The organism is Neoroseomonas terrae, from assembly GCF_018129025.1.
Classification (GTDB): Bacteria; Pseudomonadota; Alphaproteobacteria; order Acetobacterales; family Acetobacteraceae; genus Neoroseomonas; species Neoroseomonas terrae.
Genome location: NZ_JAAEDI010000006.1, coordinates 108,497 through 163,152, shown reverse-complemented (window position 1 = coordinate 163,152; position 54,656 = coordinate 108,497). Strand labels below are relative to the sequence as shown.

Below are 54,656 nucleotides of genomic sequence, written 5' to 3'. Positions count from 1 at the left end.
GAAGGCGAGCGACGACTTGCCCGACCCGGACAGGCCGGTGACGACCGTCAGCTTGTCGCGCGGAATGTCGAGGTCGACATCCTTGAGATTGTGCTGCCGCGCGCCGCGAATACGGATCTGGCCGGTCATGCAGGGGCTCCGAACCTGGCGCGGCGGAGCCGGCCGGTGATGTTCCGGTGATGTTCTCTTTACTATATGATCCGGGAGGTGCCGGAAGGGAAGGGGATGTTGCAATGCGGCAGCCTCCGGGCAGGCCCCCGCGCACGGCGGGGCGCGCCTGGCGTGGCGGGGTCCCGGGGCTGGCCGTGCACGGCCGAAGCGAGTATTGACTGCGGTTTACGCAATTGGCCGGAAATCCGATATTTCCGGGACCTCAGACCGCGGCGGAAATCAGCATGGCAGGCGTCAACAAGGCGATCATCCTCGGGCGGCTGGGCCGCGACCCGGAAGTCCGCAACTTCCAGAACGGCGGTAAGGTCGTGAACCTGCGTATCGCAACCTCCGAGCGATACAAGGACCGCGAAGGCAACCAACAGGAACGCACGGAGTGGCACGCCGTCGCCATCTTCAACGAACGCCTGGGCGAAGTGGCCGAGAAGTACCTGCGCAAGGGCAGCGAGGTCTACATCGAGGGCCAGATCGAAACCCGCAAGTGGCAGGACCAGGGCGGGCAGGAGCGCTACACGACCGAGATCGTGCTACGCCAGTTCCGCGGCGAGCTGCAGCTCATCGGCGGCCGCGGTTCGGGCGGCGGGGCGTCGGAGGAGGGCGGCTATGCCGAGCGCTCCTCGGGCGGCGGCGGGGCGCGCAGCGGCGGCTATGAAGGCGGTGGCGGCGGGCGTTCCTCCCCCGGCGGCGGTTCCCGCAGCGGGGGCGGCGGCTGGGACTCCAAGAAGACCGACCTGGACGACGAAATTCCCTTCTGAAGGCCGGCCCGGTGCGGCGGTTGACTGCCGCCGCCGCACGGTGCCTATGACGCCCGAAACCCGCGCGCGGCCGCGCCGCGCGCCTTTGTGACCGGATCGAGCCCAGCCGCGTGAGCGACCCCAGCACCCCAGGCGACACCCCCATCGACACGACGCCGGTCGCGCTCGAGGAGGAGATGCGCCGCTCCTACCTCGACTACGCGATGAGCGTCATCGTCGCGCGTGCCCTGCCGGATGTGCGGGACGGGCTGAAGCCGGTGCATCGCCGCATCCTGTTTGCGATGCAGGAGGCCGGGTACACATCCGACAAGCCGTACCGCAAATCCGCCCGCGTCGTCGGCGACGTGATGGGTAAGTACCACCCGCACGGCGACAGCTCGATCTACGACGCCATGGTGCGCATGGCGCAGCCCTTCTCGATGCGGGTACCGCTGATCGACGGGCAGGGGAACTTCGGCTCGGTGGACGGCGATCCGCCGGCGGCGATGCGTTACACCGAGGCGCGGCTCGCGCCCTCCGCCATGGCGCTGCTGGAGGGCATCGACGAGGACACCGTCGATTTCCAGGCCAATTACGACGAGAGCGCCGAGGAGCCGCGCGTCCTGCCGGCCGCCTTCCCGAACCTGCTGGTGAACGGCGCCGGCGGCATCGCCGTCGGCATGGCGACGAATATCCCGACGCACAACCCGACCGAGGTGATCGACGCCACGCTGGCGCTGATCGGCGACAACACGCTGACCCTCGAAGACCTGATGAAGATCATCCCGGGGCCGGATTTCCCGACCGGCGGGCTGATCCTCGGACGCTCGGGCATCCGCCAGGCCTTCGAGACGGGCCGCGGCTCCGTTCCGCTGCGCGCGCGCGCCGAGATCGAGGAGATGCGGGGCGGCCGCGAGGCGATCGCCATCTCCGAGATCCCGTACCAGGTGAACAAGGCGACGCTGCTCGAGAAGATCGCGGAACTGGTCCGTGCGAAGGCGATCGAGGGCATCTCGGACCTGCGTGACGAGTCCGACCGGTCGGGCATGCGCATCGTCATCGAGCTGAAGCGCGACGCCACGGCGGAGGTGGTGTTGAACCAGCTCTACCGGATGACGTCGTTGCAGACGTCCTTCGCCGTGAACTTCCTGGCCCTGCACAATGGCCGGCCGCAGCAGATGGGGCTGCGCGACGCGCTGATGGCCTTCATCGGCTTCCGCGAGGACGTCATCCTGCGGCGGTCCCGCTTCCGGCTGAACAAGGCGCGGGAACGCGGGCACCTTCTGATCGGCCTCGCCATCGCCGTCGCCAACATCGACGAGGTGATTCGCGTCATCCGTGCCAGCGCCGATGCCGCGACCGCCCGTGTCGCGCTGATGGAACGCGACTGGCCAGCCGGCGATGTCGGCGTGCTGCTGGAACTGGTGGACGACTACCGCAACGTCATCACGCCGGAAGGCACGGTGCGGCTGACCGAGGAACAGGCGCGCGGCATCCTCGACCTGCGCCTGCAGCGCCTGACGGGCCTCGAACGCGACAAGATCACGGCGGAGCTCGGCGAGGTCGGCGAGAAGATCCGCGACCTGCTCGATATCCTCGGCTCGCGCATCCGCCGCATGGAGGTGATGACGGCCGAACTGCTCGCCGTGCGCGCCAAGATCGCCTCGCCGCGGATGACGCAGATCGTCGATGGCCTCGCCGATGTCGATGACGAGAGCCTGATCGAGCCCGGCACCATGGTGGTGACGCTGACGCGCGACGGCTATGTGAAGCGCACGCCGCTTGACACCTTCCGCGCGCAGGGTCGCGGCGGGAAGGGGCGGACGGGCGCCGGCACGCGGTCGGATGACGTCGTCATCCGGTCCTTCGTCGCCCACACGCATCAATTCGTGCTGTTCTTCACCAGCCGCGGCATCGCCTTCCGCGAGAAGGTCTGGCAGTTGCCGGAAGGCGGCGCGACCGGGCGCGGGCGATCCCTGCGACAGGTGCTGGCCTTGCAGGAAGGCGAGAGCGTCACGGCCGTGCTGCCGCTGCCGCTCGACGAGACGCTGTGGGACGGGCTGCACCTGGTGTTCGCGACGGTGCAGGGCAATGTCCGGCGCAACCGGCTGTCGGATTTCAAGAACGTCCGCTCGTCCGGCCTGATCGCCATGAAGCTGGACGAGGGCGACAGCCTCGTCGGCGTCGCGACCTGCCGCGAGGGCGACGACGTGCTGCTCGCGACGCGGCTGGGCAAGGCCATCCGCTTCCAGGCGGAACCGGACACGCTGCGCGTCTTCGCGGGCCGCGATTCGACCGGCGTGCGCGGCATCCGTCTGCTCAAGGACGACAGCGTCATCGCGCTGTCGGTGCTGCGCCATGGCGATGCCTCTCCGGAGGAGCGCCTGGCCTATCTCAAGGCCGCCGCCGCCCGCCGCCGCGCCGCCGGCGAGGAAGCCGAGGCCGCGCCGATCGAGGAGAGTGACGAGCCCGTCGCCGAGGTCGCCCTCAGCGCCGAGCGGTTCGACGCGCTGGCCGATGCGGAGGAGATCATCCTCGCTGTCACCGATGGCGGCTTCGGCAAGCGTACGTCGTCCCACGAATATCGCGTGACCGGCCGGGGCGGGCAGGGGATCAACGGCATCACCCTGACGAAGCGCACGGGCAGGGAGGTTGTCGCGACCTTCCCGGTGCGCGCCGGCGACCATCTGATGCTGGTCACGGATGGCGGGCAGCTGATCCGCATCCAGGCCGATGCGGTGCGCGTCACCGGCCGGCAGGGCATGGGCGTCACGCTGATGCGCCTGGCCGAGGGCGAGCGGGTCATCTCCTGCTTCCCCGTGGCGGACGACGATGAAGGCGGCGAGGAAACGCCGCCCGAGGAAACGGCGGAGACCAATGACTGAACGCGTCGCCCTCTATCCGGGCACCTTCGACCCCGTCACCAACGGGCATCTCGATGTGATCGGCCGCGCCGCGCGGCTGGTCGACCGGCTGGTGGTCGGCGTTGCCATCAACATCGGCAAGGGGCCGCTGTTCGACCTCGAGGAGCGCGTGGACCTCGTCCGCGTGGAGGTCGCGCCGATCGCGGCGCGCACGGGCGTGGTCATCGAGGTGCGGCCCTTCGAAGGGCTGCTGGTGCAGTACGCGAAGGATCTCGGCGCGCGAATGATCGTGCGCGGCCTGCGCGCGGTTGCGGATTTCGACTATGAGTTCCAGATGGTCGGCATGAACCGCCGCCTGGACCCGGAGATCGAGACCGTCTTCCTGATGGCCTCCGAGACCAACCAGTTCATCGCCTCCCGCCTCGTGAAGGAAATCGCGAAGCTGGGCGGCGACATTTCCGGCTTCGTGCCGAAGACGACGCTTGACCGCACCTTGGCCAAGCTGCGCGCAACACAGGGCTGAAGGGAAACCGACACATGGACCGCAGGACGCTTCTTGGCGGCAGCATCGCCGCGTTTGGCCTCGCCGCCTGCGCGCAGCAGGCCCCGGCGCAGACCACGCCCGCCCCCGCACCGGCCGCGCCCGATCCGGAAAACACGCTGATCCTCGAGATCCCCTCCGGCACCGTGACCATCCAGCTGCTGCCCGACCTGGCGCCGAACCATGTGGCGCGCATCAAGCAGCTGACCCGCCAGGGCTTCTACAACAACACGCCGTTCCATCGCGTGATCGAGGGCTTCATGGCCCAGGGCGGCGACCCGACCGGGACCGGCACGGGTGGCTCGCCGCTTCCGAACCTCCGCGCCGAATTCAGCCCGCCGTCGCGCGCGCGCTTCCTGCGCGGTACTGTCGGCATGGCGCGCACGGCCGACCCGAACAGCGCGAACAGCCAGTTCTTCATCATGTTCGCACCGAACCAGTCGCTCGACGGCCAGTACACCATCTGGGGCCGGGTGATCTCCGGCATGGATGCCGTGGACCGCATCAAGCGCGGCGCGCCGGGCTCGGGCACGGTGACCAACCCCGACCGCATCCGCACCGCGCGTATCGCCACCGACGCCCGCTGATCAGGAGGCACTGATCATGTCCGAGACCACCCCGGCCGCCGACCTTGAGAACACGCTGATCCTCGACCTCGAGCACGGCACGGTCACCATCGCGCTGCGCCCCGACCTCGCACCCAAGCATGTCGAGCAAATCAAGGCGCTGGCCCGCCGCGGCTTCTATGACGGCGTGCCCTTTCATCGTGTCATCGAAGGCTTCATGGCCCAGGGCGGCGACCCGACCGGTACCGGCACCGGCGGTTCCGACCTGCCGGACATCGAGGCCGAGTTCAGCCAGCCCGGCACCGCGCGGTTCGTCCGCGGCACCTGCGGCATGGCGCGCACGCAGAACCCGCACAGCGCGAACAGCCAGTTCTTCATCATGTTCGCGCCGGCCACCAGCCTCGATGGCCAGTACACCATCTGGGGGCAGGTGACGTCCGGCATGGAAGCGATCGACAAGATCAAGCGCGGTGCCGGCGGCTCCGGCATGGTCCAGGGCCCGGATCGCATCCGCAGCATGAAGGTGGCGGCCGACGCCGCGTGAGGCTATGACGCGGCGCGCGTCCGCGCCCCCAATATCGGGCGTGAAGCGCCGCGCGGCTGTGAGCCGGTAGCTCAGTCGGTAGAGCAACGGACTTTTAATCTGTAGGTCGAGGGTTCGAGTCCCTCCCGGCTCATTCTTCCGCTTTCATGCAATCGCGCCCCGCACTTCCGCGCGGGGCGCGACGCCTTCAGCCGTCAGAGCCGAGGCGGGACCTCGTTCTGCGGGCGCGCGCCGCTGATATTCGTGCCGGCGACATCGTCCACGGCGCGGCTCGCCATCGTCCCCCGGGGATTGCCCGGTGCGCCATCAGGCGGGGACCCTGCCACCCCGCCTTCGCGCTCGACATAGCCGCTCCAGCCGGAAGCGCGATAATCGGCCTCACGGGACGACACGTTGACAGGGCCGTGCGCCGTCAGGATGTCGGCTGCGCGATCCATCCGGACGCTGTCCGTCCGTACGGTGACGATGGTGCCGCCGCGACTGACGCCCTCGGCGTAGACATGTGCTTCGCGCTCATCGACACCCGACCGGGTGAGCGACCCGATGATCCCGCCAGCGGCCGCACCCGCACCGGCGCCGGCCAGCGTCACGGCAAGCCAGCCCGCCGCGACGAGCGGCCCGATCCCGGGTATCGCCATGATGCCCAGCCCGGTCAGCAGGCCGGCACCACCCCCTACCACACCGCCGATCGAGGCGCCGACGCCGGCATTGCTTTCAGTCGGTTCTTCGCTGACTGCCGTGGTGGTGCCCTGGCCAAGGAGGCTCACCTCGTCCTGGGTAAAGCCGGCCGCCTCGAGGTCGCGGACGGCAGCGAGCGCTGCGGCGTGAGTATCAAAGAGCCAAGTTCTGGTTCGCATCGTCATCTGATGTTCCTTTCATGCCGGTGGGCAGCTTCTCGGCGAAGCACCCCCGGTTGGTTCTCGGGGCTCAGCGGGACGGCGTTGCCGGCGCCGGTGTCGCCGGAGCAGGTGTAGCCGGAGCAGGTGCAGCGGCCGGCGGCGTCGCTGCGGGGGCCGGCATGGACGCGCCCGGCATCGGGCCCGCGCCGGTCGCGATCCGGCCGCGGAAGTCCATCGCGAGCTCCACAGCCGCGCCGCTGCGCATGCCGCGGCCGCGCCAGATGCCGTTGTCGTCCTTCCGCAACGCTTCGACGCCCGTGAAGCCAGCGGCCTCGAAGCGGCTGCGCGCCTGGCCCTCGGTGAAGCTGTTCGCGCCATTCTCCAGCGCCGTCATCGCCACGATCTGCGGGCCGTCGTCAGGGCGTGCTTCCGACCGGTCGCCCGTTGGCGCAGCCGGCGTCGCAGGGGCGGCAGCCGGGGGGTTCCCGGGTCGCGCCGGCTGAGTCTGCGCCAGGGCGCCCTGAGCGAGAAGCACGCTGCCGAGCAGTGCAGCCGTGGTGAGCATGGGTCGCATGTCATTCTCCCGAAGCAATGGTGCGTTCGTTGCCGGCCCTGCCTTTCGGGCGGTGCCGGAATGGGGCGATCCGCTGGCGACACGAGACGCCGCGTGGTGCCAGCGCCTCCTGCCCCTCCGGTACCGCGCCGACGAAGTCCCGGGACTTCGTCTCAGGGCACCAGATGCCGTTCGTCCGCAGAACGCGCCGACGCTTGCCTCGGTTTCGTCGCGGCAACGTGCGCGGCGGACGTTGCGCTGGTGCGCCCGCCGCCGCCCAAATGCCTTGCCCGATCGCTCATCGCCTTCGACAGTTGCTCAGATGCCGGAGGCCGAACCATGATCATGACCCGACGCGCTGCCCTGACCGGCGGCGCAATCCTCGCCGCGCCGTCCCTGGCGAAGGCGCAGGGTTTCCCGACGCGCCCGGTGCGGCTGATCGTGCCGATCGCCCCCGGCGGCGCGAACGACATCATCGCGCGGCTGATCGCCGAGCGTCTGGCGCCGATCCTCGGCCAGCCGGTCATCGTGGAGAACCGGCCCGGCGCCGGTGGCAACCTCGGCGCGCAGGCCGTGGCGCAGGCCGAGAAGGATGGTCACACCCTGCTCTTCACCTCGGCCAATGTGCTGACAGCGAACAAGTACCTCTACGGCAACCAGATGCCGATCGAGCCGATGCGGGACCTCGCGCCGGTCACGCGGGTCGCGATCGGCACCATCCTGCTCGTCGTCAACAGCCAGCGGCCCTACCGGACCTTCGAGGAACTGGTCGCCTTCGCCCGCGCGAACCCCGGCCGGGTGACGATGGGATCGTCGGGCACCGGCACGATCAGCCATCTGTTCCTGGAGAAGCTGAACCGCGCCGCCGGGATCGAGATCACGCACGTGCCGTATCGCGGCGGTGCGCTGGCCATCCAGGATCTCGCGTCAGGCACCATCGACATGATGTTCGACGCAATACCCGCATTGCTGCCGAACATCCGTGAAGGCCGCTTCCGCCCGCTCGTGGCCGGCAGCGCGCAGCGCATCACCTATGTGCCGGAACTCGCCAATGTGCCGGGCATGGACGAGGCCCTGCCGGGCAAGGGCTTCGATGCGCTCAACTGGTGGTCGGTCGTGGCCCCGGCCGGCACGCCGCCCGCGGCGGTCAACGTCCTGCACGCCGGGCTCGTCCGGGTGATGTCCGACGGTGCGCTCGGCACGCGCCTGCGGGAGATGTCCTTCCTCCCCACCACCGACCCGACGCCGGAAGCCTTCGGCGCATTCTGGCGGTCACAGGATGCGGTGTGGCGCGACCTTGTGGTCCAGTCCGGCGCTACCGCCCAGTAAGTCCCCGGGGCGCTGCGGCCGGGGGACAAGCGCGGGTTGTGAAGACTGACCCTGCGGACTGGAACCGCATGCACGCCGACGGAAGTGATGCAGGTGGCGGTCTGGCTGTGGTGCCGCCGAAGCGGTGAAAGCCGCAGGCTGCACCCGGGCCGGCTACCGGTCGTCGATCGTCGCCGTCAGGCCGTGCCGCCCATCCGGCAGGGCCACGGTGTCGAGCCGGTCGGCGTGATGGCGCATCAGCATCATGGCGAGGCCCGAGACGAAACCCGCCGCCTCGGTATCGGCATCCAGGTCGACCGTAGCCGTCGAAGCCATGGCCTCGCCGGGCCAGAGGAGGTCGATATCCAGCCGCAATTCGTCGAAGCGCGTGCGCAGCGTCACCATTCCGCCGGGTGCCACCACCAGCGGCGCGGCGTCGGCAAATTCCTCGAGCAGATGCGCGGCCTTGCCGACCACTTCCGCCCGCGCCCCGCAGGCCCGGCCTGTCTCGGTGATCGCGTCGACCAGTGCCTTCGCGCCGTCCTCGGGCCTCCAGTGCCATTCGGCGATGCGCGTTGCGCCGATGCGGAACAGCGCGTTGAGCGCCAGCGCCGCGGCCATGCCGAGCACGAGGCCTGATCCGATTGTCATCCGCACGTAGTCCGGCAGCGCGGCGTAGAGGCCGGGGATCTCGCTGTAGGACAGGGCGATCAGCAGCGCGACGCCGATCGTCAGCGTGCGCTTCGAATCGAGCAGCCGCTGCGTGATGATCGTCATGCCCGACATCAGGATGTAGGACGCTGCGTAGAGGAGCACGGCGCCCAGCACGCCCCGCGGCACTGCCATGGCGAGGGACGCTGCGCCGGGCGTGAGGCCGAGCAGGATCCATCCGATCCCCGCCGCGGCCGCGACGCGCCGCGCGGTGATGCCCGTCGCCGCCGCCAGGCCGACGCTGGCGGAATAGCTGTTCATGCCGATGACGCCAATCGCACCGGCGACGATGTTGCCGAGCCCGTCGGCGAGCATGCCGCGTTCGACGCTGCGGAAATCCGTGCGCTTCCAGTCCGGATTGCAGGCCCTTTGGCTTGCCACCACGTCGCCCATGACGCGCACGGCGGCGGCTAGCGCGCCGACGACGAAGCCCGGCAGGTAGACGAGCTCGAGGCTCGGCACGGTGAGCGGCCAGGACGGCAGGGCGAAATGCAGTACGGGTGCCGGCCGCTCCGGCAGGAAGCCGCCGGCGAGCAGCGCTACATGCATCAGGCAGCCTGCGCCGAGACCGATCAGCACCGCGATGATGCGGAGCCTCGGTTTCCCCCACACCGCAACGCCGCAGGTGACGCAGAGCGCGACGAGCGCGGCGGGTAGATCCCGTCCGTTGCCGGCCCCTGTCTCGTCCACGCCCAGCACGAGCCGCAGCGACAGCAGCCCAAGGATGATGCCGAGCACGGTCACGACGAGCCCGACCACCTCGGCGGGCAGGAAGCTGCGCAGCCGGTGCAGCACGCGCGACAGCAGCACGCCGGTCACGCCCGCCACCATGGTCAGCCCGGCGACGGCGCCGAGCCCGCCCTCCCGCGCCGCGGCCAGTGCCGGCGGCAGGAAGATCGCGGTGTAGACCGACGGCAGCAGGAAGCCGGAGCCGATCCCCCAGCGCCCCAGGCTTTGCAGGAGGGTGCCGATGCCGAGCGCGACCATGGCGAGGGCGAGGTAGCTTTCGGTGGTCCGCGCATCCGCCCCGGCGGCCTCCGCGACCAGCAGTGGAAAGACCAGTGTCACCGCGCCGACCGGCACGGAGTACATAGCACCGGTCGCGGTGCAGATCCGTGCGATGGATTCATACCGCCCCTTTCGTCGCGCCGCCGCGCTGTTCAATCCACGCGAACGAAACTCCGTCGTCACGATCGAGGAGATGGCCTCGCTGCTTGCGCCGCACGGCGCCACGCTCGACACCCTGCCGGTGCCGCTGCTGGATGGTAAGCCGCAGCCGGGCGCCATTCCCGACCTGGTCGCCGCGGCGCGGTCGGCCGGTGCGGAGTGGCTCTACATTCCGCCGGACACCTTTTTGAACGAGCACCGAAGCGCGCTGACCGCCGCCGCGCTACGTGAGGGGCTGCCGAGCTTCGCCGCCTCCGAACGCTTCGTCGCCTATGCCGACGGGCTGGCGGGGCTGGTCAGCCGTTACTACAGCGTCGGCGCCTTCACCGGCTTCAAGGCGGAGCAGATCCTGTTCGGCGGGGTCGCGCCGGAGGCGGTCCCGGTCGAGACGCTGTCGCGCTTCTCCTATCTGGTGCGCATGGACACGGCGCGGCGGCTGCGTGTCTATCCGCCGGTCGAACTGTTGCGCATCGCGGAGGCCGTGTAGCAGCCATGCTGCTGCGCAGCCGCATCGTCCTGCTCGCTGCCGTGATGGCGCCGGTGGTGGCCGGTGCCGTTGCCGCGCCGGGCTGGCTGCTGCTGAGGGAACGCGAGGCGCGCATCGGCGAGCTTACCGTCGCGCGGCAGGCCGCAATCGTCGAGGCGGAGACGCAGCGCGCCGCCCGGCCACTGGTGGACGCCGCCCGCCGCATTGCCGACGACGCGGCGCTGGCGGCGGCGCTGGCGCGTCAGGACGCGACTGCCGCCCGCGCACGCCTCGCGGTACTGGATGGTGGCGGCTCGCGGATCGAGGTGATCGGCCGCGGCGGTCGCGTGTTGCTGGCGCGGCCGGACGACCGCGGCATGGAGGGGATGATCGACATCGCGGCCGTGCTGCGCGAATACGCGCCCGGTACGGGTGGCAGTGGCATCGAGCCCGTGGCGGGGAACGGCGGGCTGCGGCTGGTGGCCTTCGCGCGCGGCGCCGGCACTGACGTCGTCGCGGTCGCCATGGATGCCGCGCCATTGCTGGAGGCGATAGGCGCGACGCTCGGTGGCCGCGCGCTGGCCGCGGACTTCGCCGGGCGCCATCTCCTGCCGGCTGATCCCGCCGCCTGGGATGGCATCGCCCCCGCCATTGTGTCAGGCGCGACGATGCCGGTCGATTTCCGTGACGGGGGACGCCGGCGGGAGATCGTCCCGACGCTTCTCATCGGCAGCAACGGTGTGCCGGTGGCGCGGCTGCTCGTGGTGCAGGATGCCTCGGCGGCGGCGCGGCGGCACGACCTGGTGGTGCTGGTTGCGGTGCTGGTGCTGGCCGGCTGCATCCTCCTGGCCGGCATCGTGCTGTTCCGCATGCTGCGGGCGGCGCTGGAACCACTGGGCGACCTTGCCGGCGTGCTGCACGCCATCGCCGGCGGGGATCGGCTGGCCAATGCGACGGTTGATGGACGTGCGGAGGAGATCGGCCGCATCGCCCGCGCGCTCGAGGTGCTGCGCAGTAGCGGCATCGCCCTTGACCGGCTGGAGACGCGCGAGCGGCTAGCGCGGCGGCGCCACTTGGCGCTGATCGGCGGCGCGCTGGCGCGCCTCGTCGGCGTACTCGAGACGTCGGAGCGCGACGCGGCGACGGCGGTGCTGCGCCGGCTGGAGGAGGGGTCGGGCGGCCTCGCCGATGCCTTCCAGACCATGGTCGAGGGCGTGCTGAACCGGCACGCCCGCCTGTCGGAGCTTCTCGCCGAACGCACGCGCGACCTCGAGCTCGTGCGCCAGGCACTGGACCAGCGCCTGCTGCTGGATCGCGTCGTGCAGGAACTGGAAGTCGCGCGGCGCCTGCAACTCGACAGCCTGCCCTCGGCGTTCCCCGTCTCGCCCTGCTTCGCAATCCATGCGGCGATGTGGCCGGCGAAGGAGGTCGGCGGCGACTTTTACGACGTGCTCGTCCTCGCCGATGGCCGCGTCGCGCTCATGGTGGGTGATGCCTCCGGGAAGGGGGTGGCGGCGGCCATCTTCGTCGCGATGACGCGCAGCCTGCTGCGCGCCGCGGTGTCGCGAGGCGCGAGCCCGGCCGAAGCGCTGGCGCAGGCCAACGACATGCTGGCCGCCGACAATCCGACCCTGATGTTTGCGACGGCCTTCATCGCGTTGCTCGACCCGGCGAGTGGCCTGCTGCGCTACGCCAATGGTGGCCACAACCCGCCATGGCTGGCGGGCGCCGCGGCGCAGCGCGCGCTGGGCGGTGGGGACGGCATCGCGCTCGGTGTCGTCGAGGGATTTGCTTTCGACGATCGCGAGGCGCTTCTGTCGCCCGGCGACCGGCTGCTGCTGTTCACCGACGGTGTGACGGAGGCCGACCGCGAGGATGGCAGCCTGTTCGGCGACGAGCGGCTGTCGGCGACGCTGGCCAGCGCGGCGGATGCACCGCCCGAGGCGCTCGTCGCACATGTGGCCGGTGCCGTCGCCGACTTCGCCGAGGGGCGCCCGCAGGCCGATGACATCACGCTGCTCTGCCTCGCCTATGCCGGCGCGGGGGTGGCGCAGGCTGCCGAATGAGAGGAGACGCAGGATGGACATCTATACGCAGGCGAGCGATGGCGTCGTGCTGCACAGGCTGAAGGGCCGGCTCGACAATGAATCGACCGGCAAGGCGGAGGGCACGATCCTCGGCAGCTTCGCGGACCCGGCGGCGCGCGTCATCCTCGATATGCGCGACGTGGCCTACGTTTCCTCGGCGGGGTTGCGTGTTGTGCTGATGGCGGCGAAGCGCGCGCGGTCATCGGCGGGACGCTTCGCCCTGTTCGGCCTGCCTTCGGCGGTGCAGGAGGTGTTCGACATCTCCGGCTTCTCGAAGGTGCTAGCGATCGGTGCCGAGGAGGCCGATGCGCGTCGCCTCGTCGGCGGATGACCGCCACGGCCCTGCCGCGCCGGATCGAGCGCGCCTGCTGCCGCGACGCGGCGGATATCGCGGCGGCGCTCGACTGGCTGGAGGCCGCGCTGGCGGAGGCCGGATGCCCGCCGAGCCGTGCAGCCGCCTGCCTTGTCGTCGCCGAGGAAATGCTGACGAATGTCGCGCGCCATGCGTGGCCGAAGGGCGTCGTACCTGGCGTCTTTGCCCTGTCGGCCGGCATTTGGCGGGGCAGGGAAGGGCTCGGGGTGCTCATCTCGACCGAGGATGACGGCATCCCCTTCGATCCGACCCTGTGCGAGCCTCCCGACACCGGCGCCTCGGTGGAAGGGCGGCCGGTGGGCGGCCTCGGCATCCACCTCGTGATGCGGATGACGAGTTGGCAGCGGTACCGCCGACGCGGCGGACGCAACCACTTCTCCGTTTTCTGGCGCTCTGCGTCGCCGCCGGACTGACCCGGCGACGTCAGCGCGCGCGCGACAGCGTCCGATCGCGCGGATCGAGCAGGAATACCGAGGCCATCAGCCCAGGGATCTGCGGCGAGACGGATGTGAGCACCGGTGGGCGGTCCGCCGCGTTCGGCGGCGCGCCGTCACGGCCGCGGGCGATCCAGTGGCGATAGATCTGGGCCGCGAGATTCCGCGGATCGACCTCCAGCGCGCGGCGGAAGGCGGCATCGGCGGCATCCACCTTGCCATCCGCCCAGTCGATCAGCCCGCGCTGGACTTCGAGGTAAGCAGGGAAGGATGGAATGATCTGGCGCATCGGCACCTGCGCGGCGCGGGCGAGTTCGCGTTCCGCGAGCCGCTGATCACCCTGTTGCACGGCAATGAAGGCGGCATTCAGCGCGTAGAATGGTCTCGCGGTGGCGAGTGCATCCTGGAATGCATCGGCGCGGGCTATCTCCGCCCGTGCGCCGGCGACATCGCCGTGGAGCAGGGCGAGCACGGAGACCAGGCTGTGCAGCGCGGATCTCTCGATATCCGTGTCGGGCCCCCATTCGCGGCGGAGCATGCGCTCCGCCTGGGCGCGGATCGGGGCGACGTCGATCGCCGGATCCTGCAGCAGGTCGCGCAGCCGGGCGAGGGTGACGCGGAAGGGCGCGATCTCGGCGAAGGTGCTGATGGCGGCGTGACGGATCAGCGCGACCGCGTCGCTGTCCGGCCGCTCGAAGGACAGGCGCTGCAGCGGCCTTCCCTGCTGCGCGAGGATGGTCTCCATCACGAGCCCATCGCCGCGCTGGATGACAGTCGCGGAGACGCGGATCGGCTCGAGGCCAAAGAGGTCCTGCAAGGCGATGGTGACGTCGGTGAGCTTCAGCGGTTCCGCGAGCGCGCCGATCACGGTGCGGCGGGAGGAGACGCGGGGCACCGGCACCGGCACGCCGGACGGGATGGCGGCGATGCGCGAGAGCTCGGTGACGAAGATCTCCTCCGCGGATTGGCGGGTGAGGCCGGATTGCTGAACGGCAGGCGGCAGGCCGATGCCCACCGCCATGGTATTGGCGCTGATCACCGCATCGCCGGCGATCAGGCCGAAGACGATGGCGGAGAGAAGGCCGATGGTGGCGAGTTCCATGCTGTCGGGGTTCCCGGGCGATCCGGCCGGCAGCTTCCTGCATCCGTCTTAAGCCGTGGTTGATGACGCGCGTCGTCGTCACCTCCCGCCGTAAGGCTTTCTCCATCTTGTTGGTCTTTGTTGCCGCCAACGCAGCGGAGACCGACCTTGTCCACCACCGATGACGCCCCGCCAGCCGCCGCCGGCTGGCACCGCCTGGCGTTCGCGACGACCGCGATCGCCTGCCTCGGCTTTGGCGCTGGCTATGGCGTGGGGGCGCTACGCGCGCCCGCGGCAGCCTCTCCCACGGCCATCGCCGGTGTGGCGATGACGGAGGCGAATCTCGCCGGCGCGACGGCGGATCTCGCCCTGCGCGTTGACAGGCTCGCGGGCGCCGAACGCAGCTTCGTCGCCTGGCGCGGGCAGATCGTCGGCACCGAGGCGCTGATGCGCGCTGGCCTGACGCTGCGTGAGGCGATGCTGGCCGACGGGTCCTATGCGGCGCCGCTTGACGCCGTGCTCGCCTTGCCGGGCGGGGCCGATGCGCTCGCAGCATTGGAGCCGGCGCTGCAGGCCGGCGCGGCCGGCGCGCCGAGCCGGGAGGTCCTGGCGGTGCAACTCGACGCGCTGGCAGGGAGCGTGCTGGCACTGGAGCAGGCGGAGGAGCAGGCAGGCTGGACCCGTCGGATGATGCGTCGGATGAGTGGATACCTGTCAGGTCGCACCGCATTGCAGGGGCGCCGCAGCGATGCCTTCGCAGCGGCGCGCGACGCCGCGGCGCTCGGTGACCTGCCGGCTTCGATCGTCGCGCTCGAATCCCTCGATGCCGAGGCTGCGTCCGTCCTGTCCGGGTGGGTGGATGCCGCCCGCCGCCGCATGGCGCTCGATTCCATGGCCGACCGCGTTGCGGCGTCGATGGTGACCTATGCGTATCGCTGAGCCGGACGATGCGTCGTGCTGCGGCGCAGTACCGCCTTCATCCGCCATAAACCACTTCGGGGCGATAAGCGCGGCACCGGAATCAACCCATCCGGGCACGCTCCAGGTCGGCACCGCATGACGCCCAGACACCGCCCGACGACATTACCGCGCGCGCGCAACGGCGCAGCCGCCGCGCTGGCGGCCTCGCTCGTTCTCGTGGTGCCGTCCGAAGGGTTGGGGCAAGCGCCTGCCGCGGGCGCTGCGGCCCGCCCCGCCGCGGCGGTCGATGCGCGGCTGCGTCGGATCGAGGATGGGCTCGGCGCGCTGGACGAGCGGCTGCGTCGCGCCGAGGAACCCCGCTCGGGCCCGACAGCCGGGGTGCGCGAACGCCTGGTCAGCGCGCTGCTGCATCTGGAAACGGTCATCGGCAATGGCAGACCCTGGCCGCGCGAATGGCAACTCATCCTTTCCCTGGATGGCGCCGAACTGCTGCCGCCGCTGTATCTCGAAGTGCTGGGCAGCCATGCCGCACGCGGCCTGCCATCCCTGCGCGACCTGCAGGACCGCTTCGAGGCCGTTGCGCCGGCCATTGCCGCGCGAGCCACGTCGGACGAGGAATTCCTGGAACGCACCGTGAACGTGGTCCGTTCCGCCTTCGCCGGCATCGGCCTCGTCGCGCCAGCCGAGCCCAGCGCGGTGGATACGGTGCTGGCGAGCATCCGTGACCATCTGCGCCGCGGTGAACTGCCGGGCGCGCTGACCGAGGTCGCGACCCTGGCCGAGGATCAGCAGGCGCTCCTCGCCGGCTGGATTGCTCAAATGCGGGCGCGTGTCGCAGTCGAGCAGTCGCTGCAGGAGGCGATCCTTGGTCTGCTGTCCACGCGGGCGCGGCAGGGGTGACGGCGATGGTCGGCGCAAAAGCCATCCGGCGGCTCGCGGGGGCGTTCGGGAGCGCGACGCTGGTCACGCTCCTGGCGTCGTCGGCATTCGGGCAGGGCGCGCCGGCTGTCCTGCGGGACAGGCTTACCATCGTCGCGGCGACGAATGCCGAGCGCGTCGCGGGTCTGCTGGTCCAGGGTTTCCGCGAGCGGCATCCGGAAGCGGTGGCGCCGGAGACGCAGAGCCTGCCGACTTCTCGTGCCGTCGAGCTGTTCTGCTCGGGGGCCGGCGTCGCGATGGCGGATATGCTGGTGACGTCGCGGCGCCTGTCATCCGCTGCGCGCGACTTCTGCGCGGCGAATGGCGTCGAGGAGGCAATGGAACTGCGCCTCGGGCTCGGCGCGGTGGTACTCGCGGTGCGCCGTGGGGACCCGCAGCCGGCCCTCACCGCACGGCAGGTCTATGAGGCGCTGGCCGCGGAGACGCCCGCCGAGCGCGGCTTCGAGCGCAATCGCTCGCTATCCTGGTCGCAACTCGCGGTCGGATTGCCCGCGGAGCCGATCCGGGTGCTGCTGCCGGTGCCGGGCAGCGGGTTGCGCGAATTGTTCGAGGAGACGGTGCTCGAAGCGGGCTGCCGGCCCCTGCGGCAGATCCGCATGATCTTCGAGGCTGATCTTCGCAGGGCCCGCTGCCTTACGCTGCGTGCGGATGGCCGGGTGCTGGAGTTGCCTGCCGACGAGGTCCCCCTGCGGCTGGTCGCCGCCCCGCGCGGTAGCCTTGCCGTCACCTCCTTCGAGGAGGTGATGCGCAGCGGCGGTAATCTGGTGGCGCTGGCGCTGGACGGCGTGGTGCCGACGCGCCAGTCCGTCGCCGCCGGCGAATATGAGGCGACGCGCGCCTACTATCTCTACGCCAAGCGGCAGCATGCGCAGAGCCGCGGCGGCGTGGGCGTGGTGCGCGGCATTCCCGAGTTCCTGGCCGAGGCGAGCAGCGAAGTGGCGGTCGGTCCCGCCGGCTACCTCGGTGAGGCCGGTCTGGTGCCGTTGCCGACCGCCGAGCGCCTCGCGCAGCGCATCGCCGCCGAACGCATGGCCGCGATCCGAACCCGATGAACCCCCCGCAGCCGGAGCGATGACGATGAGTCTCCGCAAGGCAGCCTGGCTGCTGATCCTGACCGCCCTATGCACGGCCGCCCCGGCTGTTGCGCGATCCGGCGAGCAGTACCCGACGCGCGCGGTGGTGACCCTGCCGTTGCAGGACCTGCCGCCGGCCGAAACCTTGTTCGACCGCGTTGGGCGCGCCGTCACCGGCTTCATCGGACTGTTCCGCGCCGGCGGCGGCGCAGCGGAGGCGGCGCGCGAGGCCGCCGGGTTCGTCCCGGGACAGATCCGCGACCGCGACGACTTCGTGTCTCTGATGGAAGTGGCCGGCTACGGGTTACGGGAGATCGAGACGACGATCGGCCTCATTCCCGGTTCGCGCCTAACCTTCGGTCGCGCGCGCGAGCTCAGCGATGCCGACCGGGATCATGTGGAGCGTCACCTGGACCGCCACGCGCAGCGTCAGGGCGGCCCGCTGTCGCGTCTCCAGCGGAGCATCGTGGGGGCCGTGCTGTCTGCTTCCGAGATCGGCGAGATGTCGGTGGAGCGGGTCGAGATCGATCTCTATCCGCTGCCGCAGATCAAGCTTGTGCTGGTGCCGCGCGACGCTCCGGTTTCGGCCGAGGCTGGCCGGCTGATGCGTCAGATCGACCGGCTGAGCGACCGGATGAATGGTCCGCCCCCGCTGCATGGGGAAACGGAATTGCAGATGCGGCGCCGCGAACCGCCGGTGGTGCAGGTGGCGCATTGAACTGAGCCGCGCACCGTGCGCGGCGACGCTGGGATGCCTCCAGAACAGAGGATCGACGATGTCCATGATGGATGGGACCGATGCGGGACGTTTCGGGGAACTGGTTCGCCTACACACGCAGGGCCGTCGCTTCCTGAACCAGGAGGAAGAGCGGCGCCTGCTAGAGGAAGGAGTGACACGGTATCGGCTGCGGCTGGAGGAGGCGCGTGGCATAGTACGTGCGGCGGCGGCCGAGGCGGACATGTCGCTCGAGCATGAGGTGAACGCTTCCGCCGCGCAGTTGCTGAAGACCCTTGCCGACCGTCGGCAGCGCATCGCGCGGAAGGATTTCGACAAAGCGGTGGCCTTCTACCGCGCCCGATCGGGTCGGAACCTGACGCCGGCCGACGCGCAGCGCCGGGTCAAGCGGCTGATGGAGGAAGCCGAGCTGAAGCCCGCGCGCAGCGGCCGCATTCTGCGGACGCGACGCTGGTATCGCCAGATCGCCGACTGAGGGCGCCGCCATGGATTTCGTGATGGCGCAGGAGATCGCCGCGCTGCCCACGGCGATCGCGGCGCTGGTCGCCATCGGCGCGCCGGTGCTGATCGCGATGACGGTCGGCACCGTGATGTTCGCCGTCTTCACGCCGCAGGAACTCGCGGCGAACAGCGTGGTGGGTTCGGTCAAGTTCGGCTTCGTGGTCGAGGTGTATGCCGTCGTCGCGGCGCTCACGCTCGTCGGCGCGTGGGACATCTACACGACGTCGCGCGACACGTTGCAGAAGGAGAGCGGGGCTCTCTACATGCTGGCCCACGCGGTCGACACCTATGGCGGCGCGGAGCAGGGCGAGGCGCGGCAGGCGATGCGTGGCGCGATCCGCGACTATGCCGAGGCCGTCGTCACCCATGACTGGCCGCGGCTGACCAATGGCCTGGCGCTTGGTACCTCGGATGGCGCCTTCACGCGGCTGTCCCGCGTGTTCTTCGATACCGAGCCGGTGACCCCGGCGCAGCAGGCCTTGGCGCAGAGCACCGTGGCCTGGGTCGCGCAGGTGGCCGAGGCGCGGATGGATCGGCTGTCGGTCGGGACGCGCACCATTTCCTTGCTGATCTGGGCGCTGATCATGACGGTCTCGGTCTCGGTGCTGGTGTTCCAGTGGTTCATCGGCAGCGGAAGCCAAGCGGTGCACTACAGCATGGGGGCGGTGATCGCGATCATCGTGGGCGGGGTGCTGCTTGTGTCGCTGAAGCTCGCGTTTCCCTTTGCCGGCGACGATCCGTTGCTGTCGCCGCGACCCTTCATCCTGCTGATGGATATCCGCTAATGCGCGACCCGGCTGCGATGACGCCAGCGCTGCAACGCGATCAGCAGCAACAGGAAGATCCAGAAGCTGAGCTGCGCTGCGACCCAGGCCGAAAGATGCGCGACATAGCCGATCAGCAGCGCGATCCAGGCTGTCAGGCTGAGGAAGGCGAGCAGCGCCCGCAGCCGGTTCCAGCCGCGCCAGAAGCGCAGCGCGGCGAGACAGCCGAAAACGACGGCGCCGACCGAGGCCCAGGCAAGGGCGATCACGAGCCAGTCGCCGCGGCCACGAAGTGCGTCGGCCAGCGTTCCGAACGCCGTATCCTGCGGCAGCGCGTATCGGGCGAGAAACTCCCGCAGATCGACGGACCACGCCGAGTTCTCGGCGAAGATCTCACGCGGCGCGAAGGCATCGAGATGCGGCGCGACGATCAGCAGCGCGATGCCGCACAGCAGCCCGGCGAGCACCGCCGACATGTGGAAAACCGGTACGGCTTCCGCATCTCCCGGAGCCAGCAGGTTGAACTGCGCCGCACCGAGCCGCGTGGCGCCGAGCGCCATAGCGAGCGCCAGCAGCATCCCGGCGCTTTCGAGGGCAAACGCGATCGTCGTCTCGGACACCCTGGCCGCTCTCGTTTCTGCTCGTTGCCGCTCGTAGCATGGATCGCGCTGCTTGGCGTGCTGCCGCTTGCGCAGGCGCGGGCGCAGCGAAGTGAGACCGTCGCGCTGGTGATGCCCGACGGGCGCTGCGTGGTGCGTATCGTCTCGGCAGAAACCATAGCCGCCGCCACCGCGGCGATGGGCCGTGCCGCGGAAGACAGCGGCGCGCTGATGCAGCGGCTCGCCGCCGATGCCGCCGCCGCGCGCTTCGCCGCGGCGCGCGAGCGCGTGCCCGCCTTTGGCGCCTGGGCCTTCGACTGGGTGCAGTCCTACATCAACTCCTTCCGCATGCTCGGCGCCATGCTGCGCAGCGTGGCGGACAGCGCGGCGGAAGGGGACGTCGTCAGGGCCGAGGCGCTGGTGCAGCGCATGGCTGCGCCGATGCGGTTCGCCTTCCATCAGCGCGTGCTGGCGCCGGCCGGCATGGCCGATGGCCTGGCCACGGATGCGGCCCACGCCGCTGCCATGCTGGAGATCTTCTGGGCGCGCGGGTTGACGGAGGCGGTACGGCCGATCCTCGATGCCCGGGCAGGATCGGGCCCGGCGACGGCGCCACGGCTCGACCTTGCCACCGCCGTGCGCGGGGTCGCGGACGACCTGGCCGCCGCTGTCGTCCCTGTCGCGTCCGACAGCGGCGTCGAGCCTGGCTCGGACCCGACCTCCGTCCTCACGCAGTCGATGCGCCCGATGGCGGCGCGGCTCAGTGCCGTCGCGCTCCGAGCCAGCGAGGCAGGCTCGTTGCTGGCGGCGGGTGGTGCGCTCGGTTTCGCCATGGGCGGCGCATCCGGCTTCCTCATCGGCACGGCGGGCGGCATCGGTGCCTACTGGGCGATCGACTGGGGGCTCAACCGCGTTGATTCGGCGCTGAACCGCGCCGATTTCGAAGCCCGTGCGCTGGACGCGATCGCCCGCGCCGAAGCGGCCTTCGTCGCCGGGCTGGATGGCACGGCGCGCGCGGCCATCGCGGTGCGCCTGCCGAGCGTCACGACGCAGCCCGCCGGCTGCCCGCTGCCGGTGGCGGGACGCTGACGATGCATTTCGACTGGCGCGGCGGCCTCGCACGGGTGTTGTTCAGCCTGTTCATCGTCTTCGCCGTCTACAACCCGAGCGGCCGGTCCTACTGGCATTGGCTGCGGGATGGCACCGGTCACTTCTGGCCGAAGCTGACCGTCGGCCTCCTGCTGCTGCTGGTGCACGCCGCGGTCGTCGCGACGCTGTTCGGCACGCTGGGGCGCAAGGGCGTTGCGTTGGTCTCGGTGGCCGTCGTCTCCGGCTGGGTCACGGTCGCCGAGCTGACGGATGTCGGGAGTCTCAGCCGCGACGGGCTCGCCATCATGCCGCTCGGCGTGATCAGCCTGGTCTATGCGGCCGGGCTCTCATGGTCGCTGATCCATCACCGGCTGGCCGGCATATCCCATGTCGAGGTGCTGAAATGACCGTTCACCAGAATGCACGGCGCACGGCGGCCGACACCTTCGTCGTCTCCTGCATCGATCCGCGTTTCGTCGAGGGACCGTCTGCGCTGCTGCACGCGCTGGGCCGCGAGGGACGGTACAGCGAGATGCGCATCGCCGGCGCGGCGCTCGCGGCGGTGAACGCGGCGCAGCCGGCCTGGGGCGCGGCGCTCTGGGAGAACCTGGCCGCCTCCCGGCAACTTCATGGTGTCAGGCGGGTCACTTTTCTCAATCATCGCGACTGCGGTGCGGTGAATGCCTGGGCCGGACGACGGCTGGCGGATGACCCCGCCGAGGAACTGCGCGTGCACGCCGAGCTGATGAACCGCGCCGCGGCGGAGGTGCGCCGTCGCCACCCGGATATGGAGGTCGAGATCGGGCTCATGGCGCTTGACGGTTCTGTGCAGGTGCTGCCGTGCGCGCATTGCGCGCCGCAGGCGGCACTGCGCGCGGAGGTCGCTGGACCGGTGCCCGCGCGCCGCGATCCGGAAGGCTTCGCCGAGCTGGTCCGGCTGCGCACGGCGGATGGGGCGCTTCCCGACGAGGCGCAGGAACGGGCCTTGCTCGCCGCCGGCGTTCGGGAGCACGGGCTGACGGCCGGCGAAGCCCGGCAGATACGCACGCGCCATGGTGGTGGCCGCCGGGTGGAGCGGGACGTCGCCGCCTATCTCGCCAGCCGCGCCGATGCCCGCGGGCGCATCGGCAGCGACGACGTTGCCGCCGGGGCGCGTCTGTTCCGGCGGCTGTCGGGTGGCGCGCTGCGCGAGCAGGATGCCCGCGCGCGGGCCGCCCGCATCGCATCGGTCGAAGGGCTGGAACCACGGGCGGAGGGTTTCTGGCCCTTCCGCTCCGAGCGCTGGTTCCACCGCCTGGCGGTGCCGGCCTAGCCGCCGCGCGCCGCCTCGCACAGCCGCGTGCGGTGGTCGAGATAGGCATCGCGCACCGCCTCGTACTCCGTCCCTGTCGGCTGGACGGGGTCGAAGTTGCGCGCCATGGCAAGCGCCGCGACCTCGCTTATCGCTTCGATGACGATGAACATCGTCACCGAGGGGACCGCGCCGACGAATGGCACGGCCATTGCGTAGATCGCGATGTTCGCGGCGCCGAGGTCGGCCAGCCCGTCCCGCGTCGTGCGCGGCCCGATCACCGGCAACACGAAGAACGGCCCGGCCTCCACACCCCGCACGCAGAGCGCCGTGCCGAGATCGATCATCGGCACGAGCACGCCGTAATCCGTGGCGCGGTCGACATAGCCGCCATAGCCGGCGACCAGGTTGATTCCCACGCGGCGCATCTGCCGCCCCGCGAGGTCATAGCGGCCGGTGATGGCGTGGCCGAGCGCGCTGATCGGCTCATTCACCGTGGTGTTCAGCATGTTGAGCAGTCCGGCCTGCACCGGTTCCGGCAGGTGCAGCACCTCCGGCACGGCATCGATCGCCACCTGTGCCGCAGCCTCGATGTCGTGGTTCAGCGCGAACATCGTCCGGTTGAAGCGTTCCCGCCAGGAGGACGCTTCATCGGCCAGGGCGGGGAGGGGGGTGGTGAGGAGGAGCAGGAGGAGCGCGCGACGGAGCGCCCTCATGCCGCGCGCCCCAGCGCGGCGCCACGTCGCAAGGCGGCCTCGGACACGCAGTGCAGCACCTTCACGAGGCGCCGGTTGTCGAACAGGGAAAGCATGTACGCATTCTCGGCAAAGGCATCGCGGAGGTAGTGGCCGCTCGGCTCCGGACATCCCGCGTAGCTGAAGCGCAGGAACTGCACGAAGAGCAGGGAACGCACGAAATGCACCGCGGTGAGGTTCCGCAGAACGATCTCGCTTTCCATTTCGCGTTCCAGGTGGAAGGCGAGGTTCACCAGCGTGAAGAAGATGCCGCGCCGCTGCAGGACCACCCGGTCCTCATAGACGCTGATCCGTCCACCGATGCCGCTGAGGCGCATCAAGGGCGCCTCAACACCGCCGCCAGCCATGAACAGCCACTCCCGCGATGGGGTGATGGGCGCCACCGTCGCGCGCCCCCTGGCCATTCTGGCAGGAAAACATTTACCAGAGGTTGACGGCGGATGGCCAGCATTGGCCACCCCCTCTGGACAGCGCCGCCCTCCCGCCGGACCATGGCCGCAAACGGTTAGGGGACGTGTCCATGGGCAAACGCAGCAAGGTCGTGGCCAGTTTCGACGAGGCCGTCGCCGGCATCGCGGATGGGTCGACCATCGCATTCGGCGGCTTCGCCCTGCCGGGCTCACCCTTCAACCTGACGGCCGCGCTGCTGCGGCAGGGGGCGAAGCGGCTGGTCTGCGTCGGCAACACCACGGGCGGCCCGCGCAAGCCACGCAACCCCGATATCGGCATGCTGGTGGAGAACGGGCAGGTCGCGAAGGTGATCTGTTCCTTCACCGCCGCGCCGCGCGCATCCGACGTGCTGCCCTTCACGCCGTATTACGAGCGCGGGGAAGTGGATGCCGAGACGGTGCCGCAGGGCACGCTCGCCGAACGCCTGCGCGCCGCGGGTGCCGGCGTGCCGGCCTTCTACACGCCAGCCGGCGTCGGCACGCAGCTCGCCGAGGGACGGGAGACGCGGGTCATCAACGGTCGCGAGTACCTGCTGGAATACGCGCTGCCCTGCGATGTCGCGCTGCTGCGCTGCTACCAGGCGGATGAGGCGGGCAACCTTCGCTTCCGCCGGGCCCAGCGCAATTTCGGGCCGATCATGGCCATGGCCTCGAAGCTGGTGATCGTCGAGGTCGAGGAACCGATCCTGCCCGCCGGCGCGATCGATCCGGACGAGGTGCACACGCCCGGCATCCTGGTCCAACGCCTTGTCCACATTCCGCCCGCGCCCGACGCGATCTGGCCGACGCTGAAGGAGACCCGCTGATGCCCTGGTCCCGCCCCCAGATGGCCGAGCGCCTGGCGCGTGAGTTCCAGGACGGCTGGATCGTGAACCTTGGCGTCGGCATGCCGACGCTGATCACCGATGTCGACATGGGCGAGAAGGAGATCACCTTCCACGCCGAGAACGGCGTCATCGGCTTCGGCCCCGTGGCCGCCGAAGGCCATGAGGATATCCACCTCGTCGACGCCAGCCGTCGCTTCGTGACGCTGCCCCCGGGCGCGGCCATCGTGGACCACGCCGACAGCTTCGCGCTGATCCGCAGCGGGCGCATCGACGTGACGGTTCTCGGTACCTATGAGGCCGCGGCCAATCGCGACTTCGCCAATTGGAAGGTGAAGGGCGCGAAGGGCGGGGTGATCGGCGGGGCGATGGACCTCGCGGCCTGCGCGAAGAACGTGTTCCTGATGATGGAGCATCGCACGCGGGACGGGACGTCGCGGATGCTGGCGGAATGCTCGCTGCCGGTGACGGCGCGCGGGCGCGTCAACCGCGTCATCACGGAACTCGGACTGTTCGAACCGACGGGCGCCGCCTTCAAGGTGCTGGACGTCGCGCCGGGCGTCACGATCGACGATATCCGCGCCGCGACCGCAGCCCCGGTGGAAGCCTGACCATGGCCCATATCGACTACTACGCTTCGCTGAACTCGCCCTGGACGCATCTGGGCGGCGCGCGGATCGAGGCGCTGGCCGCGCAGCATGGCGCGACCCTGCGCATCTACCCCGTCGATTTCGGCACGATCTTCGCCGGCTCGGGCGGCTTTCCGCTGCCGAAGCGGTCCCCGCAGCGGCAGGCGTACCGGTTGCAGGAACTGGCGCGCTGGCGGGAGGCGCTGGGCATTCCCATCACCATCAGGCCGAAGCACTTCCCGCACAACGAACTGCCCGGCGCCGCCGCCGTCATCGCGGTGCGGGAGACGATCGGCGACGCACCGGCCATCGCGCTCGCGCATCGCGTGCTGAAGGCGCTGTGGGAGGAGGAGAAGGACCCGGCCGAGCCCGCGACCTTCGCGGCGCTTTGCGGCGATGTCGGGCTCGATGCCGCGCAGGTCGCGGCGCTTGCCGCCGACCCGCGCTGGCAGGAACGACGCATGGCCGATACGCAGGCCGCCCTCGACCGCGGTGTCTTCGGCGCCCCGTGCTACGTCATCGGGGAGGACATCTTCTGGGGCCAGGATCGGCTCGACTTCGTGGCGCGGCGGCTGGCGCGGGGCTGAATCGCGTCGCATCATGCGGGCCGCCACGAACAGGGGGCCTCGCATGACTGACCTCGCCGCGCTGCGCCGGACGGCGCTCGATTGGATCGCCGCCAATGAAGGGCGGATGTCCGCCTTCAACGAGCGCATCTGGGGTTTCGCCGAACCCGCCTGGCGCGAATACAAATCCGCCGCGGCCTATGTCGAGCTGCTGCGCGCCGAAGGGTTCGAGGTCGAGGCCGGGTCCGGCGACATGCCGACCGCCTTCTGCGCCCGCTGGGGGAAGGGCGGGCCGCTGCTGGCCTCCTTCTCGGAATACGATGCCGTGCCCGGCAATTGCCAGGCGGTGGTCCCGCGACGGGAACCGCGCGCGGGCATGCACCCCTACGCGGCGGGGCACACCGATCCGCATTCCTCGCTCGGCACGGCGGCGTTGACCTCGATCCTGGCCGCCAAGGCCGCGCTGGAGAAGACCGGCACGCCCGGCCGGCTGGTGCTGTTCGGGGAGCCGGCGGAGAAGGTCTGCGGGTCGAAGCCCGTCCATGCGGCGAAGGGATACTACGACGATCTGGATGCCGCCGTCGTCTATCACCCGCATCTGCAGAACACGGTGACGGCCGAGACGCAGTTCGGCGCCTACTGGTCCTGCATCGTAACCTTCACCTGCGACAGCCCGGAGACCTGGATCGACAAGTCGCTGCTGCCGATCCGCGATGTCGGCCACGCGGCGGCCCGCGCGCCGGGTGCGACCGACGCGATGTGCCTGATGTACACGACGACGAAATACACCAAGGAGGCGATGTTCCCCCACGCCGGCGCCTGGACGCTGAACGAGTTCATTATGCATGGGGGCGACGCGACCTCGGACAACCTCGCGCCGCGCTTCACGCAGATCCAGTATTCCTGGCGCACGCCGTCGCTGCCGATGGCGCAGCAGATCGCCAATGTGCTGATGGCCAATGCGCGCTCCGCCGCGGCGGCCACCGCCTGCACGGCGCATTGGCGGTGGGTGACGAAGACGCGCGTGGGTCTCGCGAATACCGTGCTGACCGATGCCACCTGGGCGAATCTCCAGGAAGTCGGGCCGCCGAGCTACCCGGCCGCAGCCCAGGTCTTCGCGCGCGAGATCCAGGAAAATCTCGGCCTGGAACCGATGGACGACCCCTTCGCCGGGGCGAATACCAAGCTGACGACGCCGGCCGAGTTCGAGGCCGGGATGCGCCACTTCCTGCCGAACTGGCAGATGCACCTGTCGGCGGACGACTATGTTGAGTTCTGCTGGCATTGCCCGACGGTGCGGTTGCTGACCGCACGGCCACGGCTGCGCGTGCCGGATGCCAATTACGACTATCCGATGTGGACCTACAACGCGCTGGGAGGGCTGCCGGCGGCGATCGACCCGGGCATGTTCGTCGCCGCGAAGACGATGGCGCTGACCTTACTCGACCTCGCCGCGAAGCCGGGGCTGCTGGATGCCGCGCAGGCGGAATGGCGCGAGCGGACCGGTGGCGGCGTGGGCGGCGGCAAGTGGGTGCCGCCGCTGCTGGAGAAGGACTTCGTCCCGCCCGTCGACCTGCAATGGCCGGAATACGTGACGACGGCGCGCGGCGACGAATGGTGCGTGCCGACGCCGATCGACGGGTTGGGCGCGGGCGAACGCCTATAGGTGCCGCGTCTCGGCCGGCGGATTCATCCAGTTGTCGTGCAGCCCGTCCATGTAGTGGACGGGCGCCGCGACCAGATCCGGCACCGGCAGGTCGTCCAGCGCGGCGAGATGCACGGACATGAAGGGCTCGCCGCCCATCTGCACGATGCGGCCATGGCCATGCGTGGCGATGCCGCAGCGTTTGCAGAAGCGGTGATGGGTTTCGCCCCAGTCGCCGGACTTGCCGTAGTCGGCGAGCATGTCCTCGCCGGACAGCAGGCGGAAATCGGAGGGCTTGAGCCGTCCCGCGTTCCACATGCGCTGCTTCCAGCAGAAGGTGCAGTTGCACTTGGCCGTGCCCTGGTCGAGGTCGATATCGGCCTGGAAGGTCACGGCCTTGCAGTGGCAGCTTCCGTGATAGGTCCGCTTCATGGGTCGCTCCTGCGTCTGGCGCGCCGGCAGGGTAGGGTGCCTGCCGTCCGATCGCCGCATCAAGCGCGCGCGAGAGACGCCGCCGCTTGGCCCGCCGCGCGACCGGTGGCGAAGCAGGCTTGCAGGAGATAGCCGCCGGTCGGCGCTTCCCAGTCCAGCATCTCGCCGCAGGCGAAGAGGCCGGGGCGGCGGCGGAGCATAAGCGAGTCGTCCAACTCGCTCCACGCCAGCCCGCCGGCCGAGGAGATCGCGCGGGCGATCGGCGCGACGCCGGTGAGCGTGACGGGCAGCGCCTTCACCAGGGCCGCGAGGTCATCGCGCGCCGCGCCGCCATGCAGCGCTTCCTGCACCAGCGCGATGGCGATGGGCGGAAGTCCGCCGGCGCGGCGGAGGTGATTGGAGAGGCTGACGGCACCGGCCTTGCCGGACAGCCGCCGCGTAAGATCGTCATGCGCGATGTCGGGGCGCAGGTCGATACGCAGCGTGGCGCCGCCATCCGCTGCGATGGCGTCCCGCAATGGCGCCGAAAACGCGTAGATCGCGCCGCCCTCGATGCCCTGCGCCGTGATCATGGCCTCGCCGCGGATGGTCGTGCCGCCGAAGGACAGTGCGACGCGCTTGAGTGGTTCGCCGGCGAAGCGGCTGCGCAGATGGTCGGACCACGCGACGGTAAAGCCCATATTCGAGGGACGCAGCGGTGCGATCGCACAGCCCGGCAGCAGCGACGGCCAGGCACCATCCGATCCGAGTTTCGGCCAGGACGCCCCGCCGAGCGCGAGGATTGTCGCACTTGGCCGCGACAGCACCTCGCCGTGCGGCGTCGAGAACCGCAGCGCCCCATCCGGCGCGAAACCCATCCAGCGGTGGCGAGGGTGCAGCGTCACCCTGAGCGCCGCCAGCCGCGCGAGCCATGCGCGCAGCAGTGGTGACGCCTTCATGGCCTTCGGGAAGACGCGACCGGAGGATCCGACGAAGGTCGGCTGCCCCAGCCCTTCGCACCACGCGACCAATGCCTCCGGCGGGAAGGCGCGAATGAACGGTTCCAGTACGGCGCGCGCTGCGCCGTAGCGATCGAGGAACCGGTCCAGCGGCTCCGAATGCGTCAGGTTGAGCCCCCCGCGCCCCGCAATCAGCAGCTTGCGGGCAGGGGAGGGCATGTGGTCGTAGACGGTGACGGCGGCGCCGGCCTGCGCCGCCGCCTCCGCCGCCATTAGCCCCGCCGGGCCGGCGCCGATGACCGCGACGGCGCGGGTGCCGTCCCGCGCGCTCAGGCCGGGGTCCGTTCGAGCAGCTCGATCGAGATGTTCTCCGGCCCGCGCAGGAAGGCGATGCGCACGCCGGGGCGGATCGTGTTCGGCTCCATGGTGAAGGTCACGCCCTTCGCCTTCATGTCCGCGACAATGGCATCGATGCCGGTGACGGCGATGCCGATGTGCTCCAGCCCGCGATACGGCGCGGAGGGTGCCTCGCCGGTCGCGGCGTCGTTGATCGACGAGACGAAGATCGGCTGGCCGCCGAGGTTGAAGTCGATGCGGTCCGCGCCACGCTTCAGCGTCACGCCGAACACGCGCTCATAGAAGCCGGCGGTGGCTTCGATGTCCGGGCTGCGGAGGTGGATATGGTCGAAGGTGAAGGCCATGACGGGCTCCCGATGGTCAGATGGCGTTGCTGGCGCGGAGCGCGTCGCGCGCCGCGTCGTCGTAGCCGAGTTCGGCAAGGATCGCATCCGTGTCCGCGCCGAGTTCGCGCGGCGGGGCATCGACGCTCGGCCCGCCATGGGCGAAGTGGAACGCCGTGACGGGCACGGCGAAGGGGCCGGGGACGCCATCGGCACCTTCCTCGAAGCGATGCGTCAGGCCGCGCGCGACGATCTGCGGATCGGCCAGCGCCTCATCCATGCGGCGCACGCGGCTCGCGGGGACGTGCTTCGATTGCAGATACGCCTCCCACTCATCGGCGGTGCGGGTCAGCATGATCTCACGCAGCGCCGCGGCCTCCTCGGCGCGGTTCGCCACGCGATCCTCGGGGCGTGCCTTCGCCATCTCCGGCATGCCGAGCGCCGCCCAGAGTCGCTTCTGCTGGCGCATGTTGGATGCGCCGATCATCAGCAGGCCGTCCCTGGTCGGATAGGCGGAACTCGTCGCGTACTCATGGTCGTTGCCTCGCGGCCGCGGCGGCTTGCCGCTGCGCGAATGCGCGGTGACGTGGGACGCCATCATCATCATCGCCACATCCATCATGGACAGGTCGATGCGCTGCCCCTTGCCGGTGCGCTCGCGCTGGAACAGCGCGGCCGACAGCGCGAAGGCGCCCATCGTGCCGGTCGCGTAGTCCATCGCCGGCGCGCCAAGCTTCATCGGGTTCACCTCGGCCGTGCCCGTAGCCGCCATGATGCCCGAACTCGCCTGGATCACGTGGTCATAGGCGGTCATGCCGCCGCGCGGCCCCTTCTGCCCGAAGGCCGAGATCGAACAGTAGATCAGCCGCGGGTTCAGCTTCGACAGTGCCTCATAGCCGAGGCCGATCGCCTCGAAGGCGCCGGGGCGGTAGTTCTCGACCAGCACATCTGTCTGCGGGATCAGCTTGAGGAAGACCTCGCGCGCCGCTTCCTGCTTCAGGTCGAGCGTCAGCGACCGCTTGTTCGATCCCTGGGTGAGGAAATACGTGCCCATGCCGCTGCGGTTCAGGGCCGCGTCGCCACCCTGGCTGCGGCTGTGGTCGGGCTCGGCGGGATGCTCGACCTTGATGACCTCGGCGCCCAGCAGCGCGAGCTGATAGGCCGCGAAGGGCCCGGCGAGGACATGCGTGGCATCGATGATGCGGATGCCTTCGAAGGGACGGGTCATCAGCCGAGACTCACATTGTTGCGCCGGATCAGCGTGCCCCAGCGGTCGCGTTCCCGCGCGATGTAGTCGCCGAACTGCGCGGGCGTCATCGGATCGGCCACCGCACCTTCCGATTCCAGCCGTGCGCGGAAGGGCGCTTCGCCGAGGGTGCGGTTGCAGGCCTCGTTCAGCCTAGCCACTATCGCGGGCGGCGTGCCGGGCGGCGCGACGATGCCGTACCATTGCAGCGCCTCGAAGCCCTGCACGCCCTGGGACGCGACGGTCGGGATGTCGTTCGCCGAGGGCAGGCGCTCCAGCGAGGAGATCCCGAGCGCCCGAAGCTGCCCGGCGCGCACCGGCGGCAGCGCCGGCGGCCCGCCAGTCATGGTCAGCTGGATCGTGCCGCCAATCAGGTCCGTCAGCATCGGGCCCGTGCCGCGATAGGGCACATGCGTCATCTCGGTGCCCGTCGCCTCGTTGAAGGCGACCATGGCGATATGCGCCGCACTGCCATTGCCGCCGCTGCCATAGGTCAGCTCGCCGGGCTTGGATTTGGCCAGCGCGATCAGCGCCTGGACGTCGCGTGCCGCGAGGCCGTTGGTCACGACGAGGAAGTTCGCGACATTCGCCACCAGCGCGACGGGCACGAAGCGGGCCGTGTCGAAGGTCAGGTTCGGGTAGAGCGCCGGGTTGCAGGCGAGCGTCCCGATATGCCCCATCATCAGCGTCAGCCCATCGGGCGCGGCGCGGTACACCTGCTCCGACCCCACCGTGCCGCCGGCGCCCGGGCGGTTGTCGACGATGAAGGGCTGGTTGAAGATCTCGCCAAGCCTTTGGCCCATGGCGCGCGCGAGAATGTCGGTCGATCCACCCGGCGTGAAGGGCACGACCAGGCGCACCGGCTTGTCGGGCCAATTGCCCTGCGCGCGCGCAACGGCGAAGGGGGCGAGGGTGGCGCCGGCGATCGCGGCGCGACGGGTCAGGCGGATCATGTGGGCATTTCCTCGATCAGCACGCCGTCTTTGCGCAGCGTTTCGATGTCTTCCTGGGTAAGCCCGGCTTCGGCAAGCACCGCCGCGCCATCTGCGCCGAGGCGCGGCGCCGGCGGACGTGGCGGCGCGACGCCGCCGGAAAAGCTGTTCGGCCGGCCGATCGCCCAGGTCGGGCCCTCGGTCGGGTGCTCCTCCTCCGTCACCATGCCGACCGCGCGCAGATGCGGGTCGTCGATCAGCGAGCCGATGGTGTTGTAGGGGGAGACCGGCACATCCGCGCGGTCGAAGATCTCCAGCCACTCCGCCGAGGTCTTCCCGCCCAGCGAGGTCGCGCGGATGTGGAAGTATTCCTTCGTGTGCTGCACGCGCTGCGCGACCTTGGCGAAGCGCGGATCGGTCTTCAGCTCCGGCCGGTCGATCGCGTCGAAGAAGGCGTGCGCCTGCGCATCCGTGTTGGCGCTGATGCAGATGAAGCCGTCCTTGGTCGGCAGCGGCTTGCCGTCGGGGCTCAGCACGCGGTGATCGCCGGGCGGGCCGAGCGCCGGGCGGAAGGACGCCGCGCCGAGATGCTCCTGCATGATGTAGGCGGCCATGTTCTCGAACATCGGCACTTCGATCGCTTCACCCTGGCCGGTCTTCTCGCGGCGATACAGCGCGAAGCCGATCATCTGCGCGGCGATCAGCCCGACCGTGTGGTCCGCGACGAGGAAGGGGACGTAGCGCGGTTCGCCGGTCGAGGCCTCGAAGGCACCCGCGACGCCCGACACGCCCTGGATGACGGTGTCGTAGGCCGGTCGTCCGGCATAAGGACCGCCCGTGCCGAAGCCGGTGATGGAGCAATGGATCAGCCGCGGCGCCACGGCACGCAGGCTCGCCTCATCCACGCCGAGCCGCGCCTGCGCATCCGGACGAATGTTGGTCACGAAGACATCGACGCTGCGCGCGAGCTTCTGCAGGGCCGCGATGCCCGCCGGCTTCTTGAGGTCGATGGCCAGCGACTTCTTGCCGCGATTGAAGTTCAGGAACTTGCCGTTCATCCCCGTGCTGCGGCCTTTGCCCGCCAGCGAGCGCAGCAGGTCGCCGGTCGGCGGCGCCTCGATCTTGATGACCTCGGCGCCGTGCTCGCACAGCACATGCGTGCAGATCGGGCCGACGACAACGGCCGAAAGGTCGAGAACGCGAATACCGTCCAGTGGTCCGCTCACGTCAGCCTCGTCTTGATACGGATGGCCATGGCGCCATCATCCTTCTCGACCCAGAGATTGCGTGCGCCGTCGGCGCCCGGCGCATCGGCGCAGAGGAAGGCCGGCCGGTCACAGAACACCGGCTGCATGGTGCGCGCCTCATAGGACGCGATCTGCCTGCCGGGGTTGCGGCGCAGCAGCGCCTCGAACAGGAACAGCGTGCTGACGCTGCCATTGACGACCAGCGCGGGGTATCCCTCGCCGTCGCGCGCATAGTCCGCGTCGTAGTGGATGCGGTGCCCGTTGAAGGCCAGCGCCGAGAAGCGGAACAGCACGACCGGATCGGGCCTCCAGGCATCGCGCCATTCGGCGGTTGGCGTCTCGGCAGGCTTCTCGGGCGGTGCCGGCGCGTTGCGCTTCGCTTCCAGATAGGCGACGTCCTGCTCCTCCACCGCCAGCAGCCCGTTCGGCCCGGTGATGGTGTGGCGCAGCATGACGAAGATCATCGCACCTGACCGCCCGACCTTGGGCGTGATGGCGGCGATCGCCGTCTCCCGCTCCAGCGCATCACCCACATGCACCGGCGCGTGATAGGTCAGGCGCCGGCCGCCCAGCATCCGCCGGGGGAGGGGAACCGGCGGCAGGAAATCGCCTTTCGACGGGTGCCCGTCCGGCCCCAACTGCGATTGCGGCTGCGCATCGTCGAACAGCATGGTCAGCCAATGGTTCGGCACCACCGCGCCGCGGTCGAGAGCGACATCGCTCCGATCCGTCAGCGCGGCCATGCGACGCACCAGCGGCGTCGCCATCTCATCCGCCACGCGGCGCGTGCGGCCGATCCAGGATTGCAGATCGTCGGTCATGCGAAGCCGTAGAGTCTTGCGGGGTTGTCCACCAGCACGCGCCGCAGCGCGTCGTCGTCGCCGAATTCCGGCAGCAGGTCGACCAGGTCGGCCTCGTCCGGGTCCCAGCGCACATTGGGGTGCGGCCAGTCGGTGCCCCACAGGGTGCGGTCGGGCGCGGCCTCGATCAGCTTCCGCGCGAAGGGCACCGCGTCGCGGAAGGGTGGGCCTTCGGCGGAGATGCGCTCGGCCCCCGAGACCTTCACCCAGTAGTTTTCGCGCTTCAGCAGGTCGAGCAGGATGCGGAACGGTGCCTGCTCCGTTCCCTCCGCCACAGGCACGCGGCCCATGTGATCGATCACCACGGGCAGGGAGAAGCCGCGCAGCAGCGCCTCGAATTCCGGGATGTTGGCGGCATCGAGATGCAGCACCAGGTGCCAGCCCATCGGCGCGATCCGATCCGCCGTGCGCTGCACCAGCGCAAGATCGGGCACGCCGCCCAGATGCTTCACGAAGCCGAAGCGCACGCCGCGCACGCCGCCATCGTGCAGCGCCTGAAACTCGGCATCGCCGAAGCTCGCATCGATCAGCGCCACGCCACGATAGGCGCCGCCGCTTGCGGCAATCGCATCCAGCATCGCGCGGTTGTCCGATTTGTAGACCGTGGTCTGCACGATGACCGCACGCTCCACGCCGAGCCGTGCGTGCAGCGCTCGCAGATCGGCCGCGTTGCGCTCCGGCGGCGTATAGGGCGCGCCCTTCGCCACCGGATAACGGTCGAACGGCCCCCAGATATGCACATGCGTGTCGCAGGTGCCGGGCGGCAGGCTGAAGGCGGGTCGGCGCATGGCGTCAGCCTCCCGGGAAGTCATAGAGGCGCGCCGGCGTATCGGTCAGGATCTTCTTCCGCAGTGCCGGATCAGGCGTCCAATCCAGGAACACCTCCAGCAGCCGCCGCGCATCCGGCCGGCCGCCATCGGGGCGCGGGTGCGGCCAATCCGTGCCCCAGAGCAGCGCATCCGGGTTCGCGGCGATCAGCGCGTCATGGAACGGCTTCGCCGCGACATAATCCGGCTGCACCGCGCCGAGCCGGTAGGTGCCCGACAGCTTCGCCATGTACCGACCCTCGGCCACCCCGGCAACCAGCGCCTGGAAGCCGGGGTCGCCGATGCCGTGGCTGTGGTGCATCCGCCCCATATGGTCGACCACGATCGGCACCGGCACCTTCGCGAGCCGCGGTTCCAGCTCCGGCAGGTGTCGCGCGTCGATCCACAGTTGCAGGTGCCAACCGAGTTCCTCCATCACCGGGAAGAAGGGTTCGATCTCCTCCAGCCGCACGCCGCCGTGGTACGCGGCCTGGCCGTCACGGCGATACTCATTCGCGCGCAAGCCCCGGATCCCGTCGCGATGCATCGCGCGCAGCGTGTCCGCCGTCGCTTCCTGCCCCACCACGGCCACGCCGCGCAGCCTGTCCGGCGCGCGGCGCAGCGCATCCAGCGTGCACGCATTGTCGCGGTCATAAGCCGAGGGCTGCACGATCACGCCGCGATCGAGCTCCAGCCGATCCAGCAGCGCGAGATAATCCTCGAGCGTCTCGTCCTCCGGCGTGTAGGACCGTGGCTCGGCATAGGGAAACCGCGCGGCCGGGCCGAAGATGTGGCAATGGCAGTCGGTGGCGCCGACCGGGGTGCGGCGCTCGGTCATTCGGGCTTGATGTCCGCGATGCGCGCGGCGTTGCGCGACTTCGCCAAATCCTGCGCGATGTAGTTGGCGAAGCCCTCCGGCGTGACGAGGGCGCCGCTCGCCGCCTCGCCGCCGAGCTGCTGCATCCGCGCGCGGAAATCCGGCTCGGCGACGATCTCGGCCATGGCCTGCGACAGCCGGCGCATCGCCTCGGGCGGCGTGCCGGTGGGCGCCAGCAACCCGACATAGGAACCGGCGGTGAAATCGGGGACGCCCTGTTCGATCATCGTCGGCACGTCGGGCAGTTCCGCCACGCGGCGCGGGGAGGCGATGGCGATCACCCGCCCCTTGCCGTCGCGCTGCATCGCGATGCCAGTCGACAGTTCGGTGAACAGCATCGGCAGGTTGCCGGCGAGGAAATCCGGCACCGCCGCGCCGCCGCCGCGATAGGGCACGTGCAGCAGCCTCGCCCCGGTCGCGGCCTTGAAGGATTCGAGCGAGAGATGCGTGGCACTCGCCACCCCGGCCGTTCCGATGCCAAGAGCCTCGCCACCCGCGGCGCGCGATGCCGCGACGACATCGGCGACCGTGCGATACGGCGCGTCGGCGCGCACGACGAGGCAATGCGGCACCTCCATCGCCATGGCCACGGGCGCGAAATCGCGCGTCGCGTCATAGGGGAGCCGCGCCTGCACCACTGGATTGACGGAAAGGGGCCCGTTCGACCCGATCAGCAGCGTGTAGCCATCCGGCCGAGCACGGGCGACCGCCTCCGCGCCCACCGAGCCGCCGGCGCCGGGGCGGTTCTCGACCACCACCGGCTGACCCAGCTTCTCCTGCAACCGCGGCTGCAGCACCCGCCCGATGATGTCGGCATTGCCGCCCGCGGCGAAGGGCACGATCACGCGGATCGGGCGGTCGGGATAGGCGGCCTGTGCGACCGCGCTGCGGGCGGCGATCAGCGCGACCCCTGCGGCCAGCGCCTGGCGGCGGCTGAGCATCGGATATTTCCTCCGGACTTGGACGGCGCGGAGCATGCCACGCCCCGCGCGGCGCATCAAAACAGCCGCATCGGCACCGCCACGCTGCCCTGCATCAGCCGCCGCGCGGAGCGGAACACCACCGCGCTGTCGGCGAACCAGCCATTTCCGTCCCGTCGCACCTCCGCACCCACCGACAGCACGCCGGAGGGGTTGGCGAGCCGCACCTCATCCGTGTCCGGCGTCGCGGCGATCATCTGCGGCAGCGACCCGTCGATGCGGCAGGCGACGCCGAGCGCCATGCCGCCCGTCAGGGGCACGGCGCGATGCGCGCGCTCCATGGAGATCATGCGCACCGCGATCTCATGCGTGCCGGCAGCGATCGTCGAACCGTCCAGCGCGCGATACTCGGCCGGCGCCGAAACGACGGCGACCTTCGGGATGCCGAGCGGCGCGGCCTCCGGCGTGTCGGACAGGCCCATGCGCACCGCGGCGAGGCGCCGCAACGCATCCAGCAGCGCCATCGCGCCGGGCTTCGCCTCGATGGCGTCGGGGCTCTCCGTCCCGGTCAGGCCGAGTTCCGCGGCGTCCAGGAACACGCAGGCATTCGCCGCATCGACCATCGTCGCGCGGTAGCTGCGGCCTTCATGCTCCAGCGTGTCCAGCACTTGGCCCGTGGGCAGCAGGGAGCCTGTCTGCCCGCCGCCGGGAACAAGGAAATCGAGCCGGATGCGCGCGCCGGTGCCCGAGACGCCAGCCATGGCGAAGTCGCCCTCGGTCGCCGCGCGGCGGCCGCGCACCAGGAAGCGCGCATGGATGATGCGCTTCGTGTTCACCTGGTGGATGCGTACCAGCGTCTCGCCATCCGAGGCACGGATCAGCCCTTCATCCACCGCGAAAGGACCGACAGCGGAGGAGAGGTTGCCGCAATTGCTTTGCCAGTCGACCAGCGGCCGGTCCACCGCCACCTGCGCGAAGGTGTAGTCCACATCCGCGTCGGGATGCGTCGGCGGCCCGATGATCACGGCCTTCGACAGCGACGAGATGCCGCCGCCCATCCCATCCAGCTGCCGCCCATAGGGATCGGGGCTGCCGAGGACGGACAGGAAGATCGCATCCTGCTTTGCGCGGTCGTGCGGCAGGTCCTTCGCGTGGAAGAACACGCCCTTGGAGGAACCGCCGCGGTGGAAGACGGCGGGGATGAAGGCCTGGTCCATGTGACGGTTCCTCGACACGGGGCTATGATGGTGCAGCAACGCAGAGGGAATGCCCATGCTCGACCGTTCCGCCAAGGGCGTCTTCGTCATCGCCCCGACCCCGTTCCTGCCGGGCGGCGCGCTCGACCTCGACAGTACGGATCGCATGACGGATGCGTTCATCGCCGCCGGCGCGTCGGGAATGACCATCCTCGGCGTGATGGGGGAGGCGCCGAAGCTGACCGAGGCGGAAAGCCTCACCTTCGTCGATCGCGTGCTGAAGCGCGTCAAGGGGCGCATCCCCGTGGTGGTCGGCGCCTCGGCGCCGGGCTTCGCGCAGATGAAGGCGATTTCGCGCGGGTCGATGGATCTTGGCGCCGCGGGCATCATGGTCTCCCCCGCGCCGGGGCTGAAGGGGGATGAGGCCGTCGTGTCCTACATCGCCCAGGCGATGGACGTGGTGGATGGCCCCTTCGTCCTGCAGGATTATCCGCAGCTGACCGGCATCACCATGACCGCCGCGATGATCGCCCGCATGGCGCAGGACCAGCGCATGGTCATGCTGAAGGCAGAGGACTGGCCCGGCCTCGACAAGCTGACCGCCGTGCGGAAGCTGGAGGCAGAGGGCAAGATGCCGCGGGTCGCGATCCTGGGCGGCGTCGGCGGGCAGTTCCTGCCGGAGGAACTCGCGCGCGGCGCGGATGGCATCATGACCGGCTACGCCTATCCCGAGATGCTGGTGAAGGTCTGCCAGCTGATGGGTGCCGGCCGGCGCGACGCGGCGCAGGACCTGTTCGACCTGCACCTGCCGCTGATCCGCACGGAGGTGCAGCCGGGCCTCGGCCTCGCCATCCGCAAATACGTGCTGAAGAAGCGCGGCATCATCGCCCATGACGTGCTGCGCGCGCCAGGGCCGAAGATGTCGGCGGAGACGGCGGGCGAGGTGGACTACCTGATGGGGCGGCTTGAACGCGCGGAGGCGCGGCTCGCGGCCTAGGGCATTTCGGTGAACTCCCGTTCACCTCAAATGCTCTAGCGTCGTCACCTGCCCGGATGAACCCACCCGGGCAGGGGCCTTCTTTAGGCAGCGCGCTGCCGCCGCATCACCAGCCAGGACTGCACGCCCAGCAGCGCCACCCCGGCCGGCACGACCAGCGCATCCAGCCAGCCCGGGCCGGCGGGGATGCGCGGGCCAAGGGTGTTGATCAGCCAGGCCGCATAGAGCCCCGCGCAGAACACTTCCAGGCTGTGCCGGCCGATCCTCGCCAGCCATCGGCCGGCAAGACTATCGGACCAGGCCCCCGCCCGCGGCATCCACAGCGCGACCAGATAGGCGAGGGCGAGCGCGTGCAGCAGCCGCGCGGGCGCCAGCACCTCCTTGTGCTGCAAGGCCTCGGCCGCCACGCCCGGGCCGGCGACGAAGCCATGCTCGACAATCCGCGCCGCGAAGCCGAGCACCACCACGGCCAGCGCGCCGAAGCGCAGCGCCGCGTGGCGCGGGATCGGAATGCCGAGCAGCGCGTTGCGCCCCAGCAGCCCGCCGATCAGATACAGCAGTTGCCACGCCAACGGATCGAAGGCGACGTCCTGCCCGATGCCCGGCGTGCGCAGCCAGCCGATCTGCACCGCGGCCCAGACAGCCAGGCTCGGCAGCAGCGCCCAGGCGCCGATGCGGTCCACCAGGCGCAGGAACGGTCCCAGCAGCAGCATCCCGACCACGAAGCCCGGCAGGATGCCCATGTATTCCGGCTGGTAGAGCAGCAGCAGCGCGCCCGGCAGCGCCTCCCACGGCGCATCAACCAGCAGGCACCAGCCGCCATGCTGCAGGATGTCGGTGTTGCGCAGCAGCAGCGCGACGGCCAGCACCATCGCCGCGAAGCCGAAGAACAGCCGCAACTGCGTCCGGTACAGCTCCCACGCCCGGCGCAGCAGGTCGCGCTGCGCGGTCGCGACACCATCGCGCGCCGCCTTCAGCGTGAAGACCGACCCCAGCGCGAAGCCCGACAGAAGGATGAACTGCTCCGAACTGTCGGACAGGCCCCAGGCCGCATGGATGCCCCAGGCGAGCGAGGTGCCCATCACATGCGACACAAAGATCGACACCTGCATCCAGCCACGCACGATGTCGAGCCGCGTATCCCGCGGCGGCCGGGCGGGGACGCCGCTCACGCCGCCCGCCTGGGCAGGGGCAGGACGGAGGATGCGAGCGCGAGCAGCCGGTCGCGCCGCACCCAGACGACAAAGGCCGCCATCACCCAGGTGAAGCAGGCTTCCTTGAACAGCGTCGCGCCATCCTCATACGGATCGACGCCGAGCGGCGTGAACAGGTGGAAGACGATGGCGCCGGTCATGATGCCCATCGCGAACAACGCGCCGAGCGGCTGCGTGCGCGGAATCAGCACCAGAACGGCCGCAACCATTTCCATCCCCGCGACGAACAGTCGGAAGGGCTTCTCCGGAACGCCGGACCAATCGGACAGCCGGTCGAACACCAGCGTCGGGCCGGTCAGCTTGTACTGCTCGTACCAGAGAAATTCGTAGGCGATCCACAGGGCGGCCGCCCAGGCGGCGAGGGACAGGATGCGATGGCGCGTCATGGCGGGTTACTCCTCCAGCCGTATTGCTCAGAGGGGAGTGCGGCGGCATCGCCCCGCGTTACACCGCCGCTTGCGATGCGGGTCCCGCCGGCCGACCATCCGGCGCCGGCAGCAGGGAGGTAGCGTGGAGGACGAGGCATTGCTGCTGGCCCGGCTGAGGGCCGGGGAGGAGGCGGCCTTCCGTACCCTGGTGCGCGCGCGCCATGGCCGGCTGCTGCGCCTCGCCGGCGTGTTCCTGCGCAGCCGGGCGAGCGCCGAGGAGGTGGTGCAGGATACATGGATCGCCGTCATCACCGGGCTCGACGGCTATGCCGGGCAGGCACCGCTCGCGGCGTGGATCAACGGCATCGTCGTGAACAAGGCGCGTTCACGGGCGGTGCGCGATGGCAGGCAGGTCAGCTTCTCCGACCTCGCGCGGCCCGAGATGGCGGGGGAGGCGCTCGACCCCGAACGTTTCCTGCCCGATGGCCACTGGGCCGAACGGGTGGACCCCTGGAACGCCCTGACACCGGAGCGCGAAGCGGGCGATCGCGAAGTGCTGGACGGGGTCGCGCAGGCGCTGGACGCCTTGCCCCCGGCCCAGCGCGCCGTTGTGGTCATGCGCGACGTGGAAGGGCTGGAACCCGCCGCCATCTGCGCGGCGCTCGAGATTTCCGAGGCCAATCTGCGCGTGCTGCTGCACCGCGCCCGCGTTCGGCTGCGCGATGCCGCGGCACGGCTGGTGGGCGCAACAAATTGAGCCATCATGCTGTAACGTTTGGCGCCGGCCGGCGACCGACACCCATGGAACCGGGAACATGATGACCTGCCAGGCGGTCGCCGCGACGGCGTCCGCGTATCTTGATCGCGAACTGCCCCTGAGCCGGCGAGCGGCGGTGGCTTGGCATCTGCGGCTCTGCCCGAACTGCCGCGCCTATCTGGCGACGCTGAAGCGGACCATTGGTCTGGCACGGAAGGCGCCGGTTGCGGCGCCGGCACCCGAGGTCGAGGACAACCTCGCCGCGCTGTTCCGTGCCCGACAGAACAGCGCGGATTGATACCAACGGTCGAGTTCTTCGACCGTTGGTATTTCCTCTCCAGGCCCTTGGACGCATCGCGCCGGAGGCACCCCTGCGGCGTGATGCTCAAACCTCCGGTTTGCTTGACTTCCGCCGGACCATCGGCGGGCCCCATTCGCGGCCTCGGCACGGCTTGTGCCGTTGGCATGAACCCGGCGCTATCCCGCGCGCCCCAGCACCCGCCTGATCGCGAAGGAGGATTGGATGCGCGCGACGCCCGGCAGCCGCGAGAGCTGTTCCTTGTGGATGCGTTCGTAATCCGCGGCATCCCGCGCCTCGACCCGCAGCAGGTAATCGGACATCCCGGTCATCAGGTAGCATTCGCGCACTTCCGGCAGGCGCCGCACCGCCGTCTCGAAGCGGGAGAGATGCTCCTCGGTCTGCCGGTCGAGCGTGATCTGCACGATGACCGTCACCGTGTCGCGCGCCGCGGGTTCGTCGATGATCGCGGTGTAGCCGCGGATGACGCCGCTGCGTTCCAGCAGGCGCAGCCGCCGCAGGCAGGCGGAGGGCGACAGCCCCACGGCCTCGGCCAGCGCGGCGTTGGTCATTCGGCCGTCTTCGCGGAGCGCTCGCAGGATGCGGTGGTCGGCGTCATCGATGCTTGGCATGATCTGCGACTATTTCGCAGATTCTGCGGCTTCTGACCATGCCGGCGACCGATCCTGCGCCACTTCAGCAGCACATGCGACACCGAACCGTAACACCATTGCCGCATCGAAGCGTCCATCCGTCAGGGGTGCCTCCATGCGCGTCATCGTTCTCGGCAGCGGCGTCGTCGGCGTGACCAGCGCCTGGTACCTGGCCCGTGCGGGCCATGAGGTCACGGTCCTCGAGCGCCAGTCGGCGGCGGGGATGGAGACCTCCTTCGCGAATGCCGGCCAGCTCTCCTACGGCTATTCCGCCCCCTGGGCCGGCCCGGGCATCCCGGTGAAGGCGCTGAAGTGGATGATGATGCGTCACCGTCCGCTGGTGATGTGGCCGCGCGCGGATCGCCGCCTCTACACTTGGCTTGCGCAGATGCTGGCGAACTGCACCGAGGCCGCCTATCGCCTCAACAAGACGCGCATGGTCCGTCTGGCTGAATATTCCCGCGACTGCCTGGGCGACCTGCGGCGGGAGACGGGCATCGCCTATGACGGGCGCAGCATGGGCACGCTCCAGCTTTTCCGCACGCAGAAGCAGCTTGACCATGTCGGCGACGACACTGCCGTGCTCGACACCTTCAAGGTGCCCTACGAGGTTCTCGACCCCGCCGGCTGCATCGCCGCGGAACCGGCGCTACGCAACGTGCAGGGCAAGTTCGTCGGCGGGCTTCGCCTTGCGGGTGACGAGACCGGCGACGCCCATATCTTCACCCAGCGACTGGCCGCCATGGCCGAGGCGATCGGCGTCAAGTTCCGCTATGGCGTGACGATCCGCGGCCTGCAGTCGGAGGGCGACCGAATCACGGGCGTCGTCACCGACGCCGGCACCGAGACGGCCGACAGCTACGTCGTCGCGCTAGGCAGCTTCACGCCGGAACTGCTCGCGCCGCTGAACGTCCGCGTGCCGGTCTATCCGGTGAAGGGCTACTCCCTGACCATCCCGATCAGCGACGAGGCCGGTGCCCCGGTGTCCACCGTGATGGATGAGACTTACAAGGTCGCGATCACGCGGCTCGGCGACCGCATCCGCGTCGGCGGGACGGCGGAACTCGCCGGCTTCTCCCTGCAACTGCGCAAGCCACGGCGGGAGACTCTGGAACACTCCGTCACTGACCTGTTCCCGAAGGGTGGCAATGTCGCCGAAGCGCGGTTCTGGACCGGACTGCGCCCCATGACGCCGGACGGCACGCCGGTGGTCGGTCCCACGCGCTTCCGCAACATGCATCTCAATACCGGCCACGGCACGCTGGGTTGGACGATGGCGTGCGGATCAGGGCGCGTGCTGGCGGACCTCGTTACCGGCAGGAAGCCGGAGATCGAGACGGCGGATCTCGCCCTGGCGCGCTACGCCGCCGCCTGACCCGGGCAGCGCATGGGGTTGGAGGCGCGGGCGAACCGCGCCACCCTGTGGCATCCGCCACGGAGGACAACGCCATGCCCAAGATCGCCATTCACGTCGAGTTCCGCCCCCATCCCGGCAGCCACGCCGCCTTCGACGCGCTGATCCGCGAGCACGCCCGGCTGACCCAGGCCGAGGAACCCGGCTGCGAGCGTTTCGAGGTGCTTCAGCCGCTCAATGCCGACGGCAGCAAGGATGAAAGCCGCATCATGCTGGTGGAGGTCTACGCTGACCGTGCCGCCGTGAAGGCGCACACCCAGAACCCGCGCATGCCGAAGGTACGCGAGGCTTACACGCCACTGATCGCCGAACGCATCCTCACGATGTGCGAGATGTGAGGGGCGACGGGGAGAAGCTTTGCTCCTCCCCGAACCACAAATGAGTGCCGGGTGCGCCGCCGCGGTGTCATGACCGCTGGGCCCGGCGCCAGAAGCCTGCGGTCCAGGATGCCCAGCATCCTGGTGGGGTGATGTCTGGAGAGGGGCAAAGCCCCTCTCCAGGTCGTGCTCACCGTGCCCGAAGCAGCAGCCGTCGCGCGCGTTCCACGACCGGCAGGTCGATCATCTGGCCTTCGAAGGCGACGGCGCCCTTGCCCTCGGCCAGCGCCGCATCGAAGGCCGCGATCAGCCGGCGGGCCCGTTCCACCTCGGCCGGGGAGGGGCCGTACTCCTCGTTCACGATCGGCACCTGTGAGGGGTGGATGCAGGCCTGGCAGGCGAAGCCCAACGCCCGCGACCGCTTCAGTGAAGCCCGGTAGCCGGCGAGATCGGAGAAATCCGCGAAGGGCCCGACCGAACCGAGCGGCTGGATCCGCGCCGCGCGCGCCGCGGCCACCACCATCATGCCGAAATGGTACAGCAGGTCGCCGCCGGGCATTGCTTCCAGCTCGGTGGACAGGTCCTCGGCGCCGACGCCGAGCGCCGCGACGCGCGGATCGGCCGAGGCGATCGCGCCCAGCAGCGGCAGCGCATCCGGCGTCTCCACTACCGCGATGAAGCGGGTATGGCCGATCGCCATGCCCTGCGCAGCCTCGCGCGCGGCGACGACCTCGGACAGCAGCCGGATATGCTCCGGCCCCATCACCTTCGGCAGCATCAGCGCGCCGACCGCGGGCATCACTGCCGCGGCGATGTCCGGCACGGCGAGGTCGAGCGGGCGGTTGATCCGCACTGCGACTTCAGCCCCGCCCTGGCCGACGGTCGCTGCGGCGGCGGGCAGCGCGTTGCGCGCCGCCTGCTTCTCGGCCGGCGGAATTGAATCCTCGAGGTCGAGGAGGATCACATCCGCGCCGCGCGTATGGGCCTTGGCGACGAACTTCTCGCCGGTCGCGGGGACGAACATCAGCGACCGCCAGGTCGCGGGTGAGGGCCGGGTCATCCGAGGGTCAGTTCCATCGTGGCGCAGAGATTGCCGTCCTTGTCGGCGGCCCAGCAGGCCATCTTGCCATCGGCCGGCGCGGCACCGCAGAGCGTGACGGTGTCGCCGACCCATAGCGGCCGCGCGAGCCGGGCGGTGAAGCCCGCGAGCCGGCCCGGCGCACGCTTCAGCGCCGCATCCAGCAGCAACTGGATCGTCAGCCCGCCATTCTGAACGGTGGCCGGATAGCCTTCCTCGCTGCGCGCGTAATCGGCGTCGTAGTGGATGCGATGCGCGTTCCACGTCACCGAGGAGTACCGGAACACCAGCGGCGAGGAGAGCAGCACCTGATCCGCATAGACGCCATTGGTCGGTGCCGGGTTCGGCGGCGTCTGCGGGCTGGGCTGGCCGGGCGGCGGCGCCTCCCGGTACATCGCGTCGAACTCGTCCACCGCGACGGTGCGGCCTTCGCATTCGATGACGTGGCGCATGGTCAGGATCGCCATGCGCCCGGTGCGGCCGATCTTCGGCAGCACCTGCGCGACGATCGCGCGCTTGATCGCCGGCGTGCCGATGCGCAGCGGCTCGTTGATCGTCACGCGCCGCCCCGCGCCCATGCGGCGCGGCAGCGGGATCGGTGGCAGGAACACGCCCTTGTTGGGGTGTCCGTCCGGCCCGATGTCGGACTGCTTCGCGATGTCCGGGAAGAACATGGTGAACCAGTGCGGCGGCAGCGTGTCGCCCTGCTTGAGGCTCGCCGGATCGACGTCGAGCATCCCAGCGATGCGGCGCGCGGAGGACAGCCCGATCTCGTCCTCCACGATGCGCTCGCGGCCAACCCAGTCCTGCAAGCCGGCGATCGCGGCCTCGAATTCGGCATCCGTGGTCATGGTCAGGCCATCATGTCCCAGCAGGTGCGGGTCAGACGGCCGGCAGTGGCGAACATCGCGGAGGCACCCGGCATGCCGTCCGGCATCACGAGCGGCACTTGGTCCATGTAGACCGTGATGATGAAGCGCGGCTTGTCGTTCTTGTATACGACGCCGGCATCCATCCGCCCGCGCTGTCCCTTGCCGGTCTTGTTCGCAACCTTGGCGCCGTCAGGCAGCAGGCACGGGATCAGGTTGCGCAGGCGCTGCCAGGACAGGATGTCGAGGCCGAGCTGGCACAGTTCCGGTGTCGCGCCGAGGAAGGCCGCCGCCTTCGCGTCCTTCGATCCCGCCACCATCAGGTCGAGCAGCAGCCCCTGGTCGCGCGCCGTGGTCGAGGCCAGCGCCGTCACCGACACATCCCAGGGCAGGTTCGGGGCGGGGAAGTTCACGCGATGCGTGGTGGATTTCATGCCGATGCGCTGGCACCAGGCGTTCAGCTCGTCGCGATCCAGGCGTTCCAGCGCGATCTGCGTGCAGACATTATCGCTGGTGATGATCATGTTCACCAGCACGTCGCGGAACGGGATGACGCAACCCGGCGTCATGAACTGGTAGGTGCCGCTGAACACGCCTTCCTGCAGCCGCGCCTCGATGGTGCAGGGGTCGTCGAGCTTCAGCTTGCCCTCATGCACCTTCGACAGCGCGTGCATCATGATGGAGATCTTGCGCGTGCTGGCCGAGGGCAGCACGTCGTCGCCGCCGCGATCGGCCTCCCACTCGGTCTGCAGGTCCTTCACGTACCAGGACGTGACGAAGGGCTGCGCGTCGCAGATGGCATTCAGCCTGCCGGCGAGATCTTGCATGGGCGTTCTCCGATGATGCGGGCGGACGCTAGACCCGACCGGCGCGCGTGGCCAGACGGGCACCCCCGCGATAGGATCGCCCGGCAACGAAACGGAGGAAGCGCCGATGCGCGGAACAGCGGGCACGGTAGGACGGGTCGCGGTGGTCGGCGCGGGAACGATCGGGGCCTCCTGGGCCGCCTACTTCCTCAGCCGTGGCCTTCGCGTCGCCGCGAGCGATCCGTCCCCCGGCGCCCCCGACCTGCTGAAGCGGATGATCGAGAATGCGTGGCCGATCCTGATGCGGCTGGGTGGCAAGGCGGATGCCGACCCCACGGCCTGGACCTTCCACGCCGATCCCGCTGCCGCGGCCGAGGGTGCCGATTTCGTGCAGGAGAACGCGCCGGAGCGGCTCGAGGTGAAGCAGCCGCTGCTCGCCCGCATCGATGCGGCGCTGCCGCCGGATGTGGTGATCGCCTCATCGACCTCCGGCCTGCTTGCGTCGCGCCTGTCGGAATCCTGCGCGCATCCGGAACGCGTCGTGATCGGCCACCCCTTCAACCCGCCGCATCTGATTCCGCTGGTGGAGGTCGTCGGCGGCGCCAAGGGCAGCCCGGAGGCGGTTGCCGCGGCGATGGCCTTCTACCGAGGCATCGGCAAGCATCCGATCGAGATCCGCAAGGAAGTGCCTGGCCATCTCGCCAACCGCCTGCAGGCGGCGCTGTGGCGGGAGGCGGTGCATCTGGTTGCCGAGGGCGTCGCCTCGGTCGCCGATGTCGATGCGGCGATAAGCGAGGGGCCGGGCCTGCGCTGGGCGCTGATGGGCCCGCACACCACCTTCCACCTCGCGGGCGGGGAAGGGGGGATGGAGCATTTCCTGCACCATCTGCTGCCGGCGGTGACGTCATGGTGGTCGGACCTCGGCAATCCGGCGGTGGATGCCGAGGTCCAGCGTGCCCTGGTCGCCGGCGTCGCCGAGAAGACCGGCGGCGCCGACACCAGGGAACTCGCGCGGCGCCGGGACGCCGCGCTGGTCAGGCTGCTCGAGGCCCGCGGGCCGTCGGCGTTATAGCAGGAACCAGTCGGCCGACGGGCCGCTGGCGCTGGTCACGTCGATCGCGAAATCGGCGGTGCTGTTGCCGTCGATATCGCCGCGCACCTGGTACTTGTCCTCACCGAGGGACGCCACCGTCAACTGCCCGGCCTCGCCTGTGAAGTCGAGGACGAAGTCGAAGGCGTCGTTGCCCCGGCTTGTCGAGTTCGCGTCGATCGCTCGCAGATCGATGCGGTCCTGGCCGGCGACGAAGTCGGCGATCACGTCCGGTGCGTCGACCGGGCTATGGGAGACGCTGGTGAACCGGAACAGGTCGTCGCCCGCCCCGCCGGTCAGGACATCGGTCCCAGCACCGCCGGACAGCACGTCGTTGCCGTCGCCGCCATCGAGCACGTCGTTGCCGTGGCCGCCGTACAGCTTGTCGTTGCCGTCGCCGCCGTTGAGAACGTCGTCGCCGCGCCCGCCATGCAGCCTGTCGTTTCCGTCGCCGCCGTCGAGCGTGTCGTTGCCCGAGCGGCCCGACAGCCAGTCGTTGCCGCCATTGCCTTCGGCGAAGTCGTCACGCGAAGTCAGCCATGGCGCATCGGCGTTGTCGCCGCCGACGAAATGACGACCGGTGACAACACCGGCACCGGCATTGCCGCCGTCGACGGGATCACCACCGCCGGTGTCGCCGCCGCCAATGGTATCGTCACCACCGCCGGTGTCGCCGCCGCCAACAACGGTATCGTCGCCACCACCGGTGTCGCCGCCGCCAACGGTATCGTCGCCACCACCGGTGTCGCCGCCACCAACAACGGTATCGTCGCCACCACCGGTGTCGCCGCCGCCAACAACGGTGTCGTCACCACCGCCGGTGTCGCCGCCGCCAACGGTATCGTCGCCACCGCCGGTGTCGCCGCCGCCAATGGTATCGTCACCACCGCCGGTGTCGCCGCCGCCAATGGTATCGTCGCCACCGCCGGTGTCGCCGCCATCAACGGGATCACGGCCGCCGGTATCACCGCCGCCGGACCAGGGCGAAGACGTGTCGAGCGCGGGCTTGCTGCCGAGATTGGTGGTCCCCGAAACGGAGGCCGGCCCGACCGCGATCTGGCCGTCCGCCAGGCCGTGCACGGCGTTGCCGGAAACGGTGCCGGTGACGTCCGTCTGGTTGAGCAGCATCTTGGCGCTGCTGCTGCCCATCTCGTTGATCACGGTGTTGCCGGAGATCTGCAGCGAGGAACCGGCATGGGGGCCGCCTTCGCCGCCGAAATGCACGATCGCCGGATTGCCCGAATTGGCACTCTGCTGGATCACGTTGTCGGTGATCACCGCCTTGCCGCCATTCGGAAGGTCGATGCTGTAGCTGCCGGTCCCGCCGCCATCGGCACCGTCAAAGATGCGGGTGTCGGTAATGGTCGTGCTCTGCGCCCGGCTCTTGATCTGGTGGCCGACCGAGGCATCGTGGAAGTAGCTGCCCGAGATGTTCAGCGAAGCGATCTCATTGACGTACAGGTTGTGGGTGAACCCGTCCCCGCTGCCGTTCTTGCTGAACTCGGAGTTCTCGATGGTGATGCTGCCGTCGCTCGAATTGGCCAGCAGACCATTCTGGTTGTCGTGAAAGTAGGAGTTCACGATCGTCAGATTGCCATCCTGGTGGCGGATGCCGGCGCCGTTCCCGTCCGGCACGCTGGCGCCCGAGAACGACATGTTCTCGATACGGACGTCGCTATTGGTGACGAAGATGCCCTTGCCGTTGCCGGGCTGCTGCGTCGCCACGACGTTGGCGATGCCGCCCACGCCGGTGATCGTTACGTCCGTCTTGATGTCGGCAAAATCGTTGTAGTAGGTGCCGGCCTGCACGGCGATGGTGTCACCATCGCGCGAAGCCGCGACCGCCGAAGCAATAGTCGAGTATTGCTGGCCGGAACCAACATTGAGAGTTGCCAAGAGATTGCCCCCTTTTTGCAATAAGCGGCAGCAGATCTTGTTTCCTGTAAGGAATACATGATATTCCCTACCAATCCTGTGCCGATCAGCCAGGTTGTGCTGACGGGTGGCGAGACAACAGCCGATTGTGGCCGCAAGGGGGCAACCGCCGGAACGGCATGGTTTTCTCCCGGCCTCGTGAGGAAAATTCGCCTTTCAGAACGAAACTTGCTGCCTCTGATCTACCTTTGGGTGTGAATCAGAGCAGGAAGGCTCGCAGGGCGCGTGTCGTGTCCTTGGCGATTCCGTTGGGGCTCTCGGCAGCGCCGCACGCCATCAGCTTGTGATGGGGCCAACGACCCGGCCGCCGGACCGCGCCGGCAGGACCGGCACTCACGGAGCCCCGATCACCGCTGGTGCCCTGCGCCCGCGGCGCACGGACAGCTTCGGGACGGCACGCCGTGCTGCGTGCCTTCGCGTGCAATGATTGCCGACGAACCGTGCTACTCGACCGGAGTCAGCGTGGCGGCGGGCGCCGCGAAATCGATTCCGCCGTGGCGCGCCGGCGCCTAGCGGCGGCCGCGCAGCAGCCGGCCGGGCAGCGCGCCCGTCGCCTCCCCATCACGGTAGGTTACCTGGCCGGCCACCACCGTCGCGGCGTAACCCCGTGCCTTCTGCAGCAGGCGCCGGCCACCGGCCGGCAGGTCGGCGATCATCCGTGGCGCTTCCAGTGTCAGCGCCTCCAGGTCGAAGACGTTCAGATCCGCTTTCATTCCCGGCTTCAGCACGCCGCGATCCGATAGGCCGGCGGCGCGCGCCGTGTCGGATGTCAGGCGACGGACGATCTCCGGCAGGGCGAAGACCTGCTCCTTCGCGTCACGCGCCCAGTAGGTCAGCAGGAACGTCGGGAACGACCCGTCGGAGATGAAGCCGACATGCGCCCCGCCATCCGACAACCCGGCGATGGCGTTGGGGTGACGCAGGCATTCGGCGCTGGCGGACAGGGTGTAGTCATGGAAGTTCGTCAGCGGCGCGAAGATGAAGCCGCCGCCGTCAGCCGCCGTCAGCAGGTCATAGGCGACCTCCTCGGCGCTGCGGCCCTCCCGCCCGGCGATGGCGGCGATCGAAGCCTCCTTCGGCGGCGCGTAGTCGGGCGGGTCGCCGAAGGGGAACATCCGCTCGAAGGACAGGCGGGTGATCAGCGGGAAGCTCGACCCGCTGACCCGGTCCTCGGAGAGGATGCGGGCGCGCAGCGACGGGTCGCGCATCGCCTCCGCGCGTGCGGCGGCCGGCAGATGCGCGATTTCCTTGTAGGAAGCGCAGCCCGAGAACGGGTTCTGGCTGCCGTTCAGCCCGAGCAGGATGCCGATCGGCCGCGGCGGGAACACCGGGCGGATCGGCAGGCCGTCGGCCGCTGCCTTGTCGGACAGGCCAAGCAGTTCCTTCCAGGCCTGGGTCCGGTCGTGCCGCGCGGTCAGGGAGAACAGGACCGGTTGCCCTGTGGCTTCCACCACCCGTCGCACCATGCCGAACTCGGTCGCCGGATCGGGCGTGTTCCAGTCGGAGACCAGCTCCAGCAGCCCGCCGCCGCCTTCGCGCAGCCCGTGGGCGAGGCCGCGCAGCTCCTCCTCCTGTGCCCGCAGGGTCGGGGTCGGGTCACCCTTCAGCGTCTTGTGGCTGATGGTGCGAGAGGTCGAGACGCCGAAGGCGCCGGCGCGCACCGCCTCGGCGGTGATGGCCCGCATCTGCGCGATGTCGGCCTGGTTAGCGTCTTCCAGCGCGAGCCCCCGCTCGCCCATCACATGCACGCGGACCGCGCCGTGGGGCAGCAGGGCACAGATATCGATGTCGCGCGGCCTCGCATCCAGCGCGTCGAGGTACTCGGGGAAACTCTCCCAGCGCCAGTCGAGCCCCTCATGCAGGATCGGGCCGGGGATGTCCTCGACGCCTTCCATCAGCTCGATCAGCTTGTCGCGGTCGGCGGCCCGGCAGGGGGCGAAGCCGACGCCGCAATTGCCCATCACCGCCGTGGTCACGCCGTGCCAAGCGGAGGGGGCGAGGTGAGAATCCCACACCGCCTGCCCGTCGTAATGCGTGTGGATGTCGACGAAGCCGGGGGTGACGATGCGGCCCTGGGCGGCGATCTCCTCCCGTCCCCGGGCGGCGACGCGGCCGATCTCCGTGACGCGGCCGGCCTCGATGGCGATGTCGGCCTCGACCGGGGGCGAGCCGGTCCCGTCGACCACCGTCCCGCCGCGGATCACCAGATCGGCCATGGCTCTGTTCCCTTCCCGTTTTGGGGGAAGGCTAGGCCCCGCCGGCCGCCGGCTCAACCCGCGATGGGAATCGTGGACCGCGGATTGCATCGCGTCGCGCATCCATGGGAAGCATTCCCCACTCCGGCCAGGCAGGACCATGTCCATCCACGTCGCCCTGACGCACCGCACGACCTACCGCTATGAGCGGCCCGCCACGCTCGGCCCGCAGACGATCCGGCTCCGACCGGCGCCGCACAGCCGGACGCCGATCATCTCCTACGCGCTGAAGGTCGAGCCGCAGCCCCACTTCCTGAACTGGCAGCAGGACCCGCAGGGCAATTTCCTGGCGCGCCTCGTCTTCCCCGAGCGGGTGACGCATTTCGACGTGACCGTGGACCTCGTCGCCGACATGGCGACGATCAACCCCTTCGACTTCTTCCTGGAACCCGAGGCCGAGACCTGGCCCTTCGCCTATGACCCGGCGCTGGAGCAGGAACTCGCACCGTTCCGCCGCCTCGACCCCGCCGGCGGCCCGCTGCTGGACGCCCTGCTGGCCGAGGTGCCGCGCGGCGAGCAGCGCACGGTCGACATGCTGGTCGCCATCAACCAGATGGTCCAGCACCGGATCGCCTATGTCGTGCGCATGGAGCCCGGTGTCTGGTCACCGGAGCAGACCCTGGCCGAGGGCAAGGGGTCCTGCCGGGACAGCGCCTGGCTGCTGGTGCAATTGCTCCGCCGCCTCGGCTACGCCGCGCGCTTCGTGTCGGGCTACCTCATCCAGCTCGTTGCCGACCAGAAGCCGGTCGATGGCCCCGAAGGCCCCACCGCGGACTTCACCGACCTGCACGCCTGGGCCGAGGTCTACCTGCCCGGCGCCGGCTGGATCGGCCTGGACGCCACCTCCGGCCTGATGACGGGGGAGGGGCATATCCCGCTGGCGGCGACGCCGGAGCCGCAATCGGCCGCGCCGATCTCGGGCGGGCTGGAGAAGGTCGAGACCGAGTTCTCCTTCGAGATGTCGGTGCGCCGGGTGCTCGAGACGCCGCGCGTCACCAAGCCCTACACGGCGGCCCAGTGGCAGGCGATCCGCACGGCGGGGACTGCCGTCGACGGCAAGCTGAAGGCGCTCGGCATGCGCCTGACCATGGGCGGCGAGCCGACCTTCGTCGCCGCCTCCGACCGTGATGCGGCCGAGTGGAACACCGACGCGCTGGGGCCGACCAAGCGTGCCTATGCCGGGCGGCTGCTGCGGCGGCTGGTCAGGCTGTGGTCGCCGGGCGCGGCCCTGACGACGAACATGGGCAAGCACTACCCGGGCGAGCAGCTGCCGCGCTGGGCGCTTTATTCGCACTGGCGCGCGGATGGCGAACCGGTCTGGTCCGACCCGGCGCTGCTCGCCTCCGACGATGACCGCGATACCGCGACGTCGGCCGACGCCTCTCGCTTCGCGAAGCTGCTGGCCGAGCGCCTGCAGGTCGATCCCGGCCTCGTCCACGGCGCCCATGAGGACATCCACTATTATCTGTGGAAGGAGCAGCGGCTGCCGGCCAATGTGGTGGTCGAGGACGCGGAGCTCGCCGATGCGCTGGAGCGCAAGCGCCTCGCCCGCGTCTTCGGGCAGGGGCTGGCGGCCGAGGTCGGCTCGGTGCTGCCGATCCGCCGTGTCATCCAGGATGGCGTCCGCCGCTGGCAGTCCGGCCGCTGGTTCTTCCGCGGCGACCACCTGTTCCTGATCCCCGGCGACAGCCCGATTGGGTTCCGCCTGCCGTTGAACTCGCTGCCCTGGATGTCGCCCGAGGATGCTCTGCGCGCGCACGACTACGAGGCCGACCCCTTCGCCTGGCGAGACGACCTGCCGCCGCACGCCGCGCTAATGGCGCAACGCGCGATGCGGGCGCAGCTGCCGCCCGAGGCGCTGGACCAGCGCGCCCTGCGCTCGCCGCGCGCGGGTGAGGGGACCGCTTCCTCGATCGAGGATTTCCGGCCCCAGCTGCAGGACATCCCCGTGATCGGGGAGTCCGATCCGGGCGTGGTCCGAACTGCGCTTTCGGTCGAATCGCGTGACGGCAAGCTGCACATCTTCTTCCCGCCATTGTTCGCCGCCGAGGATTGGCTGGACATGGTCGCGGCCGTTGAGGCGACGGCCGCCGAGATGGGCCGCAAGGTCGTGCTGGAAGGCTACCTGCCGCCCTCCGATCCGCGGCTGCTGAACTTCTCCGTCACGCCGGATCCGGGCGTCATCGAGGTGAACATCCATCCGGCGACCGGCTGGGAGGATGTGGTCGGCCGTACGGAGGAACTGTACGAGGAAGCGCGCCAGATCGGCCTCGCCGCCGAGAAGTTCATGACCGATGGCCGCCATGTCGGCACCGGCGGCGGCAACCATGTGGTGATGGGCGGCGAGACCGCTTCGCAGAGCCCCTTCTTGCGCCGGCCGGACCTGCTGAAGTCGCTGGTCGGCTTCTGGCACAACCACCCCTCGCTGTCCTACCTGTTCTCCGGCCTGTTCATCGGCCCGACCAGCCAGCATCCGCGCATCGACGAGGCGCGGATGGATGCGATCCATGAGCTGGAGATCGCCTTTTCCAAGGTCCATGCCTGGCAGGAAGTGCCGCCCTGGCTGACCGACCGGCTGTTCCGCAACATCCTCGCGGACATGACCGGCAACACGCACCGCACCGAATTCTGCATCGACAAGATGTACGATCCGGGCAGCAGCAGCGGCCGGCGCGGCCTCGTCGAGTTCCGCGGCTTCGAGATGCCGCCGCATGCCGAGATGTCGGCCGTGCAGGTGCTGCTGATGCGCGCCGCGCTCGCGGCCTTCTGGGAGCGGCCCTATGAGCGGCGGCTCGTGCGCTGGGGCACGCGGCTCAACGACCAGTTCATGCTGCCGCATTTCGCGGAGCAGGATTTCCGCGACGCGATCGACGAACTACGCGGCATCGGCGCGCCGATGGAGGCCGACTGGTTCGCACCGCATCTCGCCTTCCGCTTTCCGGTGATCGGGGAGGTCACGGTGCGCGACGTCGGACTGGAACTGCGGCACGCGCTGGAACCGTGGCATGTGCTGGCGGAGGACCAGGTTGCCGGCGGGACCGCGCGCTATGTCGACAGCAGCGCGGAGCGCGTGCAGGCGCGTGTCAGCAATTGGGTTCCGGATCGCCATCTGCTCGCGGTGAACGGCGTCGCCGTGCCGCTGCGCGCGACGGAACGGGCCGGGGAGTTCATCGCCGGCATCCGCTTCAAGGCGTGGAACCCGCCATCGTCGCTGCACCCCACGATCCGCCCCCAGACGCCGCTGGTGCTCG

The 54,656-nt window shown here is 69.8% G+C and carries 57 protein-coding genes and 1 tRNA gene (2 of these 58 running past the window's edge); 31 read left to right on the top strand and 27 right to left on the bottom strand.

The genetic code is table 11. The features are described from left to right. Positions 1 to 129: the 5' end (the start) of an excinuclease ABC subunit UvrA gene (uvrA, locus tag GXW78_RS07280; protein WP_211867444.1), read on the bottom strand. Its footprint begins 2,733 nt before the window's first position; the window shows 129 of its 2,862 coding nt (coding positions 1-129); it begins with the start codon at positions 127 to 129; its stop codon lies beyond the left edge, outside the window. 266 nt (positions 130 to 395) lie between these two features. Here uvrA and ssb point away from each other — a divergent pair, with 266 nt between their 5' ends. The 6 genes from ssb to GXW78_RS07250 all read left to right on the top strand — a co-directional run bounded on the left by ssb (position 396) and on the right by GXW78_RS07250 (position 5,553). Next, positions 396 to 926 (top strand): single-stranded DNA-binding protein, encoded by a 531-nt coding sequence (ssb, locus tag GXW78_RS07275; RefSeq protein ID WP_211867442.1) that lies wholly within the window; start codon positions 396 to 398, stop codon positions 924 to 926. 110 nt (positions 927 to 1,036) lie between these two features. Then, positions 1,037 to 3,790 carry a DNA gyrase subunit A gene (gene gyrA, locus GXW78_RS07270; protein ID WP_338147700.1) on the top strand — a complete coding sequence of 918 codons (2,754 nt, stop codon included), beginning with the start codon at positions 1,037 to 1,039 and terminating at the stop codon, positions 3,788 to 3,790. Then, positions 3,783 to 4,292, top strand: a complete 510-nt coding sequence (coaD, locus tag GXW78_RS07265; RefSeq protein ID WP_211867440.1) for a pantetheine-phosphate adenylyltransferase — start codon at positions 3,783 to 3,785, stop codon at positions 4,290 to 4,292. Before gyrA ends, coaD begins: the two co-directional genes overlap by 8 nt. Positions 4,293 to 4,306: 14 nt before the next feature. Then, positions 4,307 to 4,897 (top strand): peptidylprolyl isomerase, encoded by a 591-nt coding sequence (locus GXW78_RS07260; protein ID WP_211867438.1) that lies wholly within the window; start codon positions 4,307 to 4,309, stop codon positions 4,895 to 4,897. Positions 4,898 to 4,913: 16 nt separating this feature from the next. After that, positions 4,914 to 5,420: a peptidylprolyl isomerase gene (locus GXW78_RS07255; protein ID WP_211867436.1), complete on the top strand. Its 507-nt coding sequence runs from the start codon at positions 4,914 to 4,916 to the stop codon at positions 5,418 to 5,420. A 60-nt stretch (positions 5,421 to 5,480) separates the two neighbouring features. Beyond that, positions 5,481 to 5,553, top strand: a tRNA-Lys gene (locus GXW78_RS07250). A 61-nt stretch (positions 5,554 to 5,614) separates the two neighbouring features. Here GXW78_RS07250 and GXW78_RS07245 read toward each other — a convergent pair. After that, positions 5,615 to 6,283 carry a hypothetical protein gene (locus GXW78_RS07245; RefSeq protein ID WP_211867434.1) on the bottom strand — a complete coding sequence of 223 codons (669 nt, stop codon included), beginning with the start codon at positions 6,281 to 6,283 and terminating at the stop codon, positions 5,615 to 5,617. 64 nt (positions 6,284 to 6,347) lie between these two features. After that, complete coding sequence (locus GXW78_RS07240; RefSeq protein WP_211867432.1) at positions 6,348 to 6,833, bottom strand: hypothetical protein; 486 nt, start codon at positions 6,831 to 6,833, stop codon at positions 6,348 to 6,350. A gap of 318 nt (positions 6,834 to 7,151) precedes the next feature. Here GXW78_RS07240 and GXW78_RS07235 point away from each other — a divergent pair, with 318 nt between their 5' ends. Continuing rightward, positions 7,152 to 8,141, top strand: coding sequence for a Bug family tripartite tricarboxylate transporter substrate binding protein (locus tag GXW78_RS07235; protein ID WP_246521940.1), 990 nt, complete (start codon positions 7,152 to 7,154; stop codon positions 8,139 to 8,141). 153 nt (positions 8,142 to 8,294) lie between these two features. Here GXW78_RS07235 and GXW78_RS07230 read toward each other — a convergent pair whose 3' ends face one another. Beyond that, positions 8,295 to 9,914, bottom strand: coding sequence for a solute carrier family 23 protein (locus GXW78_RS07230; RefSeq protein WP_211867430.1), 1,620 nt, complete (start codon positions 9,912 to 9,914; stop codon positions 8,295 to 8,297). A gap of 37 nt (positions 9,915 to 9,951) precedes the next feature. Here GXW78_RS07230 and GXW78_RS07225 point away from each other — a divergent pair, with 37 nt between their 5' ends. From GXW78_RS07225 to GXW78_RS07210, 4 genes are read left to right on the top strand one after another with little or no spacing between them, the layout of a single operon-like run. Continuing rightward, positions 9,952 to 10,485 (top strand): ABC transporter substrate binding protein, encoded by a 534-nt coding sequence (locus tag GXW78_RS07225; protein WP_246521938.1) that lies wholly within the window; start codon positions 9,952 to 9,954, stop codon positions 10,483 to 10,485. A gap of 5 nt (positions 10,486 to 10,490) precedes the next feature. Further along, positions 10,491 to 12,530, top strand: a complete 2,040-nt coding sequence (locus tag GXW78_RS07220; RefSeq protein ID WP_211867427.1) for a PP2C family protein-serine/threonine phosphatase — start codon at positions 10,491 to 10,493, stop codon at positions 12,528 to 12,530. Positions 12,531 to 12,543: 13 nt separating this feature from the next. Further along, positions 12,544 to 12,882, top strand: a complete 339-nt coding sequence (locus tag GXW78_RS07215; RefSeq protein WP_211867425.1) for an STAS domain-containing protein — start codon at positions 12,544 to 12,546, stop codon at positions 12,880 to 12,882. Further along, positions 12,879 to 13,337, top strand: a complete 459-nt coding sequence (locus GXW78_RS07210; protein ID WP_211867423.1) for an ATP-binding protein — start codon at positions 12,879 to 12,881, stop codon at positions 13,335 to 13,337. Before GXW78_RS07215 ends, GXW78_RS07210 begins: the two co-directional genes overlap by 4 nt. A 10-nt stretch (positions 13,338 to 13,347) precedes the next feature. Here GXW78_RS07210 and GXW78_RS07205 read toward each other — a convergent pair whose 3' ends face one another. Continuing rightward, positions 13,348 to 14,460, bottom strand: coding sequence for a hypothetical protein (locus tag GXW78_RS07205; RefSeq protein ID WP_211867422.1), 1,113 nt, complete (start codon positions 14,458 to 14,460; stop codon positions 13,348 to 13,350). A gap of 147 nt (positions 14,461 to 14,607) precedes the next feature. Between GXW78_RS07205 and GXW78_RS07200 the strand changes: the two genes are divergently transcribed. The 6 genes from GXW78_RS07200 (at position 14,608) to GXW78_RS07175 (ending at position 19,394) form a co-directional block, all read left to right on the top strand. Further along, the gene (locus tag GXW78_RS07200) at positions 14,608 to 15,378 is read left to right on the top strand and encodes a hypothetical protein (RefSeq protein WP_211867421.1); all 771 of its coding nucleotides are present in this window, start codon (positions 14,608 to 14,610) and stop codon (positions 15,376 to 15,378) included. 117 nt (positions 15,379 to 15,495) lie between these two features. Next, positions 15,496 to 16,260, top strand: a complete 765-nt coding sequence (locus GXW78_RS07195) for a COG4223 family protein (protein WP_211867420.1) — start codon at positions 15,496 to 15,498, stop codon at positions 16,258 to 16,260. A gap of 5 nt (positions 16,261 to 16,265) precedes the next feature. Then, positions 16,266 to 17,351, top strand: a complete 1,086-nt coding sequence (locus tag GXW78_RS07190; protein WP_211867419.1) for a PstS family phosphate ABC transporter substrate-binding protein — start codon at positions 16,266 to 16,268, stop codon at positions 17,349 to 17,351. A 25-nt stretch (positions 17,352 to 17,376) separates the two neighbouring features. Continuing rightward, positions 17,377 to 18,090, top strand: coding sequence for a hypothetical protein (locus GXW78_RS07185; protein ID WP_211867418.1), 714 nt, complete (start codon positions 17,377 to 17,379; stop codon positions 18,088 to 18,090). A gap of 58 nt (positions 18,091 to 18,148) precedes the next feature. After that, positions 18,149 to 18,583 carry a hypothetical protein gene (locus GXW78_RS07180; RefSeq protein ID WP_211867417.1) on the top strand — a complete coding sequence of 145 codons (435 nt, stop codon included), beginning with the start codon at positions 18,149 to 18,151 and terminating at the stop codon, positions 18,581 to 18,583. A gap of 10 nt (positions 18,584 to 18,593) precedes the next feature. Further along, positions 18,594 to 19,394: a bestrophin-like domain gene (locus GXW78_RS07175; protein ID WP_211867415.1), complete on the top strand. Its 801-nt coding sequence runs from the start codon at positions 18,594 to 18,596 to the stop codon at positions 19,392 to 19,394. Here the strand turns inward: GXW78_RS07175 and GXW78_RS07170 are convergent. Then, positions 19,391 to 19,993: a hypothetical protein gene (locus GXW78_RS07170; RefSeq protein ID WP_211867413.1), complete on the bottom strand. Its 603-nt coding sequence runs from the start codon at positions 19,991 to 19,993 to the stop codon at positions 19,391 to 19,393. The two genes, GXW78_RS07175 and GXW78_RS07170, sit on opposite strands and share 4 nt — an antisense overlap. 24 nt (positions 19,994 to 20,017) lie before the next feature. On the opposite strand from GXW78_RS07170, the gene GXW78_RS07165 reads away from it, so the two are divergent. Genes GXW78_RS07165 through GXW78_RS07155 form a run of 3 tightly spaced genes read left to right on the top strand, consistent with a single transcriptional unit; the run spans position 20,018 to position 22,373 of the window. Beyond that, positions 20,018 to 21,061, top strand: a complete 1,044-nt coding sequence (locus tag GXW78_RS07165; RefSeq protein WP_211867411.1) for a hypothetical protein — start codon at positions 20,018 to 20,020, stop codon at positions 21,059 to 21,061. A 2-nt stretch (positions 21,062 to 21,063) separates the two neighbouring features. Next, positions 21,064 to 21,468, top strand: coding sequence for a DUF6524 family protein (locus GXW78_RS07160; protein WP_211867409.1), 405 nt, complete (start codon positions 21,064 to 21,066; stop codon positions 21,466 to 21,468). Next, complete coding sequence (locus GXW78_RS07155) at positions 21,465 to 22,373, top strand: hypothetical protein (RefSeq protein WP_211867407.1); 909 nt, start codon at positions 21,465 to 21,467, stop codon at positions 22,371 to 22,373. Before GXW78_RS07160 ends, GXW78_RS07155 begins: the two co-directional genes overlap by 4 nt. Here GXW78_RS07155 and GXW78_RS07150 read toward each other — a convergent pair. Together GXW78_RS07150 and GXW78_RS07145 are read right to left on the bottom strand one after the other, a co-directional pair. Beyond that, positions 22,370 to 23,068 (bottom strand): MlaA family lipoprotein, encoded by a 699-nt coding sequence (locus GXW78_RS07150; RefSeq protein ID WP_211867405.1) that lies wholly within the window; start codon positions 23,066 to 23,068, stop codon positions 22,370 to 22,372. The genes GXW78_RS07155 and GXW78_RS07150 overlap by 4 nt on opposite strands. Then, positions 23,065 to 23,511, bottom strand: a complete 447-nt coding sequence (locus tag GXW78_RS07145) for a hypothetical protein (protein WP_211867403.1) — start codon at positions 23,509 to 23,511, stop codon at positions 23,065 to 23,067. Before GXW78_RS07145 ends, GXW78_RS07150 begins: the two co-directional genes overlap by 4 nt. Positions 23,512 to 23,627: 116 nt before the next feature. On the opposite strand from GXW78_RS07145, the gene GXW78_RS07140 reads away from it, so the two are divergent. The 4 genes from GXW78_RS07140 to GXW78_RS07125 are packed head-to-tail and all read left to right on the top strand — an operon-like array spanning position 23,628 to position 27,241. Next, positions 23,628 to 24,362, top strand: coding sequence for a CoA transferase subunit A (locus GXW78_RS07140; protein WP_211867401.1), 735 nt, complete (start codon positions 23,628 to 23,630; stop codon positions 24,360 to 24,362). Further along, positions 24,362 to 24,991: a CoA-transferase gene (locus GXW78_RS07135; RefSeq protein ID WP_211867399.1), complete on the top strand. Its 630-nt coding sequence runs from the start codon at positions 24,362 to 24,364 to the stop codon at positions 24,989 to 24,991. Before GXW78_RS07140 ends, GXW78_RS07135 begins: the two co-directional genes overlap by 1 nt. 2 nt (positions 24,992 to 24,993) lie before the next feature. Next, positions 24,994 to 25,596, top strand: coding sequence for a 2-hydroxychromene-2-carboxylate isomerase (locus GXW78_RS07130; RefSeq protein WP_211867397.1), 603 nt, complete (start codon positions 24,994 to 24,996; stop codon positions 25,594 to 25,596). A 43-nt stretch (positions 25,597 to 25,639) separates the two neighbouring features. Continuing rightward, on the top strand, positions 25,640 to 27,241 hold the full coding sequence (locus GXW78_RS07125) for a zinc-binding metallopeptidase family protein (RefSeq protein WP_211867395.1): 1,602 nt from the start codon (positions 25,640 to 25,642) through the stop codon (positions 27,239 to 27,241). Here GXW78_RS07125 and GXW78_RS07120 read toward each other — a convergent pair. From GXW78_RS07120 to GXW78_RS07070, 11 genes are read right to left on the bottom strand one after another with little or no spacing between them, the layout of a single operon-like run. Continuing rightward, a complete protein-coding gene (locus GXW78_RS07120) occupies positions 27,236 to 27,652 on the bottom strand; it encodes a GFA family protein (protein ID WP_211867393.1) in 417 nt (138 codons plus the stop codon). The genes GXW78_RS07125 and GXW78_RS07120 overlap by 6 nt on opposite strands. Positions 27,653 to 27,711: 59 nt before the next feature. Next, a complete protein-coding gene (locus tag GXW78_RS07115) occupies positions 27,712 to 28,923 on the bottom strand; it encodes a TIGR03862 family flavoprotein (protein WP_272876804.1) in 1,212 nt (403 codons plus the stop codon). Continuing rightward, a complete protein-coding gene (locus GXW78_RS07110; protein ID WP_211867389.1) occupies positions 28,920 to 29,291 on the bottom strand; it encodes a VOC family protein in 372 nt (123 codons plus the stop codon). Before GXW78_RS07110 ends, GXW78_RS07115 begins: the two co-directional genes overlap by 4 nt. A 16-nt stretch (positions 29,292 to 29,307) precedes the next feature. Continuing rightward, positions 29,308 to 30,498 carry a CaiB/BaiF CoA transferase family protein gene (locus tag GXW78_RS07105; RefSeq protein ID WP_211867387.1) on the bottom strand — a complete coding sequence of 397 codons (1,191 nt, stop codon included), beginning with the start codon at positions 30,496 to 30,498 and terminating at the stop codon, positions 29,308 to 29,310. Further along, positions 30,498 to 31,469, bottom strand: a complete 972-nt coding sequence (locus GXW78_RS07100) for a Bug family tripartite tricarboxylate transporter substrate binding protein (RefSeq protein ID WP_211867385.1) — start codon at positions 31,467 to 31,469, stop codon at positions 30,498 to 30,500. Before GXW78_RS07100 ends, GXW78_RS07105 begins: the two co-directional genes overlap by 1 nt. After that, positions 31,466 to 32,674: a CaiB/BaiF CoA transferase family protein gene (locus tag GXW78_RS07095; RefSeq protein ID WP_211867383.1), complete on the bottom strand. Its 1,209-nt coding sequence runs from the start codon at positions 32,672 to 32,674 to the stop codon at positions 31,466 to 31,468. Before GXW78_RS07095 ends, GXW78_RS07100 begins: the two co-directional genes overlap by 4 nt. Next, positions 32,671 to 33,516 (bottom strand): FAS1-like dehydratase domain-containing protein, encoded by an 846-nt coding sequence (locus GXW78_RS07090; RefSeq protein ID WP_211867381.1) that lies wholly within the window; start codon positions 33,514 to 33,516, stop codon positions 32,671 to 32,673. Before GXW78_RS07090 ends, GXW78_RS07095 begins: the two co-directional genes overlap by 4 nt. Continuing rightward, positions 33,513 to 34,343 (bottom strand): amidohydrolase family protein, encoded by an 831-nt coding sequence (locus GXW78_RS07085; protein WP_211867379.1) that lies wholly within the window; start codon positions 34,341 to 34,343, stop codon positions 33,513 to 33,515. Before GXW78_RS07085 ends, GXW78_RS07090 begins: the two co-directional genes overlap by 4 nt. 4 nt (positions 34,344 to 34,347) lie before the next feature. Beyond that, positions 34,348 to 35,199, bottom strand: coding sequence for an amidohydrolase family protein (locus GXW78_RS07080; RefSeq protein WP_211867377.1), 852 nt, complete (start codon positions 35,197 to 35,199; stop codon positions 34,348 to 34,350). Further along, a complete protein-coding gene (locus tag GXW78_RS07075) occupies positions 35,196 to 36,179 on the bottom strand; it encodes a Bug family tripartite tricarboxylate transporter substrate binding protein (protein ID WP_211867375.1) in 984 nt (327 codons plus the stop codon). The genes GXW78_RS07080 and GXW78_RS07075 overlap by 4 nt, the downstream gene beginning before the upstream one ends. Positions 36,180 to 36,235: 56 nt before the next feature. Further along, on the bottom strand, positions 36,236 to 37,375 hold the full coding sequence (locus tag GXW78_RS07070) for a 2-methylaconitate cis-trans isomerase PrpF family protein (RefSeq protein ID WP_211867373.1): 1,140 nt from the start codon (positions 37,373 to 37,375) through the stop codon (positions 36,236 to 36,238). A gap of 55 nt (positions 37,376 to 37,430) precedes the next feature. On the opposite strand from GXW78_RS07070, the gene GXW78_RS07065 reads away from it, so the two are divergent. Beyond that, the gene (locus tag GXW78_RS07065; RefSeq protein WP_246521937.1) at positions 37,431 to 38,351 is read left to right on the top strand and encodes a dihydrodipicolinate synthase family protein; all 921 of its coding nucleotides are present in this window, start codon (positions 37,431 to 37,433) and stop codon (positions 38,349 to 38,351) included. Between the two features lie 83 nt (positions 38,352 to 38,434). Here the strand turns inward: GXW78_RS07065 and opgC are convergent, their stop codons facing one another. Both opgC and GXW78_RS07055 read right to left on the bottom strand, forming a co-directional pair. Further along, complete coding sequence (gene opgC / locus GXW78_RS07060) at positions 38,435 to 39,523, bottom strand: OpgC domain-containing protein (protein WP_211867369.1); 1,089 nt, start codon at positions 39,521 to 39,523, stop codon at positions 38,435 to 38,437. Next, entirely contained in the window at positions 39,520 to 39,951 is a 432-nt protein-coding gene (locus tag GXW78_RS07055; protein ID WP_211867367.1) for a DoxX family protein, read from the bottom strand. Before GXW78_RS07055 ends, opgC begins: the two co-directional genes overlap by 4 nt. 124 nt (positions 39,952 to 40,075) lie before the next feature. Between GXW78_RS07055 and GXW78_RS07050 the strand changes: the two genes are divergently transcribed. Both GXW78_RS07050 and GXW78_RS07045 read left to right on the top strand, forming a co-directional pair. Continuing rightward, on the top strand, positions 40,076 to 40,690 hold the full coding sequence (locus GXW78_RS07050; RefSeq protein WP_211867366.1) for an RNA polymerase sigma factor: 615 nt from the start codon (positions 40,076 to 40,078) through the stop codon (positions 40,688 to 40,690). Between the two features lie 58 nt (positions 40,691 to 40,748). Next, on the top strand, positions 40,749 to 40,988 hold the full coding sequence (locus tag GXW78_RS07045) for an anti-sigma factor family protein (RefSeq protein ID WP_211867364.1): 240 nt from the start codon (positions 40,749 to 40,751) through the stop codon (positions 40,986 to 40,988). A gap of 179 nt (positions 40,989 to 41,167) precedes the next feature. On the opposite strand, the gene GXW78_RS07040 is transcribed toward GXW78_RS07045, so the two are convergent. Beyond that, positions 41,168 to 41,620, bottom strand: a complete 453-nt coding sequence (locus GXW78_RS07040) for an Lrp/AsnC family transcriptional regulator (RefSeq protein WP_211867362.1) — start codon at positions 41,618 to 41,620, stop codon at positions 41,168 to 41,170. A 136-nt stretch (positions 41,621 to 41,756) separates the two neighbouring features. Between GXW78_RS07040 and GXW78_RS07035 the strand changes: the two genes are divergently transcribed. Then, on the top strand, positions 41,757 to 43,016 hold the full coding sequence (locus GXW78_RS07035; protein WP_211867360.1) for a D-amino acid dehydrogenase: 1,260 nt from the start codon (positions 41,757 to 41,759) through the stop codon (positions 43,014 to 43,016). Between the two features lie 74 nt (positions 43,017 to 43,090). Further along, complete coding sequence (locus GXW78_RS07030) at positions 43,091 to 43,393, top strand: putative quinol monooxygenase (protein ID WP_211867358.1); 303 nt, start codon at positions 43,091 to 43,093, stop codon at positions 43,391 to 43,393. Positions 43,394 to 43,562: 169 nt separating this feature from the next. Here the strand turns inward: GXW78_RS07030 and GXW78_RS07025 are convergent, their stop codons facing one another. Genes GXW78_RS07025 through GXW78_RS07015 form a run of 3 tightly spaced genes read right to left on the bottom strand, consistent with a single transcriptional unit; the run spans position 43,563 to position 46,146 of the window. After that, positions 43,563 to 44,432 (bottom strand): HpcH/HpaI aldolase/citrate lyase family protein, encoded by an 870-nt coding sequence (locus GXW78_RS07025; RefSeq protein ID WP_211867356.1) that lies wholly within the window; start codon positions 44,430 to 44,432, stop codon positions 43,563 to 43,565. After that, entirely contained in the window at positions 44,429 to 45,301 is an 873-nt protein-coding gene (locus tag GXW78_RS07020; RefSeq protein ID WP_211867354.1) for a hypothetical protein, read from the bottom strand. Before GXW78_RS07020 ends, GXW78_RS07025 begins: the two co-directional genes overlap by 4 nt. A gap of 2 nt (positions 45,302 to 45,303) precedes the next feature. Further along, positions 45,304 to 46,146 carry a serine hydrolase gene (locus GXW78_RS07015; protein WP_211867352.1) on the bottom strand — a complete coding sequence of 281 codons (843 nt, stop codon included), beginning with the start codon at positions 46,144 to 46,146 and terminating at the stop codon, positions 45,304 to 45,306. A gap of 106 nt (positions 46,147 to 46,252) precedes the next feature. On the opposite strand from GXW78_RS07015, the gene GXW78_RS07010 reads away from it, so the two are divergent. After that, entirely contained in the window at positions 46,253 to 47,197 is a 945-nt protein-coding gene (locus GXW78_RS07010; RefSeq protein WP_211867350.1) for a 3-hydroxyacyl-CoA dehydrogenase NAD-binding domain-containing protein, read from the top strand. Here the strand turns inward: GXW78_RS07010 and GXW78_RS28225 are convergent. Both GXW78_RS28225 and GXW78_RS07000 read right to left on the bottom strand, forming a co-directional pair. After that, positions 47,192 to 49,111, bottom strand: coding sequence for a M10 family metallopeptidase C-terminal domain-containing protein (locus tag GXW78_RS28225; protein WP_211867348.1), 1,920 nt, complete (start codon positions 49,109 to 49,111; stop codon positions 47,192 to 47,194). The two genes, GXW78_RS07010 and GXW78_RS28225, sit on opposite strands and share 6 nt — an antisense overlap. A gap of 548 nt (positions 49,112 to 49,659) precedes the next feature. Next, complete coding sequence (locus GXW78_RS07000; RefSeq protein ID WP_211867346.1) at positions 49,660 to 51,366, bottom strand: N-acyl-D-amino-acid deacylase family protein; 1,707 nt, start codon at positions 51,364 to 51,366, stop codon at positions 49,660 to 49,662. Between the two features lie 139 nt (positions 51,367 to 51,505). Here GXW78_RS07000 and GXW78_RS06995 point away from each other — a divergent pair, with 139 nt between their 5' ends. After that, positions 51,506 to 54,656, top strand: the 5' portion of a protein-coding gene (locus GXW78_RS06995; protein ID WP_211867345.1) for a transglutaminase family protein. Its footprint extends 227 nt past the window's final position; 3,151 of the gene's 3,378 nt are visible here — the first part of the coding sequence; the start codon lies at positions 51,506 to 51,508; its stop codon lies beyond the right edge, outside the window.

Bases quoted from the DNA above. Each gene is read 5' to 3' on its own strand.
- ssb (WP_211867442.1), top strand. From the start codon at position 396: ATGGCAGGCGTCAACAAGGCGATCATCCTCGGGCGGCTGGGCCGCGAC.
- coaD (WP_211867440.1), top strand. From the start codon at position 3,783: ATGACTGAACGCGTCGCCCTCTATCCGGGCACCTTCGACCCCGTCACC.
- GXW78_RS07260 (WP_211867438.1), top strand. From the start codon at position 4,307: ATGGACCGCAGGACGCTTCTTGGCGGCAGCATCGCCGCGTTTGGCCTC.
- GXW78_RS07255 (WP_211867436.1), top strand. From the start codon at position 4,914: ATGTCCGAGACCACCCCGGCCGCCGACCTTGAGAACACGCTGATCCTC.
- GXW78_RS07245 (WP_211867434.1), bottom strand. From the start codon at position 6,283: ATGACGATGCGAACCAGAACTTGGCTCTTTGATACTCACGCCGCAGCG.
- GXW78_RS07240 (WP_211867432.1), bottom strand. From the start codon at position 6,833: ATGCGACCCATGCTCACCACGGCTGCACTGCTCGGCAGCGTGCTTCTC.
- GXW78_RS07235 (WP_246521940.1), top strand. From the start codon at position 7,152: ATGATCATGACCCGACGCGCTGCCCTGACCGGCGGCGCAATCCTCGCC.
- GXW78_RS07225 (WP_246521938.1), top strand. From the start codon at position 9,952: ATGGATTCATACCGCCCCTTTCGTCGCGCCGCCGCGCTGTTCAATCCA.
- GXW78_RS07220 (WP_211867427.1), top strand. From the start codon at position 10,491: ATGCTGCTGCGCAGCCGCATCGTCCTGCTCGCTGCCGTGATGGCGCCG.
- GXW78_RS07215 (WP_211867425.1), top strand. From the start codon at position 12,544: ATGGACATCTATACGCAGGCGAGCGATGGCGTCGTGCTGCACAGGCTG.
- GXW78_RS07210 (WP_211867423.1), top strand. From the start codon at position 12,879: ATGACCGCCACGGCCCTGCCGCGCCGGATCGAGCGCGCCTGCTGCCGC.
- GXW78_RS07205 (WP_211867422.1), bottom strand. From the start codon at position 14,460: ATGGAACTCGCCACCATCGGCCTTCTCTCCGCCATCGTCTTCGGCCTG.
- GXW78_RS07195 (WP_211867420.1), top strand. From the start codon at position 15,496: ATGACGCCCAGACACCGCCCGACGACATTACCGCGCGCGCGCAACGGC.
- GXW78_RS07190 (WP_211867419.1), top strand. From the start codon at position 16,266: ATGGTCGGCGCAAAAGCCATCCGGCGGCTCGCGGGGGCGTTCGGGAGC.
- GXW78_RS07185 (WP_211867418.1), top strand. From the start codon at position 17,377: ATGAGTCTCCGCAAGGCAGCCTGGCTGCTGATCCTGACCGCCCTATGC.
- GXW78_RS07180 (WP_211867417.1), top strand. From the start codon at position 18,149: ATGTCCATGATGGATGGGACCGATGCGGGACGTTTCGGGGAACTGGTT.
- GXW78_RS07175 (WP_211867415.1), top strand. From the start codon at position 18,594: ATGGATTTCGTGATGGCGCAGGAGATCGCCGCGCTGCCCACGGCGATC.
- GXW78_RS07160 (WP_211867409.1), top strand. From the start codon at position 21,064: ATGCATTTCGACTGGCGCGGCGGCCTCGCACGGGTGTTGTTCAGCCTG.
- GXW78_RS07155 (WP_211867407.1), top strand. From the start codon at position 21,465: ATGACCGTTCACCAGAATGCACGGCGCACGGCGGCCGACACCTTCGTC.
- GXW78_RS07150 (WP_211867405.1), bottom strand. From the start codon at position 23,068: ATGAGGGCGCTCCGTCGCGCGCTCCTCCTGCTCCTCCTCACCACCCCC.
- GXW78_RS07145 (WP_211867403.1), bottom strand. From the start codon at position 23,511: ATGGCCAGGGGGCGCGCGACGGTGGCGCCCATCACCCCATCGCGGGAG.
- GXW78_RS07140 (WP_211867401.1), top strand. From the start codon at position 23,628: ATGGGCAAACGCAGCAAGGTCGTGGCCAGTTTCGACGAGGCCGTCGCC.
- GXW78_RS07135 (WP_211867399.1), top strand. From the start codon at position 24,362: ATGCCCTGGTCCCGCCCCCAGATGGCCGAGCGCCTGGCGCGTGAGTTC.
- GXW78_RS07130 (WP_211867397.1), top strand. From the start codon at position 24,994: ATGGCCCATATCGACTACTACGCTTCGCTGAACTCGCCCTGGACGCAT.
- GXW78_RS07125 (WP_211867395.1), top strand. From the start codon at position 25,640: ATGACTGACCTCGCCGCGCTGCGCCGGACGGCGCTCGATTGGATCGCC.
- GXW78_RS07120 (WP_211867393.1), bottom strand. From the start codon at position 27,652: ATGAAGCGGACCTATCACGGAAGCTGCCACTGCAAGGCCGTGACCTTC.
- GXW78_RS07110 (WP_211867389.1), bottom strand. From the start codon at position 29,291: ATGGCCTTCACCTTCGACCATATCCACCTCCGCAGCCCGGACATCGAA.
- GXW78_RS07105 (WP_211867387.1), bottom strand. From the start codon at position 30,498: ATGACCCGTCCCTTCGAAGGCATCCGCATCATCGATGCCACGCATGTC.
- GXW78_RS07100 (WP_211867385.1), bottom strand. From the start codon at position 31,469: ATGATCCGCCTGACCCGTCGCGCCGCGATCGCCGGCGCCACCCTCGCC.
- GXW78_RS07090 (WP_211867381.1), bottom strand. From the start codon at position 33,516: ATGACCGACGATCTGCAATCCTGGATCGGCCGCACGCGCCGCGTGGCG.
- GXW78_RS07085 (WP_211867379.1), bottom strand. From the start codon at position 34,343: ATGCGCCGACCCGCCTTCAGCCTGCCGCCCGGCACCTGCGACACGCAT.
- GXW78_RS07080 (WP_211867377.1), bottom strand. From the start codon at position 35,199: ATGACCGAGCGCCGCACCCCGGTCGGCGCCACCGACTGCCATTGCCAC.
- GXW78_RS07075 (WP_211867375.1), bottom strand. From the start codon at position 36,179: ATGCTCAGCCGCCGCCAGGCGCTGGCCGCAGGGGTCGCGCTGATCGCC.
- GXW78_RS07070 (WP_211867373.1), bottom strand. From the start codon at position 37,375: ATGGACCAGGCCTTCATCCCCGCCGTCTTCCACCGCGGCGGTTCCTCC.
- GXW78_RS07065 (WP_246521937.1), top strand. From the start codon at position 37,431: ATGCTCGACCGTTCCGCCAAGGGCGTCTTCGTCATCGCCCCGACCCCG.
- GXW78_RS07055 (WP_211867367.1), bottom strand. From the start codon at position 39,951: ATGACGCGCCATCGCATCCTGTCCCTCGCCGCCTGGGCGGCCGCCCTG.
- GXW78_RS07045 (WP_211867364.1), top strand. From the start codon at position 40,749: ATGATGACCTGCCAGGCGGTCGCCGCGACGGCGTCCGCGTATCTTGAT.
- GXW78_RS07040 (WP_211867362.1), bottom strand. From the start codon at position 41,620: ATGCCAAGCATCGATGACGCCGACCACCGCATCCTGCGAGCGCTCCGC.
- GXW78_RS07035 (WP_211867360.1), top strand. From the start codon at position 41,757: ATGCGCGTCATCGTTCTCGGCAGCGGCGTCGTCGGCGTGACCAGCGCC.
- GXW78_RS07030 (WP_211867358.1), top strand. From the start codon at position 43,091: ATGCCCAAGATCGCCATTCACGTCGAGTTCCGCCCCCATCCCGGCAGC.
- GXW78_RS07025 (WP_211867356.1), bottom strand. From the start codon at position 44,432: ATGACCCGGCCCTCACCCGCGACCTGGCGGTCGCTGATGTTCGTCCCC.
- GXW78_RS07020 (WP_211867354.1), bottom strand. From the start codon at position 45,301: ATGACCACGGATGCCGAATTCGAGGCCGCGATCGCCGGCTTGCAGGAC.
- GXW78_RS07015 (WP_211867352.1), bottom strand. From the start codon at position 46,146: ATGCAAGATCTCGCCGGCAGGCTGAATGCCATCTGCGACGCGCAGCCC.
- GXW78_RS07010 (WP_211867350.1), top strand. From the start codon at position 46,253: ATGCGCGGAACAGCGGGCACGGTAGGACGGGTCGCGGTGGTCGGCGCG.
- GXW78_RS07000 (WP_211867346.1), bottom strand. From the start codon at position 51,366: ATGGCCGATCTGGTGATCCGCGGCGGGACGGTGGTCGACGGGACCGGC.